This window comes from Thauera terpenica 58Eu (genome assembly GCF_000443165.1).
GTDB classification, from domain to species: domain Bacteria; phylum Pseudomonadota; class Gammaproteobacteria; order Burkholderiales; family Rhodocyclaceae; genus Thauera; species Thauera terpenica.
In genome coordinates, this window is the sequence record NZ_ATJV01000035.1 from 55,142 (window position 1) to 103,604 (window position 48,463).

General features: G+C 65.6%; 49 protein-coding genes (1 of these 49 only partly in view). 33 read left to right on the forward strand and 16 right to left on the reverse strand.

Features of this window, described 5'->3' with window-relative positions; genetic code table 11:
- The 6 genes from M622_RS24260 to M622_RS24285 form a co-directional block, all read left to right on the forward strand.
- Positions 1-624 carry the 3' portion of an IclR family transcriptional regulator gene (locus M622_RS24260; RefSeq protein WP_021248159.1) on the forward strand. It extends 198 nt beyond the left edge of the window, so 624 of the gene's 822 nt are visible here — the last part of the coding sequence; the start codon falls outside the window, past its left edge; its stop codon occupies positions 622-624.
- A gap of 307 nt (positions 625-931) precedes the next feature.
- A complete protein-coding gene (locus M622_RS24265; protein WP_021248160.1) occupies positions 932-2,080 on the forward strand; it encodes an ABC transporter substrate-binding protein in 1,149 nt (382 codons plus the stop codon).
- A gap of 115 nt (positions 2,081-2,195) precedes the next feature.
- Positions 2,196-3,233, forward strand: a complete 1,038-nt coding sequence (locus M622_RS24270) for a branched-chain amino acid ABC transporter permease (RefSeq protein ID WP_031346304.1) — start codon at positions 2,196-2,198, stop codon at positions 3,231-3,233.
- On the forward strand, positions 3,230-5,023 hold the full coding sequence (locus tag M622_RS24275; RefSeq protein ID WP_021248162.1) for a branched-chain amino acid ABC transporter ATP-binding protein/permease: 1,794 nt from the start codon (positions 3,230-3,232) through the stop codon (positions 5,021-5,023). Before M622_RS24270 ends, M622_RS24275 begins: the two co-directional genes overlap by 4 nt.
- An 11-nt stretch (positions 5,024-5,034) precedes the next feature.
- Positions 5,035-5,823 carry an ABC transporter ATP-binding protein gene (locus M622_RS24280; protein ID WP_021248163.1) on the forward strand — a complete coding sequence of 263 codons (789 nt, stop codon included), beginning with the start codon at positions 5,035-5,037 and terminating at the stop codon, positions 5,821-5,823.
- A gap of 34 nt (positions 5,824-5,857) precedes the next feature.
- Positions 5,858-6,451, forward strand: coding sequence for a hemerythrin domain-containing protein (locus M622_RS24285; protein ID WP_021248164.1), 594 nt, complete (start codon positions 5,858-5,860; stop codon positions 6,449-6,451).
- Positions 6,452-6,537: 86 nt separating this feature from the next.
- On the opposite strand, the gene M622_RS24290 is transcribed toward M622_RS24285, so the two are convergent.
- Positions 6,538-7,119 carry a phasin family protein gene (locus tag M622_RS24290; RefSeq protein WP_021248165.1) on the reverse strand — a complete coding sequence of 194 codons (582 nt, stop codon included), beginning with the start codon at positions 7,117-7,119 and terminating at the stop codon, positions 6,538-6,540.
- Positions 7,120-7,255: 136 nt separating this feature from the next.
- On the opposite strand from M622_RS24290, the gene M622_RS24295 reads away from it, so the two are divergent.
- The 10 genes from M622_RS24295 to nusB all read left to right on the forward strand — a co-directional run bounded on the left by M622_RS24295 (position 7,256) and on the right by nusB (position 15,322).
- Positions 7,256-7,915 carry a methyltransferase family protein gene (locus tag M622_RS24295; RefSeq protein WP_021248166.1) on the forward strand — a complete coding sequence of 220 codons (660 nt, stop codon included), beginning with the start codon at positions 7,256-7,258 and terminating at the stop codon, positions 7,913-7,915.
- Positions 7,916-7,923: 8 nt separating this feature from the next.
- Positions 7,924-9,024: a VanZ family protein gene (locus M622_RS24300; RefSeq protein ID WP_031346305.1), complete on the forward strand. Its 1,101-nt coding sequence runs from the start codon at positions 7,924-7,926 to the stop codon at positions 9,022-9,024.
- Between the two features lie 64 nt (positions 9,025-9,088).
- Complete coding sequence (locus M622_RS24305; RefSeq protein ID WP_021248168.1) at positions 9,089-9,412, forward strand: (2Fe-2S) ferredoxin domain-containing protein; 324 nt, start codon at positions 9,089-9,091, stop codon at positions 9,410-9,412.
- Complete coding sequence (locus M622_RS24310) at positions 9,409-10,074, forward strand: alpha/beta hydrolase (protein ID WP_021248169.1); 666 nt, start codon at positions 9,409-9,411, stop codon at positions 10,072-10,074. The genes M622_RS24305 and M622_RS24310 overlap by 4 nt, the downstream gene beginning before the upstream one ends.
- 166 nt (positions 10,075-10,240) lie before the next feature.
- The gene (gene cutA, locus M622_RS24315) at positions 10,241-10,567 is read left to right on the forward strand and encodes a divalent-cation tolerance protein CutA (protein WP_021248170.1); all 327 of its coding nucleotides are present in this window, start codon (positions 10,241-10,243) and stop codon (positions 10,565-10,567) included.
- 72 nt (positions 10,568-10,639) lie between these two features.
- A complete protein-coding gene (gene dsbD / locus M622_RS24320) occupies positions 10,640-12,460 on the forward strand; it encodes a protein-disulfide reductase DsbD (protein ID WP_021248171.1) in 1,821 nt (606 codons plus the stop codon).
- Between the two features lie 52 nt (positions 12,461-12,512).
- A complete protein-coding gene (locus M622_RS24325) occupies positions 12,513-13,127 on the forward strand; it encodes a riboflavin synthase (RefSeq protein ID WP_021248172.1) in 615 nt (204 codons plus the stop codon).
- 47 nt (positions 13,128-13,174) lie between these two features.
- Entirely contained in the window at positions 13,175-14,263 is a 1,089-nt protein-coding gene (gene ribBA / locus M622_RS24330) for a bifunctional 3,4-dihydroxy-2-butanone-4-phosphate synthase/GTP cyclohydrolase II (protein ID WP_021248173.1), read from the forward strand.
- A gap of 19 nt (positions 14,264-14,282) precedes the next feature.
- Positions 14,283-14,786 (forward strand): 6,7-dimethyl-8-ribityllumazine synthase, encoded by a 504-nt coding sequence (ribH, locus tag M622_RS24335; RefSeq protein ID WP_021248174.1) that lies wholly within the window; start codon positions 14,283-14,285, stop codon positions 14,784-14,786.
- Positions 14,783-15,322 (forward strand): transcription antitermination factor NusB, encoded by a 540-nt coding sequence (nusB, locus tag M622_RS24340; protein WP_021248175.1) that lies wholly within the window; start codon positions 14,783-14,785, stop codon positions 15,320-15,322. The genes ribH and nusB overlap by 4 nt, the downstream gene beginning before the upstream one ends.
- Before the next feature lie 9 nt (positions 15,323-15,331).
- On the opposite strand, the gene M622_RS24345 is transcribed toward nusB, so the two are convergent.
- A complete protein-coding gene (locus tag M622_RS24345; protein ID WP_021248176.1) occupies positions 15,332-16,000 on the reverse strand; it encodes an Lcl C-terminal domain-containing protein in 669 nt (222 codons plus the stop codon).
- A gap of 98 nt (positions 16,001-16,098) precedes the next feature.
- Positions 16,099-17,109: an META domain-containing protein gene (locus tag M622_RS24350; RefSeq protein ID WP_021248177.1), complete on the reverse strand. Its 1,011-nt coding sequence runs from the start codon at positions 17,107-17,109 to the stop codon at positions 16,099-16,101.
- Between the two features lie 261 nt (positions 17,110-17,370).
- On the opposite strand from M622_RS24350, the gene M622_RS24355 reads away from it, so the two are divergent.
- From M622_RS24355 to M622_RS24370, 4 genes are all read left to right on the forward strand, one after another.
- Positions 17,371-18,108: a YXWGXW repeat-containing protein gene (locus tag M622_RS24355; protein ID WP_157281947.1), complete on the forward strand. Its 738-nt coding sequence runs from the start codon at positions 17,371-17,373 to the stop codon at positions 18,106-18,108.
- A gap of 148 nt (positions 18,109-18,256) precedes the next feature.
- A complete protein-coding gene (locus tag M622_RS24360) occupies positions 18,257-19,057 on the forward strand; it encodes an amino acid ABC transporter substrate-binding protein (RefSeq protein WP_031346307.1) in 801 nt (266 codons plus the stop codon).
- Between the two features lie 80 nt (positions 19,058-19,137).
- A complete protein-coding gene (locus M622_RS24365) occupies positions 19,138-19,788 on the forward strand; it encodes an amino acid ABC transporter permease (RefSeq protein ID WP_021248181.1) in 651 nt (216 codons plus the stop codon).
- A gap of 22 nt (positions 19,789-19,810) precedes the next feature.
- Positions 19,811-20,563: an amino acid ABC transporter ATP-binding protein gene (locus M622_RS24370; RefSeq protein WP_031346308.1), complete on the forward strand. Its 753-nt coding sequence runs from the start codon at positions 19,811-19,813 to the stop codon at positions 20,561-20,563.
- Between the two features lie 76 nt (positions 20,564-20,639).
- Here the strand turns inward: M622_RS24370 and M622_RS24375 are convergent, their stop codons facing one another.
- Complete coding sequence (locus M622_RS24375; protein ID WP_021248183.1) at positions 20,640-21,962, reverse strand: DEAD/DEAH box helicase; 1,323 nt, start codon at positions 21,960-21,962, stop codon at positions 20,640-20,642.
- A 504-nt stretch (positions 21,963-22,466) separates the two neighbouring features.
- Positions 22,467-22,742: an HU family DNA-binding protein gene (locus M622_RS24380; RefSeq protein ID WP_021248184.1), complete on the reverse strand. Its 276-nt coding sequence runs from the start codon at positions 22,740-22,742 to the stop codon at positions 22,467-22,469.
- A gap of 198 nt (positions 22,743-22,940) precedes the next feature.
- Here M622_RS24380 and M622_RS24385 point away from each other — a divergent pair, with 198 nt between their 5' ends.
- Entirely contained in the window at positions 22,941-24,158 is a 1,218-nt protein-coding gene (locus M622_RS24385; protein WP_021248185.1) for a hypothetical protein, read from the forward strand.
- Here the strand turns inward: M622_RS24385 and M622_RS24390 are convergent.
- A complete protein-coding gene (locus tag M622_RS24390; protein WP_021248186.1) occupies positions 24,088-24,585 on the reverse strand; it encodes a flavin reductase family protein in 498 nt (165 codons plus the stop codon). The two genes, M622_RS24385 and M622_RS24390, sit on opposite strands and share 71 nt — an antisense overlap.
- 129 nt (positions 24,586-24,714) lie before the next feature.
- On the opposite strand from M622_RS24390, the gene mutY reads away from it, so the two are divergent.
- Positions 24,715-25,800 carry an A/G-specific adenine glycosylase gene (gene mutY, locus M622_RS24395; protein WP_021248187.1) on the forward strand — a complete coding sequence of 362 codons (1,086 nt, stop codon included), beginning with the start codon at positions 24,715-24,717 and terminating at the stop codon, positions 25,798-25,800.
- Positions 25,801-25,827: 27 nt separating this feature from the next.
- Here mutY and M622_RS24400 read toward each other — a convergent pair whose 3' ends face one another.
- The 5 genes from M622_RS24400 to M622_RS24420 form a co-directional block, all read right to left on the reverse strand.
- On the reverse strand, positions 25,828-26,439 hold the full coding sequence (locus tag M622_RS24400) for an LON peptidase substrate-binding domain-containing protein (protein WP_021248188.1): 612 nt from the start codon (positions 26,437-26,439) through the stop codon (positions 25,828-25,830).
- A gap of 4 nt (positions 26,440-26,443) precedes the next feature.
- Positions 26,444-27,076: a flavin prenyltransferase UbiX gene (locus M622_RS24405; RefSeq protein WP_031346312.1), complete on the reverse strand. Its 633-nt coding sequence runs from the start codon at positions 27,074-27,076 to the stop codon at positions 26,444-26,446.
- Between the two features lie 56 nt (positions 27,077-27,132).
- On the reverse strand, positions 27,133-28,299 hold the full coding sequence (locus M622_RS24410) for an ABC transporter substrate-binding protein (RefSeq protein ID WP_021248190.1): 1,167 nt from the start codon (positions 28,297-28,299) through the stop codon (positions 27,133-27,135).
- A 141-nt stretch (positions 28,300-28,440) separates the two neighbouring features.
- Positions 28,441-29,331: a branched-chain amino acid ABC transporter permease gene (locus tag M622_RS24415; protein ID WP_052028676.1), complete on the reverse strand. Its 891-nt coding sequence runs from the start codon at positions 29,329-29,331 to the stop codon at positions 28,441-28,443.
- Positions 29,332-29,450: 119 nt separating this feature from the next.
- On the reverse strand, positions 29,451-30,326 hold the full coding sequence (locus M622_RS24420; RefSeq protein WP_021248192.1) for a branched-chain amino acid ABC transporter permease: 876 nt from the start codon (positions 30,324-30,326) through the stop codon (positions 29,451-29,453).
- Between the two features lie 127 nt (positions 30,327-30,453).
- On the opposite strand from M622_RS24420, the gene M622_RS24425 reads away from it, so the two are divergent.
- Complete coding sequence (locus M622_RS24425) at positions 30,454-31,092, forward strand: trimeric intracellular cation channel family protein (RefSeq protein WP_031346319.1); 639 nt, start codon at positions 30,454-30,456, stop codon at positions 31,090-31,092.
- A gap of 57 nt (positions 31,093-31,149) precedes the next feature.
- Here the strand turns inward: M622_RS24425 and M622_RS24430 are convergent, their stop codons facing one another.
- The 3 genes from M622_RS24430 to gdhA form a co-directional block, all read right to left on the reverse strand.
- Positions 31,150-33,306: a hypothetical protein gene (locus M622_RS24430; protein WP_021248194.1), complete on the reverse strand. Its 2,157-nt coding sequence runs from the start codon at positions 33,304-33,306 to the stop codon at positions 31,150-31,152.
- 101 nt (positions 33,307-33,407) lie between these two features.
- A complete protein-coding gene (locus tag M622_RS24435; protein WP_021248195.1) occupies positions 33,408-34,049 on the reverse strand; it encodes an MBL fold metallo-hydrolase in 642 nt (213 codons plus the stop codon).
- A 146-nt stretch (positions 34,050-34,195) separates the two neighbouring features.
- Entirely contained in the window at positions 34,196-35,539 is a 1,344-nt protein-coding gene (gene gdhA, locus M622_RS24440; RefSeq protein WP_021248196.1) for an NADP-specific glutamate dehydrogenase, read from the reverse strand.
- Positions 35,540-35,785: 246 nt separating this feature from the next.
- Here gdhA and lysM point away from each other — a divergent pair, with 246 nt between their 5' ends.
- The 6 genes from lysM to M622_RS24470 all read left to right on the forward strand — a co-directional run bounded on the left by lysM (position 35,786) and on the right by M622_RS24470 (position 41,439).
- Positions 35,786-36,265, forward strand: coding sequence for a peptidoglycan-binding protein LysM (gene lysM, locus M622_RS24445; protein WP_021248197.1), 480 nt, complete (start codon positions 35,786-35,788; stop codon positions 36,263-36,265).
- 107 nt (positions 36,266-36,372) lie between these two features.
- Entirely contained in the window at positions 36,373-36,816 is a 444-nt protein-coding gene (locus M622_RS24450) for an acyl-CoA thioesterase (protein WP_021248198.1), read from the forward strand.
- Positions 36,817-36,827: 11 nt separating this feature from the next.
- Positions 36,828-38,219 carry a TIGR03862 family flavoprotein gene (locus M622_RS24455; protein ID WP_021248199.1) on the forward strand — a complete coding sequence of 464 codons (1,392 nt, stop codon included), beginning with the start codon at positions 36,828-36,830 and terminating at the stop codon, positions 38,217-38,219.
- Between the two features lie 140 nt (positions 38,220-38,359).
- The gene (gene trhP / locus M622_RS24460) at positions 38,360-39,769 is read left to right on the forward strand and encodes a prephenate-dependent tRNA uridine(34) hydroxylase TrhP (protein WP_021248200.1); all 1,410 of its coding nucleotides are present in this window, start codon (positions 38,360-38,362) and stop codon (positions 39,767-39,769) included.
- Positions 39,770-39,874: 105 nt separating this feature from the next.
- Positions 39,875-40,543 carry a DsbA family oxidoreductase gene (locus M622_RS24465; RefSeq protein WP_021248201.1) on the forward strand — a complete coding sequence of 223 codons (669 nt, stop codon included), beginning with the start codon at positions 39,875-39,877 and terminating at the stop codon, positions 40,541-40,543.
- 92 nt (positions 40,544-40,635) lie between these two features.
- The gene (locus tag M622_RS24470; protein WP_021248202.1) at positions 40,636-41,439 is read left to right on the forward strand and encodes an EcsC family protein; all 804 of its coding nucleotides are present in this window, start codon (positions 40,636-40,638) and stop codon (positions 41,437-41,439) included.
- 772 nt (positions 41,440-42,211) lie between these two features.
- Here the strand turns inward: M622_RS24470 and M622_RS24475 are convergent.
- The gene (locus M622_RS24475) at positions 42,212-42,805 is read right to left on the reverse strand and encodes a TetR/AcrR family transcriptional regulator (protein ID WP_021248203.1); all 594 of its coding nucleotides are present in this window, start codon (positions 42,803-42,805) and stop codon (positions 42,212-42,214) included.
- An 86-nt stretch (positions 42,806-42,891) separates the two neighbouring features.
- Between M622_RS24475 and M622_RS24480 the strand changes: the two genes are divergently transcribed.
- From M622_RS24480 to M622_RS24495, 4 genes are all read left to right on the forward strand, one after another.
- Entirely contained in the window at positions 42,892-44,271 is a 1,380-nt protein-coding gene (locus M622_RS24480) for a DUF1329 domain-containing protein (RefSeq protein WP_031346323.1), read from the forward strand.
- A gap of 13 nt (positions 44,272-44,284) precedes the next feature.
- On the forward strand, positions 44,285-45,907 hold the full coding sequence (locus M622_RS24485; RefSeq protein WP_021248205.1) for a DUF1302 domain-containing protein: 1,623 nt from the start codon (positions 44,285-44,287) through the stop codon (positions 45,905-45,907).
- 153 nt (positions 45,908-46,060) lie between these two features.
- Positions 46,061-46,264 carry a heavy-metal-associated domain-containing protein gene (locus tag M622_RS24490; RefSeq protein ID WP_021248206.1) on the forward strand — a complete coding sequence of 68 codons (204 nt, stop codon included), beginning with the start codon at positions 46,061-46,063 and terminating at the stop codon, positions 46,262-46,264.
- Positions 46,265-46,355: 91 nt separating this feature from the next.
- The gene (locus M622_RS24495) at positions 46,356-47,801 is read left to right on the forward strand and encodes a 3'-5' exonuclease family protein (protein ID WP_021248207.1); all 1,446 of its coding nucleotides are present in this window, start codon (positions 46,356-46,358) and stop codon (positions 47,799-47,801) included.
- Between the two features lie 67 nt (positions 47,802-47,868).
- Here M622_RS24495 and M622_RS24500 read toward each other — a convergent pair whose 3' ends face one another.
- On the reverse strand, positions 47,869-48,378 hold the full coding sequence (locus M622_RS24500) for an NAD(P)/FAD-dependent oxidoreductase (protein WP_245543034.1): 510 nt from the start codon (positions 48,376-48,378) through the stop codon (positions 47,869-47,871).
- Between the last annotated feature and the right edge of the window lie 85 nt (positions 48,379-48,463).

Here is a 48,463-nt window from a genome sequence, read left to right on the forward strand (position 1 = left end):
TCTCGTTATGACCTCGGTCCTTTCGCACTCAATCTGGGGCTGGTGGCACTCGATCGCGTCGACCGCATCCGCCTCGGCCTGGCCGCAATCACCGACTTGCGCGATGTCACCAATGAAACCATCGCCCTTGCAGTATGGAACGACAACGGCCCGGTGATCGTGCGCTGGGAGCGTCCGCGCAAGCCGATCACGGTCAACGTGCTCACCGGCACCAATCTCCGTCTATTGAGCTCGGCCGCGGGCCGGGTGTTCAGCGCCTGGCTGCCCGAAGCCCAGACCGAAGCCACGCTCCGCCAGGAAATCGAGTCCGGCAAGGCACCCGCGGACATCCGCACGCTCGAGGATGCGCGCCACCTGCTCGCGGATGTGCGCAAGCAAGGTATCGCCGTCATTTCCCGGCATTACTTCGCCCGCAACGTGGAGGCCGCCGCGGTTCCGGTATTCAACTTCAAGAACGAAATCGCCATGGCGATCGCCATCGTCGGCGTCAAAGACACGCTGGACCTTGAGACCGGAAGCTCCACTCTTGCCGCGCTGCGCCAGGCCGGGCGCGCCCTTTCGGTTCGACTCGGCGCCACCATCTCGTCCGACACTGCCGCGGACCCCGCTCCCAGCTCCGATTGAAGCCTGGGGCGTGGCCACACCAAGCCCCAGGCACGAGCGCGCAGCACGAGCATGCCGCCTTCCACTCAGGCGATGAAGCACGTGATCCTGCCGATCCGATACATTTTTTTGTGTTGACGGACCCTTTTGTATCATTTCTAATAAGCAGAACGAGTTCTGTATTTCAGAATACTCGCCACCAAGAACCCCAAGCCCACTCAGCCCCATCGCAAACGCAGTCACAAGATGCGACACGGCTGGAGCGGCACACCAAAGACAAGCCGGGCACAAGGTCCCGGCATCTTGTTGAATCACTGGAGGAGACACCATGAAGCTACGTAACACTTTGCTGGCCGCCATCGGCCTCGCTTTCGCCGCCACCGCCGCACACGCCGAACTGAAGGTCGGCGTCGTACTGTCCGCCACCGGCCCCGCCGCCTCGCTGGGCATCCCGGAAAAAAACTCGATCGCGCTGCTGCCGACGACCATCGGCGGTGAAAGCGTGAGCTACATCGTGCTCGACGACGCCTCCGACACCACCACGGCGGTCAAGAACGCACGCAAGCTCGTTGATGAGGAAAAAGTCGACGTCATCATCGGCTCGACCACCAGCCCGGCATCGCTGGCAATGATCGACGTCGCCGCCGAAACGCAGACGCCGATGATCTCGATGGCCGCCTCGGCACGCATCGTCTCGCCGATGGACGACAAGAAGCGCTGGATCTTCAAGACACCGCAGAACGATCTGCAGATGGCATCGGCGATCATCGCCCACATGACCGCCAACAAGGTCAAGAAGGTGTCCTTCATTGGCTTCGCCAATGCCTATGGCGAGGGCTGGTACGAACAGTTCAAGAAGCAGGCCGATGCGCAGGGCATCGAAATCGCCGCCAACGAGCGCTTCAACCCGGCCGACACCTCGGTCACGGGCCAGGCCCTGAAGTTGATGTCCGCCAAGCCTGACGCCATTTTCATTGCCGGTTCGGGCACGCCGGCGGCACTGCCGCAAAAGGCACTCCGTGAGCGCGGCTACAAAGGCCCGATCTACCAGACCCACGGCGTGGCCAACAACGACTTCCTGCGCATTTGCGGCAAGGACTGCGAAGGCACCTTGCTTCCCGTCGGTCCGTTGCAGATGGCCCGCAGCCTGCCCGACAGCAATCCAGTGAAGGCCAGTGCGCTGGTCTATGTCGAGAAATACGAGGCCGCCCATGGCGAGGGCTCGATTTCGAGCTTCGGTGGCTACGCATGGGATGCCGGCGTGCTGCTCCAGGCGGCCGTGCCGACTGCGCTGAAGGCAGCCAAGCCGGGTACGCCCGAGTTCCGCGCCGAACTGCGCAATGCCCTCGAAGGCGTCAAGGAGGCGGCTGGTGCGACCGGTATCTACACCATGAGCGCCGAAGACCATCTGGGTCTTGACGAGCGCTCACGCGTGATGATCGAGATCCGCAACGGCGAATGGTCGCTGCTGAAGTAATCCTCTGCTGAAGGCGTGAGCGCAGTAGCGCTCACGCCTTCATGCCGGCGACGCCGGCGCGACAAATCGAATCTATACGCTGGCCGGTGACGTCCAGCGCGGACGGGGCTTATCCATGGATATGGAAATTGCACTGATTCTGGGCCAGGACGGCATCACCAACGGCGCGATTTACGCGCTGCTGGCGCTGGCACTGGTGCTGGTGTTCGCAGTGACACGGGTGATCTTCATCCAGCAAGGCGAGTTCGTGGCCTACGGCGCACTCACGCTGGCGATGATGCAAGGCGGCACGGTCCCCGCCACCGTGTGGCTGCTGCTGGTGATGGGGGTGCTGGTGACCGCACTCGACGGCAGCGCCGCCTTGCGCGCGGGCCAGGTGCGGCGTGCCGCAGCGGTGGCGGGCTGGAACCTCGTTTATCCGCTCGCGCTGCTGGCCGTGCTCGCCGGGCTGCCGGTCAATGAGCTGCCGCTGGCCGTGCAAGTGCTGCTCACGCTGGGCGTGGTGGTGCCCCTGGGGCCGATGATGTATCGCCTCATGTACCAGCCGATTGCCTCCGCACCCGTGCTCATCCTGCTCATCGTGTCGGTGGCGCTGCATATCACGATGGTCGGTCTGGGGCTGCTGTTCTTCGGCGCCGAAGGCCAGCGCACGCCCGCATTCAGCGACGCCAGCTTCGATCTGGGGCCGCTCATGATCAGCGGGCAGACGCTGTGGGTGCTGGCGGTCTCGTCCCTGCTCATCGTCGCGCTCTACCAGTTCTTCGAGCGCACGCTGTACGGCAAGGCCCTGCGCGCGACCGCGATCAACCGCGTGGGCGCGCGCCTGATGGGCATCTCGCCCACGCTCGCAGGCAAGCTCACCTTCTTTCTCGCCGCCTTCATCGGGGCGCTGTCGGGGGTGCTGATCGCCCCCATCACCACCATCTATTACGACACCGGCTTCCTGATCGCGCTCAAGGGCTTCGTGGCGGCCATCATCGGCGGCTTGGCGAGCTACCCGGTCGCTGCGCTCGGCGCACTCATCGTGGGTTTACTCGAGGCCTTCGCCTCGTTCTGGGCCAGTGCCTACAAGGAAGTCATCGTCTTTACCCTGATCATCCCGGTGCTGTTGTGGCGCTCCTTGAATAGCCGCCATGTGGAGGAAGAAGAATGAGGCCCGATCGACTGCTGCTGGGCGGCTTCATGGTGCTGCTGCTGGTGGTGCCTGTGGTGCTCTCACCGTATTACGTCACCTTGCTCAACTACATTGGTCTGTATGCCATGGTGGCGCTGGGCCTGGTGCTGCTCACCGGCGTGGGCGGGCTCACCAGCTTTGGCCAGGCCGCCTTCGTCGGCCTGGGGGCCTACACCACGGCGGCGCTCACCACCGCCACCGACTTGCCCACCTGGCTGGCCTGGGTGGGCACTTCGCCCTGGCTCACGCTCGTGGCCGGGCTGCTGATCACCGCCACGGTGGCGATCATCCTCGGCTCGCTGACGCTGAAGCTGTCGGGTCACTTCCTGCCGCTGGGCACGATCGCCTGGGGCATCAGCCTGTATTACCTGTTCGGCACCATGCAAAGCCTGGGCGGGCACACCGGCATCAGCGGCGTGCCGCCGATCTCGCTCTTTGGCTGGGAGCTCGACGAGGGCGGCGAGATCTACTACTTGATCTGGGTCTTCCTGCTGGTGGCGATGCTGACCACCCACAACCTGCTCGATTCGCGCGAGGGGCGTGCCATCCGCGCGCTCAAGGGTGGGCGCGTGATGGCCGAGGCGATGGGCGTGGATACGGCGCGCGCACGCATGATCATCTTCGTCATCGCCGCGCTCCACGCCTGTGCCTCGGGCTGGCTCTACGCCCACATGCAACGCTTCATCAACCCGACCCCGTTCGGTGTGCATATCGGCATCGAGTATCTGTTCATGGCGGTCATCGGTGGCGCCGGTCATGTGTGGGGCGCCGTCGTCGGTGCGGGCCTGATCACCGTGCTCAAGCAGTGGCTGCAGGATTGGCTGCCACGCCTGCTGGGCGCGAGCGGCAACTTCGAGATGATCGTGTTCGGTGGCCTGATGGTGCTGGTGCTGCATCGCGCCCGCGAAGGTCTGTGGCCGATCCTGCGCAAGCTGGTGCCGGTGCGCGTGGCACCCAAGAAGATCGACGCGAACGCCGAGGCGCTGCCGCGACGCACCCTGCCCCAGGCCGGTGAGCTGATCCTCGAAGCCAAGGATGTGACGCGCAAGTTCGGCGGCCTGGTGGCCAACAACAACATGAGCCTGCAGGTCAGGGCGGGCGAGATCCTGGCCCTGATCGGCCCCAATGGCGCGGGCAAGAGCACCATGTTCAACCAGATCTCGGGCGTCGACACGCCCACCTCGGGCGAGGTCCTGTTCATGGGCGCGCCGGTGGCAGGGCGCGACTCGCGCGAGATCGCCCGCATGGGCATGAGCCGCACCTTTCAGCACGTGAAGCTGTTGCCGACGATGTCGGTGCTGGAGAACGTGGCCATCGGCGCTCACCTCAGAAGCGACAAGGGCGTGCTCAGTTCGGCCTGGCGCCTCGATCGCACGGAAGAAGCGCGCATCCTCAAGGAGGCGGCCTACCAGATCGAGCGCGTTGGCCTCACCGAGTTCATGTACGAGGAAGCGGGCAGTCTGGCGCTGGGCCAGCAGCGCATCCTGGAGATCGCGCGCGCGCTGTGCGCCGACCCCTGTCTGTTGCTGCTCGATGAGCCGGCCGCGGGTCTGCGCTTCAAGGAAAAGGAGGCGCTCGGTGAGTTGCTCAAGAAGCTGCGTGCCGAAGGCATGGCAACGCTGATCGTGGAGCACGACATGGACTTCGTGATGGGCCTGGTGGATCGGGTGGTGGTGATGGAGTTCGGACAGAAGATTGCCGAAGGCCTGCCTGACGAAGTGCAACAAGACCCCGCGGTGCTCGAGGCCTATCTGGGCGGCGTGGATTGAGGACGGATGCCATGACACAGACTTCCATCACAACGCCGGGCAACACGGGTGCGCTGAACCCGGTGCTCGAGATCAAGGACCTCACCGTGTCCTACGGCAAGGTCGAGGCCCTCACCAATGCCAGCCTGACCGTGGGCGAGGGTCAGATCGTCACCGTGATCGGGCCCAACGGCGCGGGCAAGACGACGATGCTCTCGGCCATCATGGGTGTGCTCGGCTCCAAGGGTGAGGTGAGCTTCGATGGCACGCTCGAGATCGTGCCCGAGGTCGAGCACATGGTCGCGCGCGGCATGACCCTGGTGCCGGAAAAGCGTGAGCTCTTCGGCGAGATGAGCGTCGAGGACAACCTCACCCTGGGTGCCTTTCAGCGCTACCGCATGGGCAAGCGCGACCAGGCGCAGACGCTCGAAGAGGTGTACGCGCTGTTTCCGCGCCTCAAGGAGCGCCGCGACCAGGCTGCGGGCACGATGTCGGGCGGTGAGCGCCAGATGCTGGCCGTGGGCCGTGCGCTGATGGCCAAGCCCAAGCTGTTGATGCTCGATGAGCCCAGCCTGGGGCTGGCGCCGCTGATCGTGCGCGAGATCTTTCGCATCATCGCCGAGCTGCGCCGGCGCGGGGTGTCCATCCTGCTCGTCGAGCAGAACGCGCGCGCCGCCCTGCAGGTGGCCGACTATGCTTACGTGCTCGAGACCGGCCAGATCGCCATGCAAGGTCCGGCGCACGAACTCGCCGACGATCCGCGCGTCATCGAAGCCTACCTGGGACTGGGCGGCAAGCATCAGGCGATGCTGTCGACCTGAACCCGCCCCACACCGAAAAAAAGGACACCCTGCCATGGAAGCGATGCGCATCCTGATGGACGAGCACCAGTCGCTGGCGGCGATCATTCACGCCATCCGTCACATGATCAAGGAGATCGGCGCCGGCCGCCTGCAGCCCGACTTCAAGCTGCTCGCGGCGATGGTGCACTACCTCGACGCCTACCCCGAAAAGCGCCATCACCCCAAAGAAGACGCCTACCTGTTCGCGCCGCTGCGCGCGCGCACCCGCGACGCCGACGCGGTGCTCGACAAGCTCGAGGCCGAGCACGCCGACGCCGATGCGCGCATCGCGGTGCTCGAGGCCGCCGTCAAGCACTACGCCAGCGGCGCAGCCGACGGCTTCGACAGCTTCCGCACCGCCTTCGACACCTACGCGAGCTTCTATCGCAGCCACATGCTCACCGAAGAGCGCGAGGTGCTGCCGCTGATCCGCAAGCACTTCACCGCCGAGGACTGGGCCCACGCCAACGCCGGCTTCATCATCGACGACCCCATGCACGGCACCCGTGCGCAGGATGATGAAGACTTCAGCCGCGTCTTCTCCAAACTGGTCGCCTCCGCACCCGCCCCGATCGGATTCGGGGCCGGACCCTACAAGGACGACTGAAGCCGCAGTGCTCGTGCTCGGTGCTCGTGTAAACGCAAAAAGGCCAGCCTCGTGAGCTGGCCTTTTTGCACTAGCAAAGACCCTGATCAGGCAGCGGTCTTGAGCATCGTAACGGTTGCCTTGGTGCCCTTATTGACCGCATCGACAGCGGCAGCGGCAGCCTGATCGGCGTTGGTCTGAGCTGCTTCGGACACTTGCTTGGCGAGCTGAGTCGCGCTCTCGAAGGCCGACGAGGTATTCACCACCACGGTCTTGAGCGCCTGCACGGCGAAGTCCGATCCCATCGGCGCATTGCGGTTGAGCCCTTCAAGGGTGACGATGACGCCTTGCAGCCACTGCGCCATGCCCACTTCGACCTGCTTGAGCAGTTCGGTCTGTGCGCGCGTGCTGATCTCGGCGACGGTCCTGGCGTAGGTGAAGCCTTTCTGCAGCGACGGCGTGATGGTGGCCAGTTGCAGCTCGACCAGCGCCTTCGGGTCACGTACGGCAAGCATGGACTGGCTCAGCGCGACCGCGTCGTCCATCATCGAACGGGCGGTGTTCAGGTTCAGCGCGGTGAGGTGTTCGGCGACGGCCATCAGGCTGTCACTGGCGGCAGACAGCTCGCTGACACGGGCTTCAGCAGTAGTCTTGAGGGTGGCGATCATTTTCTCGGGGGTGGCGTTCATGCTGTGCTCCTGTTTTGTGGTTACCCTGCATCGGTGCGTGGGGTGTATGGGTCTATGTTGCACTGCAACATAAAACAATGCAAGCTCAATTCCCGTTTGGGGTGATTTTCTTTCCATCCAAGCCGAAGGCCTTCCGATGACGCTGAGCGCAAACCAGATCGTCATTCTCCTGCTGAGCTGGCTGGGCTATGCCGTGCTGCATTCGCTGCTCGCCGCCCTGGGCTTCAAACGCTGGCTGCTGACGCGCTGGCCAGACCTGGGGCCCGCCTACCGTCTGGCGTTCAACGTGCTTGCGGTGGTGCTGCTCATCCCGCCGCTGTGGCTGACCATGGCCTGGAGTGGAGCGCTGCTGTGGGCCTGGAGCGGCGCCTGGGCGTGGCTGGCGAACGCGCTCGCGCTCGCCGCGGTGGCGGGCTTCGTGTGGTCGACGCGCTACTACGACATGGCGGTGTTCTCCGGCAGCGCGCAGTGGCACAGTCGCCACCGCGGCGCGGAAGACCCGGGCGGCCTGCGACTGTCGCCGCTGCACCGCTACGTGCGCCATCCTTGGTACAGCCTCGGCCTGCTCATCCTGTGGACGCGCGACATGGACGAAGCGCGCCTGATCAGCACGCTGTGCATCACGCTCTACCTGTGGCTGGGCTCGCTGCTCGAGGAGCGCAAGCTGCTCGCCTTCCATGGCGAAGCCTACGCGCGCTATCGCGCGCGCGTCGCCGGCCTGATTCCGCTGCCCGGCCACATCCTCAGTGCGCAGGAGGCGCAGGCGCTGTGCCGCCTGCCGCCGCGCGCCGACTGAGCCCCACGATGGGTCGCACAAGGTCCACCTCGCTGGCACGCAACCTCGCCCTCGCCTACGCGCTGCTGATCGCCTACGCCTGCCTGCACCCCCTGAGCGGCTGGCGCATGAGCGGCCTGCCGCTGTTCGACTACCTGCTCGCCCCGTGGCCCAGATACTTCATCCTCGAAGACCTGCTGTTCAACATCCTGGGCTATCTCCCGTTCGGCTTTCTCGCCGCCGCCGCCCTGCCTGCCACAGTGTCGGCCTGGCGCGGCGTGGTGCAGGTCACCGTGCTCGCGGCGCTGCTGAGCCTGGGTCTGGAAACTGCACAGAACCTGTTGCCCACGCGCGTTGCCAGCAACCTCGACCTCGGCGGCAACATCGGCGGGGCGTTCCTGGGCGCGGCGCTGGGGGTGCGCTGGGGCCAGGCCTGGTTTGGGGCGCGCGGCTTCGTCCACCGCTGGCGCAGCGACTGGATCATCGCCGGACGCAGCGGCGAGGCCGGTCTGATCCTGCTCGGGCTATGGTTGCTGGGCCAGCTCAGTGCCACTGACCTGCTGTTTTCCAGTGGCGATCTGCGCAGCCTGCTCGGCATCGATGCACCACTGCCATTCAGCGCCGAGCGCTTCATCGCCTTCGACACCGCATTGACGGTCACCTCCATGCTCTCCATCGGCCTGTTCGCGCGCTGCATGATGCGCGCACGCAGCCCGCTCCCGATTGTGCTGCTGCTGGCGCTGGGCATAGGCGCCAAAACCCTGGCCAGCGCCACCTTCTTCGAGCCCGGAGCACCGCTGGGCTGGCTCACGCCGGGCGCCGAGCGCGGCCTCGCCATGGGCAGCGCCCTGCTCGTGGCCGCGCTGCTGCTGCCCCGGCTGCTGCAACACTCGCTCGCCGGCAGCGCCCTGCTGGCCGCCACCGCGCTCGTCAATCTGATGCCGGAGAACCCTTATCTGGCCTACAACCAGAGTCTCGCCCAGTTCAGCAACGTGCTCAACTTTCACGGCCTGACCGCGCTCGTCGACAGCCTGTGGCCCTTCCTCGCCCTCGCCTACCTGTCGGCGCTGGGGCTGTGGCGTGGTGAGCACCTCGCCGCACGCCCGGGCAAGGCCGTGCGCAACCTATAATCGACCCTTCCACTGCAACCCCTTCTGACGGCGCGCACTGTGCGCCGCCCCTGCGCGAGGCACCATGAGCTACTTCAAACATCACGTCTTCTTTTGCTGCAACCAGCGCAACGCCGGCGATACCTGTTGCAACAACCACCAGGCCAGCGCACTGCAGACCTACGCCAAGGAACGCAGCGCCGCACTCGGCCTCAAGGGCAAGGGCAGCGTGCGGGTGAACACGGCCGGCTGCCTGGGCCGTTGCGATGACGGCCCGGTGCTGGTGGTGTACCCGGACAACGTCTGGTACACCTACGTGGACAAGGAAGACATCGATGACATCATCGACAACCATCTGCTGCATGGCCGCATCGTCGAGCGCCTGCGCCTGCCGGAGGACGCCGCATGACGCGCACGCCGCCCACTGAATCCGCCCTTCTGCGCGGCGCCGAAGGCCACATCGAAGTCCTCATCGATGCGCCCGAAAGCGTGCGCGGCGTCGCGCTCGTGTGTCACCCCCACCCCTTGTTTGGCGGCGCCAACACCAACAAGGTGGCGCACACTCTGGCGCGCAGCTTCCGCGACCTCGGCTTCGCCGCAATCCGCCCCAATTTCCGCGGCGTGGGCCAGAGCGCGGGCGAGCATGACGAAGGCAATGGCGAAACCGAAGACATGCTGTCGGTGATCACCTGGGCGCAATCGCGCTGGGGCAGCATGCCGCTGGCGCTGGCCGGGTTTTCCTTCGGCGGCTACGTGCAGACGCGCATCGCCAACCGTCTCGCCAACGGCATCGCACCACCGCGCCAGCTCGTCCTGGTGGGCATGGCGGCCGGCGAAACCACCGGTAGCGCGCGCCACTACGAGACGCCACCGGTGCCGAAAAACATGCCTACCCTGCTCATCCACGGTGAGAACGACGAAACCGTGGCCCTCACCAACGTGCTCGACTGGGCGCGCCCGCAGGAGTTACCGGTGATTGTGGTGCCAGGCGCCGACCATTTCTTCCACGGCAAGCTGCACCTGATCCGCGATCTCGTCGCGCGCAACGTACACCGCGCCGATGAGCACTGAGCGGCGCTGAGGCGCAAGTACCCGAACCCCGCGCGGCGATGTGGATCCCGTGGTACACCCTGACGTGCACCCGGACGCGGATTCCCTGCGCGCTGCCCAGCCCGCCCCTCAGCAAACCCCGCAGCAAGTCCGGGGACACACCCGCCCCACCCGCCGGAGAGCCGCCATGGCCGACACGCTTCTCGTTATGACCACGGTGCCCGACGCCGACTGCGCCCATGCGCTGGCGAATGCGCTTGTCGAGGCCGGGCTGGCCGCCTGCGTGAACATCCTCGCGCCCTGTCGCTCGGTCTATCGCTGGCAGGGCGCCGTCGACAGCGCGCACGAGCTGCCACTCATGATCAAGACCACCGCAGCACGCTATGCCGCGCTCGAAGCGGCGATCCTCAGCCTCCACCCCTACGAACTTCCCGAGATCATCGCGGTCCCTGTGGGGCCGGGCTTGCCAGCCTATCTCGACTGGGTCGCGGCTGAAGTCGCTCCCCGTACCTGATATCGGCCTGCCTTGCGCCCTTTCCCTTTCGCCCTCTCTCATGCCCCACCCACCCCGAACGCGAAGAATACGATGCACCGCCTGCTGATCCTGCTTTCGCTGCTCGCCAGCCTGCTGCTGCCGAGCCTGTCGCATGCCGACCCCATCGCACCCGAAAAGGCCTTTGCGCTCAGCGCCCAGGCACTGGACGCCGAGACCGTGGAGGTGGTGTTCAAGATCGCGAAGGGCTATTACCTCTACGGCGACAAGTTCCGCTTCGAATCCGAGCCTGCCGGCATCGGCTTCGGCACGCCTGACAAGCCCGTCGGCAAGACCCACAAGGACGACTTCTTCGGCGAGGTGGAAACCCATCGCGGCGAATTGCGCATCCTGCTACCGGTGCAGGCGGGCGCGGACCTGAGCCGCTTCGATCTCATCGCCACCAGTCAGGGCTGCTGGGACGGCGGCATCTGCTATCCACCGACCACCCAGATCGCCGCGATCGATCTCAGCGCACCACCGCTAAAGGCCGCCACTGGCTTCCTCGACAAGCTGCGCAACGGTGAGCTGAGCTCCGCTTCGTCCTCATCGCCCTCCGCCGAGGCGGAGGGCGCTGGCGTTTCCGGTGACGAAAGCGGCGACATCGCCAGCCTGCTCGCCGGTGCCAGCGTGCCGCTGGTCCTGCTCAGCTTCTTCGGCTTCGGCCTGCTGCTGGCGTTCACGCCCTGCACCTTCCCGATGATCCCCATCCTCTCGGGCATCATCGTCGGCCAGGGCCACCGCGTGTCACACCTGCGCGCCTTCATGCTGTCACTGGCCTACGTGCTGGGCATGGCCATCACCTACGCGCTCGCCGGCGTCGCCGCCGGCCTCACCGGCACGATGCTGTCGGCCGCGCTGCAGAACGTGTGGGTGCTGGGCAGTTTCGCCTTTGTTTTCGTGCTGCTGTCGCTGTCGATGTTCGGCTTTTACGAGCTCCAACTGCCGTCTTCCCTGCAAAGCCGGCTGGCCAGCAGCAGCAGTCACAAGCAAGGCGGCAGCCTCGGTGGCGTGGCCATCATGGGCGTGCTGTCAGCACTCATCGTCGGCCCCTGTGTCGCCGCGCCACTGGCGGGCGCCCTGCTCTACATCGCCCAGACCGGCGATGCGGTGCTCGGCGGCTGGGCCTTGTTCGTGATGGCACTGGGCATGGGTGCGCCCTTGCTCGCCGTGGGCGTGGCCTCGCGCAGCCTGTTGCCCAAGGTCGGGCCGTGGATGGAGGGGGTCAAGAAGGCCTTCGGCGTGATGTTGCTGGCGGTCGCGCTGTGGATGCTGGACCCGGTGATCCCGGCGCTGGCGACCATGTTGGGCTGGGCGGCTCTGCTCGTGTTCTCGGCCATCTTCCTGCACGCGCTCGACCCGCTGCCGCCGCAGGCCAAGGGCTGGGCGCGCTTCTGGAAGGGCGTGGGTGTGGTGCTCCTGCTCAGTGGCGCCGCCATGCTCATCGGCGCGCTGGCCGGCTCGCGTGACCCGCTGCAGCCGCTGGCGGTGCTGCGCGCGCAGGCGAGCGTGGCCACGACGCTGCCCACATTCGACAAGGTCGGCTCCATCGCCGAGCTCGACGCACGGCTCCAGGCCACCGACCGCCCGGTGATGCTCGATTTCTACGCCGACTGGTGCGTGTCGTGCAAGGAAATGGAGCGCTTCACCTTCAGCGACCCTCGGGTCGCCGAGCGCATGGGGCGCATGCTGCTGCTCAAGGCCGACGTCACCGCCAACAGCGCCGAGCACAAGGCCTTGCTCCAGCGCTTCGGTCTGTTCGGCCCACCCGGCATCATCTTCTTCGACGCCGCCGGCGCCGAGCGCAAGGGCTTGCGCGTAGTGGGTTTCATGAAAGCCGAGCCCTTTGCCACGGTGCTCGAGCGCGCCCTTTAGGGCCGCTTTTTCACCTACAATCCCGCCTTTCCCCTTACGGTTCAAACCCTTCATGTTCTCCGGCATCGTCGCGGCCGTTGGTCGCATCGAACACATCGAGCCGCTCGCAGACGGCATCCGTCTGAGCGTGGACACCCCTGGCCTTGACCTCTCCGACGTCATCCTCGGCGACAGCATCGCCCACAGCGGCGTGTGCCTGACCGTGGTCGCCATCGACGGCCAGCAGCTCAAGTATGACGTCTCGCGCGAGACCCTGAACTGCACCGTCGGGCTGGACAAGGTCGGCACTGAAGTCAATCTCGAGAAGGCGCTGCGCCTGGCCGACCGCCTCGGCGGCCACCTCGTCACCGGTCATGTGGATGGGGTCGGCGAGGTGCTGAAGTTCGAGCCCGTGGGCGAGAGCCACGAACTGATCGTGCGCGCACCCGCGGCCATTGCCGGCTACATCGCAAAGAAGGGCTCGATCACGATCAACGGCGTCAGCCTGACGGTGAATGCCGTCACTGCGCGCGATTTCTCGATCAATCTCATCCCGCACACGGTGGCGATGACCAACCTCAAGCACCTGCGCCCGGGCAGCATGGTCAATCTCGAGATCGACCTCATCGCCCGCTACGTCGAGCGCATGCTCGCCTGGCGCAGTGAACAGGACGTCGCGCCCGCCTGAAGCCCCACCCTGCGTCACGAGCACGCCAAGCCAATAGAGGACACAGCATGAGCGCACTCGCGCCGATTACCGAGATCATCGCCGACATCAAGGCCGGCAAGATGGTCATCCTGGTGGACGAAGAGGACCGTGAGAACGAGGGCGACCTCGTCATGGCGGCCGAATTCGTCACCCCCGAGGCGATCAACTTCATGGCCCGCTTCGGCCGCGGCCTGATCTGCCTGACCCTCACCGACGAGCGCTGCCGCCAGCTCGGCCTGCAGCAGATGGTGCGCGACAACCGCACCCCGCACGGCACCGCGTTCACGGTGTCGATCGAGGCCGCCAGCGGTGTGACCACCGGCATCTCGGCCCACGACCGCGCGTGTACCGTGCTCGCTGCCGTCGCTCGCCATGCCAAGCCGGAAGACATCGTCACCCCCGGCCACATCTTCCCGCTCACCGCGCAAAAGGGCGGCGTGCTGATCCGCGCCGGCCACACCGAGGCTGGCTGCGACCTCGCCCAGCTCGCGGGCCTGGAGCCGGCCTCTGTGATCTGCGAGATCCTGAAGGACGACGGCACCATGGCGCGCCTGCCCGACCTCATCGAGTTCGCCCAGGAACACGCCCTCAAGATCGGCGCCATCCGCGACCTCATCGAGTACCGCGCCGCCACCGAGCACCTGGTGGAAAAGGTCAGCGAAAAGGACGTCGACACCGTGCACGGCCGCTTCTGCCTGTCGGCCTTCGAGGACAAGACCTCGGGCGACGTGCATTTCGCCCTCTCGCGCGGCGACATCGCCCCCGAGCGCGAAACCCTGGTGCGGGTGCATGAGCCGATCTCGGTGGTGGACTTCCTCGATCAGAGCAGCAAGCGCCACAGCTTCCCGGTCAACGATTCGCTCGCGGCCCTGGCCGCGGCCGAGGCCGGGGTGATCGTGCTGCTCTACCGCCCGATGTCGGGGCGCGAGCTGCTCGCCAGCCTCAATGGCACCCAGGACCGTCCGGCAAAATGGGACCCCCGCCTGTTCGGCGTCGGCGCGCAGATCCTGCGCGCGCTGAACGTAGGCAAGATGCGCTTGCTCGCGAGCCCGCGCAAGATTCCGAGCATGACCGGCTTCGGCCTGGAAATCACCGGCTTCGTCGACAAGAACTGATCGAATCAAAGAGAACAGCATGCAACGCACCCAACCTGAAAGCGCCCGCCAGGGCGCACGCCAAGACGGCATCGACGAGATCGACCCCAACCTGGCCGGCGCCGGCATCCGCGTCGGCATCGTCATGGCCCGCTTCAATCTCAATATCGGCGAAGGCCTGCTGTCGGCCTGCACTGACGAACTGCTGCAGCTGGGCGTGGCCCGCAGCGACATCCGCATCGTCACCGTGCCGGGCGCGCTGGAAATTCCGCTCGTACTGCAGACGATGGCAAACAGCGGCAAGTACGATGCGCTGGTGGCGCTGGGCGCGGTGATTCGCGGCGAGACCTACCACTTCGAGCTGGTCTCGAACGAGATGGGCGCCGGCGTCACCCGCATTGGCCTGGACACCGGCCTGCCGATCGCCAACGGCGTGCTCACCACCGAGGACGACGACCAGGCGATCGCGCGCATGCGCGAGAAAGGCAGCGACTGCGCACGCACGGTGGTGGAAATGAGCAATTTATTGAAGGTGGTGCGATGAGCGCTACGGATAAGCCCCGCCCGCAGCCCGAGCCCGAAGCCCAGGCCGGGGCTGAAGCCGCGCCCGGCGCAGCGACGCCGACGAACCCGACGAGCAAGATGGCGCGCCGCCGTGCGCGCGAACTGGCCATGCAGGGCGTCTATCAGTGGCTGCTGTCGGGCAACTCGATGAGCACGGTGCAGCGCCACCTCGAGGCCGAAAGCGCGAGTCTGGACAAGACCGACCGCGAGCTCTTCGTCAGCCTGCTGCACGGGGCGATCAGCAGCGCGGATGAGCTGCGCGATTGTTTCGAACCCCTGCTGTCGCGCCCGGTGGCCGAGCTGTCACCGGTCGAACACGCCATCCTGCTGCTGGGCACGCATGAGCTGCGGCACAACATCGACACCCCCTATCGCGTCGTCATCAACGAGGCCATCGAGCTCGCCAAGGGCTACGGCGGCACCGACGGGCACAAGTTCATCAACGGCGTGCTCGACAAGCTCGCTGCCCGCCTGCGCCCGGTCGAAGTCGACGCAGCGCGCGCGGCGCGCAGCTGAAGCGCGCGCTCAGTCCTGCCGCGGCGCGTGCGCAGTGCTGCGCACCAGGCGCAGCAGGACATATTCGGTCTGCACCCCCACGCCGGTTGCGCCATTGACGAAGGACACGCCCCAGGCGCCGAAACTGTGACGTTCGTCCTGCGTGCCCGACCAGTACTTGTGCACCGGCGCATCCGGAAACACCGCACGCAGCAGCGTGGGCGCACGGTAATCCCCTTCACAGGTGCCGGGCACGCCGTCCGCATCGGGCGCGCGGCGCACTCCCGAGCTGCAATACACCAGGCTCGTCAGTTCGTCACGCGTGGGCAGGCGCCAATCCCCGTAGCCGGCAAAAGCAAAGCCTTCGGCTGCCTCCAGCGCCCGGTGCCAGTTGATCAGTTTCGCCTCGCCGGCACAGCTCCCTGCCTGCCACACCTGGCCAAATGCGCAGCGCATCCACATCAGCCCGGTCGTGGTGTCGATCGCCGTACCGTCGTTGCGCATCTCGAAACGTGCGCTGGCGGCCTGTTCGCGGGGGTCTAGCGCCTCGAACACGGCGCGGTTCGCAGCCTCGAGCTCGGCTGCCGACAGCACAGGGGCCTGCGGCGGCGGTGGCGCTTCTGCGCTACAGGCAGCGAGAGCCGCCGTCGTCAGCAGCGGCAACAGGGTGCGACGAGAAAAACAGGACAGGGACAGCATCGATACTCCGTTGGCCGGGGTCGCAAGGACACCCGGCAGAGGGGTGGCGCAGGCCGCGCCAAGGTCGTGATCGTACGCGGATCGGGGCGCGCTGCGCATCACTTGCGGCGCGCGCGCATCAGCACGCGCTCGCCTGACTTCAGCTCGAGGCTGCCGTCGGCGCCGATGGCAAAGCCCGTCACCGCGCCCAGCGCGGCAAGAAAACGCTGCTCCCTGTCCATCAGCGCCGGCGCGCAAGCCATCCTTGTGGTGCTCAGCTGTGACAGGCGCAAGCCCTCGCCCGACAAGCTGAACGCACCGCTGTAGCGGTTGCAGGCGGCGATGCCGGCAATACGACCATCGCTGCCGAAAGCCAGCGTCATCTGCGGCAGGTCGGCGCCGCCTGCCCCCTCGCTGTCCACCACTTGCCACACCTCGCCCAGCAGCAGCTCCACCGGCTCGCCGCCGCAGCCGCGCAAGGTCTGACCCTGCCAGCTCACTTCGACCGCAGCCGGATGCGGCATGGCGCTCATGCTGTCCACACACAGGCGCTCGACCACGGTCGCCGACAGCTCGCCGTCCACGCTGTCAGCGCGATAGTGGCGCAGGCCGGCGCGCGCCTCAAGCAGTGGGCCGGGAGCCACGATGCGGGTGTCGCCGTCGTCGGTGAGCAGCACCAAGGCACGCGCGGTCACATCCAGGCGCCAGCCGGGCTCGTTGCCGACGGCGCGAAACTGCACCCTGTCCTCACTCAGCAGAGTGCATTCGGGCTGGCGTACGCCCTCGATCTCGAGCAGCGCCGCATTGCCTTTGGTCCACAGCAGCGTGCGCTCGTCATCCACCGCCACCCGCTTCACGCCCGAGGCCACCGGCTCCGGGCGCAAGGCCCAGCTGCGCCCGTCCACCGCGAGGCTGGCGCCATCACCGAGCTGGCGCAGCGTGGCCACCCGCGCGCCACAGCGGTAGCGCTCCTCGAGCAAGGTCGAGGTCGCCATCCGCGCCACCGCCGCCGCAAGGGCCGGCGCCGGCGCCGCCACGGACGGCTCTGCGGCGCGCTCGCCGAACAGGCTGCACGCGCTGAGCAGCAGGGCAGAAAGCACGCCCAGGGTCGCGTTGCGGGACAGACTCATTGCGCTTTCCTTATTGTCATGGTGGGGTTTCATCAAGCTGCTCATTGCCCGGCGGGGAGCGCTCCCTGGTGGCGCTTCCAAGCCCGCACGAAAGCCGTGATCAGGCAAGGGTGCACCTTACAACTCATTACCGCGCGCCCCGCCTGGAAGAGCGATTTTCTTCTATCGTCAGCCTGTGTCAAAGCAGCCTGGAGCGCGCGTCCGGACAAGACGTCACGGACACTTAGGCGCGCTTCCCGGTACGCGCAATAAAGGACGAAGATGATGAAGACCTCATGGCTGCTGATGCCCGCGCTCAGCCTCGGGCTCGCCTTGGGCGGCTGTGCCGTGGTGCCCGAGCGCGATTACGGCTACACCGATGATGAGCGCGACTATGTGCGCGAGACGGTGATCATGGCCCCGGCGTCGCATATCGAATATCGGGCTTACCCGCCAGCCGCAAACACCATCTGGATCGACGGCTACTGGAACCGCATTGGCAGGCAGCAAGTCTGGGTGCCGGGCTACTGGGCGCCGCCGCCCATGCACGCGCGACCTCCCCAGCGCTACTGGCGCGACGACGGCGGGCGTCGCATGGAGGCGCTGCGCGAGCGTGAAAGAGCGCTCGCGCACGAACGCAAACGCGAACACGCGCGCGAGAGGCGGGATCGGCGCTGGACTCAGCAAGGTGAGTTCCGCCAACGCGAGCCCATGCAAGAACGCCCGCAGCACGACAGCAAGGCCCGGGATGAAGCCCCCCGACGGTGGGAGGGTGAGCGCACACGAGGCGAAGCACGCGAGCAACTGACCCGCCCACAGGGCGAGCGCCGCCCACTGGCAGTGGGCGAGCGACCTCGATTCCGCGCCGAAGCGCGCGCAGTCGATCAGGCAGGAAGGCCGGAGCACTCGGAGCGAGCACAGCGGGAGCCGCGGGAGCCGCGCCGCGAACTGGAGCGCGGCGATGACTCAGGCCGGGAAATGCGTCCTCAACGCCGTTTCCTCCGCACCGAAAGAGAGTGAAACGCAACCTGTCGGGCACATTCCCAAGCCCGCAGGTTGATCCCATGTCGCATCGCAGCGAGAATCACGCCTTCAGCACCGGCACACCCGGTGTCAAACAGTGGCGTGCGCATCCTGCCCGCCCTCGATCACTCTCTCGGGCAAGACCATGAAGAAACTCACCTCATTGCTGATGCTGTCGCTCACCGCCGGCGTCCTGCTCAGTGGCTGCGGCAACAAGGACAGCGCACCGGCCGCGCAATCTGCAGCCGCGCCCGCCTTGCCGACCAAGATCGTCATCGGCCTGGACGACAACTTCCCGCCCATGGGTTTTCGCAACGAGAAGAACGAACTCGTCGGTTTCGACATCTCGATGGCACAGGAAGCCACCCGGCGCATGGGCATCGAGGCCGAATTCAAGCCCATCGACTGGAGCGCCAAGGAAGCCGAGCTCAACGGCAAGCGCGTCGACATGCTGTGGAACGGGCTGACCATCACCGAGGAGCGCAAGAAGAACATCGCCTTCACCAGCCCCTACATGGAAAACCACCAGATCATCGTCGTCCCCAGGAGCTCCACGATCAAGACCAAGGCCGAGCTCGCCACCAGGGTGATCGGCATCCAGGACGGCAGCAGCGCGATCGACGCCGTACAGCGTGACCCGATCGCAGCTTCGTTCAAGGAGCTGAAGAAGTTCGGCGACAACGTCACCGCGCTCATGGACCTGAGCACCGGCCGTCTCGATGCGGTGGTGCTCGATGAAGTCGTGGGCCGCTACTACACGGCGAAAAGGCCGGACGATTACGCCGTGCTGGAGGACAACTTCGGCACCGAGGAATACGGCGTCGGCCTGCGCAAGGACGACAGCGCGCTGCTTGCCGGGCTGCAAAAGGCCCTGGACGAGATGAAGGCTGACGGCAGCGCAGCGCGCATCTCCACCGAGTGGTTCGGCAAGGACATCATCAAGTAAGTCCCGACTGACCCGTCTCTCCTCTCACGCCACTCCGCCGCCTCGGCAACACACCTCAGGGCGGCGGACGGACAGGTCACATGGACTACATCCTCAGCATCATCGGCCCGCTTGCCGAAGGCTCGCTGGTCACCCTCAAGCTGTTCTTCATCACCCTGAGTCTGGCGCTGCCGCTCGGCCTTGCGCTTGCGCTCATACGCATCTCCAACAATCGTGCCGCCAGCACTGCAGTGAATGGCTATATCTGGCTGATGCGCGGCACGCCACTGATGCTGCAACTGCTGTTCGTCTATTACGCCCTGCCCTTCCTGCCCGTGGTCGGCGTTCGTCTGCCCGACTTTCCGGCGGCGATCCTCGCGTTCACGCTCAACTACGCTGCCTATTTCGCCGAGATCTTCCGCGCCGGCATCCAGTCCATCGACCGTGGCCAGTACGAGGGCGCACGCGTGCTGGGCTTCTCCTACGGCCAGACCATGCGCCGCATCGTGCTGCCGCAGGTGGTCAAGCGCATCCTGCCGCCGATGAGCAACGAGACCATCACCCTGGTCAAGGACACCTCGCTGATCTACGTGCTCGCCCTCAACGACTTGCTGCGCGCCGCGCGTGGCATCGTGCAGCGCGACTTCACGATCACGCCCTTCGTTGTTGCCGCAGCCTTCTACCTGTTCATGACCCTGGTGCTGACCTGGTTCTTCCAGCGCCTGGAGAAACGCCATGCCGTCTATGACTGAAGCCGCAGCGCTGACGAGTCCGATGATCGTTGCCGAAGACGTGCGCAAGCGCTTCGGCAGCAATGAGGTGCTCAAGGGCGTGTCGCTGCGCATGGCCAAGGGCGAGGTGATCGCGGTGATCGGCCCCTCCGGCTCGGGCAAGAGCACCTTTTTGCGCTGCCTGAACCACCTGGAGACCATCGACTCCGGACGCATCGACATCGAGGGCGATACCCTGGTTGCGAACGACGCCCAGGGGCAGGCGCGCTACGTCACCGACGCCGAAGTGCGCCGTATCTGTGCGCGCATGGGCATGGTGTTCCAGCACTTCAACCTGTTCCCGCACCTCACCGTGCTGGAGAACATCCTCGCCGCCCCGCTCACGGTGAAAGGCATGAAGCGCAACGAAATCCTGCCCAAGGCGGAGGAGTTGCTGCGCAAGGTGGGCCTGCTCGACAAGCGCGACGCCTACCCTTCGCGCCTGTCCGGCGGGCAGAAGCAGCGCGTGGCGATCGCGCGCGCGCTGGCGATGGAGCCCGACATCATGCTGTTCGATGAGCCGACCTCGGCGCTCGACCCGGAGCTCACCGGTGAAGTGTTGCGCACTATTCGCCAGCTTGCCGATGAGCACATGACCATGCTGGTGGTCACGCACGAGATGGGCTTCGCGCGTGAAGTGGCCACGCGTGTCGCCTTCATGGACGGCGGCGAGCTGATCGAGTCGCGCCCGGCAGCGGCCTTCTTCGCCCAGCCCGAGCATCCGCGCACGCGCGCTTTCCTGGAAAGCATGCTCTAGGCGCAGGCAGCCCTGACAACAAAAAACCCGCCAGCGGCGGGTTTTTTGTTGTCAGCGACAGGCACAGGCCGATGGTTCAGCCGCGCGAGCCACGGTCCGAGCGTCCACCTTGACCGCCGTTACGCGCCGAATGACCGTCACGATTGAAGCCGCCGGCGTTGCGACGCGTGTCGCCACCCGGACGACCAAAGCTGTTGCCACCGCCATTGCCGAAACGACGACCGGCATTGCCTGCCGGACGCGGGCCGGCGGGCTTGCGCGGCGACGGCTCCATGCCCGCAATGGTGTGCACTTCGAGGCGATCACCGGTGAAGCGCTCGATCGCACGGATGAGACCGGTTTCACGCGGACCCGAGAGCGTGATCGCGATGCCGTCACGACCGGCACGACCGGTACGGCCGATGCGGTGCACATAGTCTTCGGCCTGACGCGGCGGGTCGAAGTTGATGACGTGGCTGATGCCGGCAACGTCAATGCCGCGCGCGGCGACGTCGGTCGCCACCAGCACGCCAATGCGGCCCTGGCGCAGGCGGTCGAGCGTGCGGTTGCGCTGCGTCTGGTGCATGTCGCCATGCAGGGCAGCAGCGGAGATGCCCTTTTCCTGCAGCGACAACGACAGCTCATCGGCGCTGCGCTTGGTGGCGGTAAACACCAGGGTCTGGTTGAGCCCCTCGCCCGCAAGGAGGGCTTCGAGGAGGCGGTTCTTGTGACCCAGGTCGTCGGCAAACATCAGGCGCTGCTCGATCTGGCCGCGGTCTTCCTGCGCGACTTCGATCTCGATGCGCTGCGGGTTGCGCGTCATGCGGTTAGCCATGCTGCCGACCACGCCATCGAGCGTGGCGGAGAACAACAGGGTCTGGCGCTTGGCCGGGGTGGCGGCGACGATGGCGTCGATGTCTTCGGCAAAACCCATGTCCAGCATGCGGTCAGCTTCGTCGAGGATCAGCACTTCGACGTCCGAGAGCTTGATCTTGCGCCGATTCAGGTGGTCGAGCAGGCGACCGGGGGTGGCGACGACGACGTCGCACTGGCGCTGCAGCTGCTTGATCTGGGCGAACATCGGTGCACCGCCGACGAGGCAGGCGGTGTTGAGCCAGCGCAAGGCCTTGCCGTAAGTCTGCACCGCCTTCTCGACCTGCTGGGCGAGCTCGCGCGTCGGGGTCAGCACCAGAATGCGCGGACCACTGCCCTGGGTCGGGCGGCGATCGATGATGCGGTTGAGCGCGGGCAGGGTGAAGGCCGCGGTCTTGCCGCTGCCGGTATGGCTGGACACGAGCAGGTCGTGGCCGGCGATGGCTGCGGGAATGGCCTGGACCTGCACCGGGGTGGGGGTGGTGTAGCCAGTCTGTTCGACGGCCTTGAGAAGGTCTGCGGCGAGGCCGAGATTTTCGAAAGTCATGTGTTTCTTCCTGTGTCTTGCGTGCCAGCCTCGCTCATGGCGAGGGCCGGACGAATTCTGGCCCTGTTACAAGGCCTCAATGGCATCGCGCCGCACCGGAGCAGCCAGAGCTGCAACGGAAACGGGATCGCAAGGGCGACAAACGCGCGATGGGCGTGGCTGGTCTTCTTGGCCTGATCAAACCTAGGCCGCAAGGACCGCGCATCGGCACCAACCGGTTGTCACGATGCCAGACGATCGGAAGAACGAATGGGGTTCGGCGGGAGGTCGGGGGCGATGGGGCTGTGGTTACAGTCCCTCGGGCCGGGTCGGCGGGCATCCTTGTCCGCGCCAGATACCACTATGGCCCTGCTGCTGCATTGCACAACGAGGCGAAGTATATCGACTTTCCACGCTCATGTGCTCGATTCTTGAGAAAAACACTTGATCAAAATGAAAAAGCGAGTGCGCACTTTGAATGCGGACTCGCTTTTTCGGGGACGCGCCCCGCGCATACAGACGAGCTTACTTGTTGACGGCGGCCTTGAGCGTGGCACCCGCAGTGAACTTCGGCACGCTGGAAGCAGCAATCTCGATGGCGGCACCAGTCTGCGGGTTGCGACCGGTACGGGCGGCGCGCTCGGACACTTCGAACGAACCGAAGCCGGTGAACGCAACCTTTTCGCCCTTGCCGAGTTGTTCGGCGATGATGTCGAGCACGGCGGACAGCGCGCGGTCGGCCTGCGCGCGGGAGACATCCAGACGGTCGGCCAGTGCTTCGACGAATTCACCTTTATTCATGCTTTTCCTCGATTGGTGTGGGTGGAGGTTTCAGAAAGCTCTTTCTACGCCAACGATTCTAGCACTGTCGCCGCATGTGGAGCATTTCGCAAGGTGTGCATGTGAGCGCGGCCGTGACGCGCTGCGCGGCCTCTGATTCAAGCCCCTCTCTTCCGCGCTATCCTTGCGTTTTGACAGCATCAAGGCCTGGAGGGCACCATGCAGCAGCACACACAGGCCGGCGACGAATTGCTCATCCGCATCAACGCCGAGCAGCAAGGCGGGCGTGTGGCCTCGACCACCGTCGCCCTGCCGCCAGCTGTCACCCCTGCCGCGCTTGTCATCGGGCTGGAAGCTGACGCAGCGGTAGCACGTGTGAGCCAGCTCGGCACCCACAGTCCGCACGCGCATGCTCAAGCCCTGAGCATGGCCTGTGCCGCTGCCCTCGGACTTCCGCCAGCCGATCCTGGTAGCCAGCTGGCCACTGAGCGCGCGCTCGCCGCCGAGGCCGTCGACGCCCACCTGCACAGGCTGCTGATCGACTGGCCCCTGAGCCTGGACATGGACGCGCGCCACAATCGCTACGCCGAATTTCGCCGCCGCCTGCACGCGAAGATCGATCCTGCCGCGTACTTCGAACTGGGCGGTGACGTTCTGGATCTGGTTGCACGCGAGATGCTGGCAGGCTTCTTCAACCGCATCCGTCTGCCACACAACCTCGCTGAATTCGTTGATTGTGCCGACACCGGTGGCATTCTCGGCGCCGTGCTGAGCGAGTTGATCAGCCTCGGCCCATCGCAGCCACAAGGACAGCGCGCAGTCCCCCTCCTCGGCACCTTGAGTGCCGCGGCGTGGTCGGCCGCCGTGGGCAACTGGCCCAGCGCGGAGTTCCTGGCCCGCCCCCTGTTCGCCAACGAGCCGGCGGAAACCGGTCCGCTCGCACGCCATGCGGCCTCGCCGCTGGTGCGCCTGCTGCTCGACCGTGGTCACCGCCTGTCGGCGCGGCTGTTTTGCAAGGCGATCGACCTTGCCGATTGCGCCAGCCGCATGCGCTACCCCTTTACTGACGACGTGCCGCCGCTGATCGACGCCGTGCAGGTGGTGGCGGGCGTGGGCCTTGCGCGCGTGATCACCGCGCGTGGCGTGCTGCTGTGCTGGGTGCGCATGGAAGCGGAGCTGATCGCCGACTGCGTCGTCATCCCGGCCAGCGCCTGGAACTTTCACCCCCAGGGCGCGTTTTGCAGCGAAGCCTGCAGCGCAGAGGTCGAAACCCAGACCGCAGCGCTGCGCCGCCTGAACCTGCTGGCGCTCGCGCTCGACCCTTCGCTGCCCTGTGAAATCGTACTGACTGAGGCCAGCGTGCCGCTCACGACATCAGGCGCCGATACGCGCCGCCAAAATAAAGCAGCGGCGCGCGCTCCGCGTAATCGAAGCTGAGCACCTCACTGATGAAGACGAGGTGGTCACCGCCCTCATGGCGCACGCTGTTGCGGCACACGAAGCGGGCGCAGCAGCCCCTGAGCAGCGGCACACCGCCCACCCCCTCATCGATCTCCAGCCCCGCGAAGCGGGCGCCCGCCCGGCTCGCAAAGCGCTGCGAGAGCTCGGTCTGATCTTCGGCCAGGACGTTGATCGCGTAATATTCGCAGCCTTCGAACAAGTCCCTGCTGGGCAGCTCTTTCGCCAGGCTCCAGACGATCAGGGGCGGGTCGAGCGATACCGAATTGAAGGAATTCACCGTCAGGCCGATGGGCGCACCCGCAGGCGTACGCGTGCTCACCACGGTGATGCCGGTAGCGAACATGCCAAGGGCGTTGCGGAAACGACGGGAAAAATCCTCGCCGGGAATAACGTTCTGGGTCATGAGCGAAGCACGCGGTGCGATCCACGCCTGATGGGATGCGAGAGAAGCGCGGGATTATGGCCGGCCAGGACCCACACGTCGAGGGCAAGCGCTTTGATTCAGGCTAGAAAGCAGAGGAAAAACCGTGACATGAGTGATTTCGCCGAACGCCTGATCCACTGGCAGCAGCAGCACGGGCGCCATGCGCTGCCGTGGCAGGACACGCAGGACCCGTACCGCATCTGGCTGTCGGAGATCATGCTGCAACAGACTCAGGTCGACACCGTCATCCCCTACTACGCACGCTTTCTCGAGCGCTTCCCCGACCTTGCCAGCCTCGCCGGCGCCGCAGTGGATGAGGTGATGACGCACTGGAGCGGGCTGGGCTACTACGCCCGCGCACGCAACCTGCACCGTGCCGCGCAGGCGATTGTCGAATCCCATGGTGGCCACTTCCCGCGCACGGCCGCAGAGATCGCCACCCTGCCCGGCATCGGCCGCTCGACCGCTGCCGCGATCGCCGCCTTCGCCTTTGGCGAGCGCGCTGCCATCCTCGACGGCAACGTCAAGCGCGTGTTGACGCGCCTCTTTGGCGTGGAAGGTTTTCCGGGCGAAAAGCGCGTCGAGACCCAGCTCTGGGCGCTGGCAGAATCGCTGCTGCCCACGCGCGAGCTCGGCCGCTACACCCAGGCGCAGATGGACCTCGGCGCCACCCTGTGCACCCGCAGCAAACCCGCCTGCATGCGCTGCCCCTTTGCCGACGATTGTGTCGCACGCCGCGACGGACGCGTGGGTGAGCTGCCCACTCCGCGCCCGAAGAAGACCGTGCCGCGGCGCAGCGCGCGCTACGCCATCATCATCCACGAGCACGCGGTCTTGCTCGAACGCCGCCCCCCCGCCGGAATCTGGGGCGGGCTGCTGACACCGCCCGAAATCCCGGCGACTGCGCCCGACGGCGGGGTGTGGGCGCAGCAACACCTGGGCCTCGCTTGCGCCCCAGCACGCGCCCTGGCCAGCCTGACCCACACTTTCACCCACTTCGTGCTCGAGCTGCAGCCGGTACTACTGCACGCCAGCACACCCACCTGCACGCTGATCGCGGACGACGGCGCGCTACGCTGGCATGCGCTCGCAGACCTTGCAGATGCCGCGCTGCCTGCACCGATGCGAAAGATCCTCGACGCCCTGGCCGCGCCCGACTTGTTTGACGGCGCCCACGCCATCAACACAGGCTAATAAGTCGTCCTGGTGCTGCGGTCGCGTTCAGGCCAGCCGGGGCAGCAGTCCATGCTCGCGCAGAAACGCCTGCAGCACCTCCAGCCGACTCAGCACATCGTCCAGCTCGAGCAGGCTCTGCTTGGCGGGAAGCGGAATCGGCAACAGTTCGGCATAGCGCGCGCCCACCCAGGCCGCATCCTCGAAGCGATGCGGCGGTGGCAGGCGCTCACCCAGTTCGGTGACGATGGACTGCAGCAAGGGCAGCAGATCGGACTGGGCCTCGGGCACCGGCTGCAGCGCAGGCTCTTCAAGCCAGCGCACTTCGGCGACGAGCAGTCCGTCGCGTTCGACTTCGTGGTCGAGCACGCGAAAGCGCCGCCCACCACGGGTGAGCAAAGTGAGCAGCCCGGCCTGCTCCATGTCCCAGTGCTCGATGCACGCCTCGGTGCCGACCGCGTGCGGCACTGCGGTCTCGCCCACCTCCTCGCCAGCGGCGATGAGGCATACGCCGAACGCCGAGTCCTCACGCATGCAGCGCGTCACCATGTCCATGTAGCGTGGCTCGAACACGCGCAGCGGCAACACACCCTCGGGAAACAACACGGTCTTGAGCGGAAACAGCGGCAGCCGCTGCACCGCATCTGATGCATCACTCATGGGCTCAAGCTCCTTCTTGCGGCAAATCCTCTCCCCAGCGTGCCATCAAGGTATGTGCCACGCCAAGCTGGTCAAGAATACGCGCCACCACAAAATCGACCAGGTCCTGCACCGTCTGCGGGTGATGGTAGAAGCCCGGGTTGGGCGGCAGGATGCACACGCCCAGGCGCGCCAGCTTGAGCATGTTCTCGAGGTGAATCGCCGAATAGGGCGCCTCGCGCGGCACCAGCACCAGCTTGCGCGCCTCCTTGATGACGACATCGGCCGCGCGCTCGATGAGATTCTGGCTCAGGCCACCGGCGATCGCCGCCAGGGTGGCCATGGTGCACGGACACACCACCATGGCGTCGGGCGGATTGGAACCGGAAGCCGGCGGGGCAAACCACTCCTCGCGCCCGAACACACGCAGCTGGCCAGGCGCCGCGCCAAAGCGCAGGGAGAGCTCGGCTTCGACCTCGGCCGGGCGCGCCGGGAGAGCCCAGTCCATCTCCTGGCGCGCGACGATCTGCGCCACCTGCGAATACAGCAACCACACGCGGTGGCCGGCCTGCAGCAGGCACTCCACCAGGCGCACCCCGTAGGGCAGGCCGGAGGCACCGGTAAAGGCGACGGTGATCGTACGCGGCGAGGAGCTCATCGACATCTCTTGGTGCATGGGCCGGCCAGCCGTGCCTGGCGTGGCCGGGTCGCGCCTCAGCGCAGGTAGTCCGTGATCAATTCCCAGCGCCCGTCGCGGATCTGCGCAAGACGGCCATGGCGGTTGCCGAGGTGGTCCTCAGCGCTGAAGCGGTAAGCCGGGCTGCCGAAATAATCACGGCTGAATTCAAGGTTTTCGAGAGTGCGCGCGAACACGGTGGGCGTCAACTCGCGCCCGCTGGCATCGGCGGTGCGCACGAACATGTCGGCCAGGGTGTAACCCATCACGCTCCACACATTGGGCTCAGCGCCGAAACGTGCGCGATAGCGCTCGATCCAGGCGCCGAGCTGGGCGTTGGCGCCTGCGGCGTAGGGATGGGGCAGGACGCTGACGCCGTACAAGCCCTCGACTGCCTCGCCCCCCAGCTCATGCGTCTGCGCCGAGTAGCCCGAAGCCGTCACCAGCATATCCACCTTCCAGCCGATGCGGCGCGCCTCGGTCATGGCGGCGACGGTTTCTCGCACCACGGTGGCGAGCACGACGAGATCGCACTCGGCCGCACGCAGGCGCGCGACCTGGCTCGACAGATCGGTCGCGCCGCGCTTGTAGCCGGTGCGCTCGACGAGCTTGCGCTCGAGCTTGCCCAGGCCCGCCTCCACGCCCTTCATGACTTCCAGGCCGTAGTCGTCGTCCTGGTAGAGCAGGCAGGTGCGTTGATAGTTGCCGCGCTCGACCATGTGCCGGGTGGCCGCCTCCATGTAGTCCTGATAAGGCGCGAAATTCTGGAACTTCAAGGGGTGCAGGGGCGCGTAGGTCGCCTCATGCGGCGAGAACGGGAACAGGTGCAGACGCCCGGCATCGAGCACCACCGGCATTGTCGCCATCACCACCGGCGTGCCCATGGTGGCGATGAAGGCAAAGGCCTGGTCGCGCTGCACCAGCTTGCGCGCCGCCAGCACGCCGCGCTTGGGATCATATGCGGCGTCCTCCACCACCAGACGCAGTTGGCGACCATGAACGCCGCCCGCGGCATTGGCCTCGTCAAAGCGCATCAGCATGCCGTCGCGCACCGGTATGCCCAGCATGGCGATCGGGCCGGACAAATCGGAAATGTGGCCGACGACGATCTCGCTGGCGCTGACGCCGGCAACATCAGCGGCATGGAGGGCATGACTCGCCACACTGGCGCACAGGGCGAGGGCAAGAAGAGAGATTGTTTTCATCGGCAGGAAGGTCCACAACGAGTTCGGAAACGCGCGCGCATCAGGAGCGACAGGGAAGGACCGGAAGCGCGTCGCAGGGCACAAATTCTCTAATAATTCATAATTACAGACAAGACTGCTGATGAGACCAGGCCTTCAAGCTCAGGGCGCACGCGCCAGGCCCTGTGGTCTGAGCAGGATCACCGCCACGATCACTGCACCAAACAGCACCAGCTCCAGGCCGGCAGCACGGGCCCAGTCTCCGGGCAAGGTGTCGCGCAGCACCGCAATGGCCTGCGGCATCGCCACCACCACCAGGGCACCCCAGGCGGCACCCGCGAGCTGACGCGCGCCGCCGATGAAGGCCAGCATCAGCAGCTCGAAGGAAAACACCAGCCCGAACTGCTCCGGGCTGATGAAACCTATCCAGTGCGCGTACAGCCCACCCGCCAGGCCCGACAGACTGCCGCCAACGACGAAGGCCCGCAGCTTGGCCGCCGCGGGCGCAATGCCACAGGCGGCGGCGGCGGCTTCGTCCTCGCGCACCGCCTGCCATGCACGCCCGATGCGCGAGCGCAGCAGGCGCGCGCACAAGCCAAAGGCCACCAGCACGGCGGCGAGGCTGACGCCGGCCTGCGCCAGCGGCGTGTCGGCGCGCCAGCCGCCGAGCGCGAACGCCGGCACCAGCATGCCCGCCGCACCCTGCGTCAGCGACTCCCAGCGCACCAGGCCTTCTTCCACGATCAAGGCAAAGGCCAGCGTGCTCATGCCGAAGTACAGCCCGCCCAGGCGCCCGGCGGGCAAGCTCGCGAGCGCGCCACCCAGCGCACCCACGGCGGCGGCCAGCGGCAGCGCGGCCAGCGCCGGCACACCCGCGTGCACCAGCAAGGCCTGAGCGTACGCTCCCAGCGCGACAAAAGCGCCCTGCCCGAGCACGATCTGGCCCGCCTGGCCGACGATGATGATCACCCCCAGTCCGGCAATCGTATAGGTCGCAACCAGGGTCGCCTGCCCCAAGGCAAACTCCGCGCCCAGCCAGGCGAGCGCCGCCATCAGCAGCACGCCCCAGGTGGCCAGCGCGCGCCCATGGCGTCGCCAGTGGCCAGCATTCCCAGCCCGCGCAACGGGAACGCGCGTCGACTCGGTGCGGGACGACACCCGGCCTGGGTCCGTCATCGCCCACCGCCACCCAGCCGCCCGCCGCCCAGCCCCTGCGGGAACAGCAACAGCGCCGCCATCAGCAGCACATAGGGCACGACGTCCTTCGCCCCTTCGGGCAACAGCAAGCCTGCCATCGCCTCCACCACGCCGATGAAGATGCCACCGGCGAGCGCCCCCGGCAGGCTGCTCAAGCCGCCCAGCACCGCCGCGGGAAAGGCCTTGAGCGCGATGAAGCCCATGTTGAGATGGACGAAGGTGATGGGCGCGAGCAGCAAGCCCGCCACTGCGGCGAGGCCTGCGCCCAGCGCCCAGGCCAGGGTGTGCATGCGCGCCACCGGCACCCCCATGAGCGCAGCCATGCGCGCATCTTCCGCACACGCACGCAAGGCCAGACCCGCGCGGCTGAAGTGAAAGAAGGCCGCCAGCAAGAGCATCAGCACCACGGTGGCGCACACCACCCACAGATGACTGGCAGCCACAACGAGTGCCCCCAGCGCAACGGTGTCGGTGGCGAACGGCAGGCGATACATGTCCTGCGCCGCAGCCGGCACCGAGGCCACGCCACCACGCAACATCATGCCCAGGCCGAAGGTGAGGAGGACTGCGACCAGATGGGGCTGACCGAGCGCACGCCTCAGCACGACCCGCTCCAGTCCTGCGCCGAGCAAGGCCACGGCGAGCACCGCGCCCAGCACGGCGAAGGCCAGCGGCCAGCCCGCAGCCAGGTGCAGGGCGAGCCCGGCAAAGCCGCCCACCATCAGCAGGTCGCCCTGCATGAAGCTGACGGTGGCGGTGGCCTTGTAGATGAGCACGAAGGACAGCGCCACCAGCCCATACACGCAACCGATGGCGATGCCGCTGGACAGGACCTGGAGGAGGGAAAGCATGGGGCCGAAGTAGCGTTGAGCGGAATGGTTCAGGCCGCCGTCAGCGCGGGGCTCAAGGGCATGGCGCAGACGGCGCGCAGAAAGCGACTTTAACACCGCGCCCGGGGCACACCGCACGCTGGGCGCAATGCTATTCTCCCGCCCCATGTACGGTATCGAATCCATCCTCTATGGCGTCGGCCTCGCCGGTGTCGCCGCCCAGGCTGCGGCGGGCGTGCTCGACGCCGGGCGCAAACCCTTCGACCTCTTCGGCATCGTGGTGGTGGCGCTCGCAGCTTCGCTCGGCGGCGGCTCGCTGCGTGATCTCTTGCTCGACCGTCCGGTGTTCTGGATTGCCGACCAGAGCTATCTGATCGGCGCCATGGCCGCCGGACTGGCGACCTTTGCGCTGGTGCGCTACGTGCGCCTGCCCGCGCGCCTGTTCCTGCTGCCCGATGCAATCGGGCTGGCGCTGTTTACCGTTTCCGGCACCCAGGCGGCACTGGCCATGGATGCGCCCTGGCTGGTGGCGAGCCTGATGGGCGTGATCACCGGCGTGTGCGGCGGCATCGTGCGCGACGTGCTGTGCAACGAAGTACCGCTGGTGTTCAACGGCGAATTCTACGCCACCGCCTCCTGGCTGGGCGCACTGCTGCTGCTGGGCCTGATGGCGTACGACGTCAGCCCGGGCTGGGCGGCGCTGGCGGGCGGGACGCTGACGCTGGTATTGAGGCTGGCCGCCATCCGCTTTCGCTGGCGGCTACCGGTGTTTCGCGCCCGCGCCTGAGGCGGGCGTCCGTGCCCCGCCTCGGCGCTGCATGTCCTCAGCCGAGAAAGCTGTCGCTCAGCCGAGAAAGCTGTCGTACACCCCCTGGCGCCACAACACGATCGCGATCGCCACCACGATCAGCAGGAACATCCAGGTGCCCCAGGGCGTCTGCTTTTCGGCGTAGGGGTCGGACAGCGAACGCCTGGCGCCGGCGGGCAGCGTGGCAAGCCCGGTCAGTGCGGCGCCAAACGGGATGTTGATGCGCGCACGCGTGTTGACCGCCCAACCATTGGCGTCGAGCAGAGGCCCCAGATTACGGTTGCGCAACTTGAGCCAGGCCAGCAGCATCGACGGCCCGGAAATCAGCAGCACGACCCCGGCGATGACCACCGGCATCTGCCACGCAGGCAGGGACAGGAAGCCGGTGACCACAGCCGCCAACGCCGTGCCCAAGGCCCCCAGCGCGAGACCGATGGCAGCGAAGATGCCGGCGAACTTGGCAATGTCGAAGGCCTGCGCTGCGGGCGTGGCCGCGGGTGCTTCGAGCTTGGCGCCGGCGTCGGCAACCCCCGCTGCAGCCCTGTCCTCGACCGCCTTGTCGCGCGAAGCGGCGAACTTCTGCAACTGCTTGCCAATCATGCTGCCAATGCGCTTGTAGGGTGACCAGAAGGCCTGGCGCACGCTGATCGGCGCCTCCACCACCTTGACCACGCTGGCGTTCCAGTCCCTGCCCTGGCGGTCGTAGAAGACGCCGTTGCGGCCCGGCACCATCATCTCGTCGGCATCGCCAGCGGTCATCGCGGCGACGATCGTCATCGCCGCCTCGCCCTCACGCACACAGTCGCAGTACACCAGATAGGCGCCCGACAAGGGTGCAAGCGCCGCATGGCGGCCCATGTCGAACACACGCAGACTCAACTCACAACTGCGCTGATCAAGATAGAGCGTACCGGCCTGGAAGATGGCCTTGTCCGCCCCCTTGTAAAAATCGCTGAGGGTGACGAAGTTGCGCAGCAAGGTGACGAAGTCGCGGTTGTAGCGCACCAGGCGCTCGAGCGCGTCGACCTGTGCCGCGGCCGTCTCGGCAGCGAGATCCTGTTCAATCAAGCTCGTCAGTTCAGCCTGAGCCGTGCCCGCAAGCAGGGCGCTCAGCTCATCCACCGGCAGCGCCGCAAGGGGCGTCGCGGGCTTGCGCGCCAGCCAGCTGCGATAGGCGTCGAAGCGCGCCGCGATATCCTGCCATTGCGCATGTGACAGATCTTCGTGGGCCCCCAGGATGGGTTTCACCACCTCATCACGCAGTGCCGCGATGCGCGCCTCCCAGGCGGGATTGAGCCCCGCGCTCAAGGGCAGGGCGCGGCCGGCAGCGACCTGGGCCAGGGGCAGCGCAAGCACGCCCTCGCTATCGGCCCCAAGCGCCTCGAGGGCGAAGCCGGCATAGGTCGTATCCAGCGGATTGAGTGCCAGCGCGGCACGCTCGTCGAAGGCGGCAAGACGACAGCGGGTGAAGTAGTCCTCGACCTTGGCGCGCACGCCATCGAAAACTGCAGCGGCCGCGGCCGTCGCATCACCGAGCGGCAACACGGTATCCGGGTCGCGCGTGGCCTGCGCGTGCCAGTCCACCACCATCTGCGCTGCCGCGAAAAAGGCCGACACCTTGTCCTGATCGATGCCTGGCTTGCCGCTGCGGTCCTCAAGCGCGCCGAAGTGCTCGATGATCAGTCCTATCGTCTGCACCAGTCCGGCGTCGGTGGCGAGTTCGGCCGGCACGATGCCGTCACCGTTGTAATGCTCGGGTGCAAACAGAAGGGAGGGATCGGCAAAATCGGCGACCGCGACCGCATCCGACTCCGGCTTGTTGATATAGGCCAGCACCTTGCGCGCGGTCGCCGCCAGCTTCGCACCCTCGGGATGCTCGCTTGCGATGGCGTCCAGCGGCAAGCCATCCACGCCGCGAAACAGCACGTCCGGCGTTTTCAGCACCGTGCACACCCAGTTGGCCGCCGCGATCACTTCCGGCGCGCGGATGCGACCATCGCCGTCGCTATCGATCATCTGCAGCGTGCGCGTGTCGAACTCCAGCCCGGAGGTCGGACACGCCAGCACCGACCACAGCTTCTGGTCGAGTTCACCGAGATGACGCAGATCGTCCGCGTTCTCGATCAAGACCTGATCAAAGCCTCCGGAGCGGAAAAATCGCCACTGGTAGCCTTTCTTCTTTTGCTCACTCATCCGACACCCCCTGTTGTGCCGCCGCAGCGACCTGCATGAACGCCTCCGTGCTGCACGGCCAGCGCAGGCCCAAGGCTCAGGGCACGCAATGGCCGCAGTGTTCAGCCATACGCACCCACAAACGGATTGCTCTCGCGCTCCTCGCCAAAGGTCGAGGTGGGGCCGTGCCCGGGAATGAAGGTGATGTCATCGCCCAGCGGAAACAGCTTTTCGCGAATCGAGCGGATCAGGGTCGGATGATCACCGCGCGGAAAATCGGTGCGGCCGATCGAACCGGCAAACAGCACGTCACCGACGATGGCCAGGCGGGCGCCCTCATGTACGAAGACGACATGGCCAGGCGTATGCCCCGGCGCGTGAATGACCTTGAGGCGCTGCTCGCCCACGGTCACGGTATCGCCATCATGCAGCCAGCGATCGGGCTCGAAGCTCTCGACCTCCGCAAAGCCGAACATCTTGCTTTGTTGCGCCATGCTCTCGATCCAGAAGCGGTCCTCCTCCTGCGGCCCTTCGATCGGCACGCCCAGTGTGCGCGCCAGTTTGGCAGTGCCCCCGGCATGGTCGATATGGCCGTGCGTGATGAGGATCTTTTCCACCGTGACGCCGAGCTTGGCGACCGCAGCGAGGATGCGGTCGATGTCACCGCCCGGGTCGACCACGGCGGCCTTCTTCGTGCGCTCGCACCAGAGGATGCTGCAGTTTTGCTGAAAGGGCGTGACCGGAACGATGCTGGCCTGGATCATGGGTGAGGCTCCTGAAAGCTTGATGGCGGCCACCAGTTTAACTTCAAGCGCGCGCTCAACGAAAAACCCGCCCGTGTGCACTCGGCACGAGGGGCGGGTCCGGGGCGGCAGCTGGAACGCTCAGTCGCGTCGCAGTGCGCAGGTGATCAGATCACGCCCTGCGCCAGCATGGCGTCGGCCACCTTGACGAAGCCGGCAACGTTGGCGCCGTCGGCATAGCTGAACGAGCCGTCTTCGCGCTCGCCATACTTGAGGCAGGCGGCGTGGATGCCGAGCATGATCTCTTTCAGGCGGCCGTCAACTTCTTCGCGCGTCCATGAGATGCGCATCGCGTTCTGGCTCATCTCCAGGCCGGAGGTGGCCACGCCGCCGGCGTTGGAAGCCTTGCCCGGCGCGTAGAGCACGCCGTTGAGCTCGAAAATCTTCACCGCCTCGACCGTGCTCGGCATGTTCGCGCCTTCGGCCACGGCCACCACGCCGTTCTTGACCAGGGTGGCAGCGTCATTGGCGTCCACCTCGTTCTGGGTCGCGCACGGCAGGGCGACTTCGACCGGCACATGCCAGGGCCGAACATTGGGCTCGAAGCGTGCGCCGACGCGCTCGGCGTACTCCGCGACACGGCCGTAGTGGTGGTTCTTGATCTCCATCAGCACCGCCAGCTTCTCGGTGGTGAAGCCGTCTTCATCGATCACGGTGCCGCTCGAGTCCGAGCAGGTGATGGGCTTGGCGCCGAGTTCGAGCAGCTTCTCGATGGCGTACTGGGCAACGTTGCCCGAGCCGGACACGGACACGCGCATGCCCTTGATGTCGCGACCGGCGTGCTCGAGCATGGCGTTGGCGAAATAGACCGTACCGTAGCCGGTCGATTCCGGGCGAATCAGCGAACCGCCAAAAGGCAGGCCCTTGCCGGTGAACACGCACGCGGCGTTGTTCGACAGCTTTTTCATCATGCCGGCCATGAAGCCGACTTCACGCCCACCCACGCCAATGTCGCCCGCCGGCACATCGGTATCGGGCCCGACGTGGCGGAACAGCTCGCTCATGAAGGCCTGGCAGAAACGCATCACCTCGCCCGGGCTGCGGCCCTTCGGATCGAAGTCGGAGCCGCCCTTGCCACCGCCCATGGGCAGGGTGGTGAGCGCGTTCTTGAAGGTCTGCTCGAAGGCGAGGAACTTCAGGATCGACAGATTCACCGAGGGGTGGAAGCGCAGGCCACCCTTGTAAGGACCGATCGCCGAACTATGCTGGATGCGATAGCCGCGATTGACCTGCACCTCACCCTTGTCGTCCACCCAGGACACCCGGAACATGATCACGCGCTCGGGCTCGATCAGACGATCCAGCAAGGAGTGCTCGGCGTAACGCTTGTTGGCGGAGATGAAGGGCCACAGGCTCTCCATCACCTCGCTGACCGCCTGCAGGTATTCAGGCTGGCCGGGATTGCGTTGCTCAACGTACGCCAGGAACTCCTCGAGAGACTGATATTTCATGATTGTGGGCCTGTAAGAAAAAATGGACACGCGCACGCGACTTCCTCGGGTTTAGCCGAGGAAGTCGCGTTGAATGGCCGCTATTTTGCATGAGATTGTGGCCTTGGACACGAAGTTTTCGCACAGCCGCTGCTGCTGCCTTGCCCCGCCATGGCCGGATTTTGGTGTTATCTTCGAAGCATGATGGCGCGCCGAGCTGCGTTCATGCCGGCCGCCCTTGCCCACCATCGACCTCAGGAGGCCAGTATGGGTTTGTTCGATTTCGTCAGGGAAGCGGGCGAGAAGTTGTTCGGCACGGCTTCGGCACAGGCTGCGAGTGCACCGGATGCGGCGGCGGCCAACGCTGCTGCGGCGACGGCCATCCACGACTACATCTGCGCCCTGGAGCTGGCCCCGGCCGACCTCGCCATCGCCTTCGATGGCGCAAACTCGGCCGTCACGGTGTCGGGCACGGCGCCCAACCAGAGCAGCAAGGAGAAGATCCTGCTCGCCGCCGGCAACGTCGCGGGGGTGGCGAAGGTGGCCGACATGATGACCGTGGCCCGCAGCGAGCCCGAAGCACAGTTCCACACCGTGGTGCGCGGTGACAGCTTGTCGGCCATCGCCGGGAAGTTCTACGGCGATGCCAGCAAATACCCGCTGATCTTCGAAGCCAACAAGCCCATGCTGTCACACCCGGACAAGATCTATCCCGGTCAGATGTTGCGCATTCCGCCCGCAGCCTGAGCACCAGCGCCGCCGCACAGGCCGCGCTGCAGACTTGCCCCCCTGATTTGCCAACTCGAGGTCCGCGCCCTTAGGCTCGGACCTCTTCCCGTTCACCAGGCCCCGCCATGCCCCGCATTCGCATCGAGTTGCCCGCACACTTTCCTTTCAGCACGTCGATCACGCTGCTGATCTCGCACATCAACCTCGGCCGCCATCTCGACAACGCGCAGCTGATCGGCCTCGTGTCCGAGGCTAGAGTGCGCTTCTTGAAGTCGATGGGCTACACCGAGCTCGACGTGGACGGAGCGGGCGTCATCGTCGCCGACGCCGGTGTGCAATACCGCTCCGAGGCTTTCCACGGCGAAACGCTGAACATCTCGATGGCAGCGAACGACTTCCACGCCTTCGGCTGCGACCTGGTGTGGTGCATGCATGAAGCCTTGTCCGGGCGTGAGGTCGCGCGCGGCAAGACCGGCATCGTGTTCTTCGACTACGGCGCGCGCCGCAAGGCCCCAGTGCCCGCAGGTTTTCGCCGCCGCTTTGCCGCCGATTCACCAACACCTGACTGAGTCAGCGCCGCATGTCCACGATCACCCAGCTGCCGTCCAGCCCGGCCCCCGTGCGCATCGCCATCGTCGGCGGCGGACCGGCGGGCCTGATGGCGGCAGAGCAACTGGCCACGACGGGGGCCACGGTGACGGTGTACGACGCCATGCCTTCGGTCGGGCGCAAGTTCCTGCTCGCCGGGCGCGGCGGGCTCAATCTGACCCACAGTGAAGCCCTGGAGCCCTTCCTGTCGCGCTACGGCGCGCAGCGCGCACGGCTTGCACCCATGCTGCACGTCTTTGGCGCGCAGGCGCTGCAGGACTGGGCGCATGGCCTGGGGGTGGACACCTTCGTCGGCAGCTCGGGCCGCGTATTCCCCAAGGAAATGAAGGCGGCGCCACTGCTGCGCGCCTGGCTCACGCGCCTGCGTGCAGCGGGCGTGCGCTTCGAGATGCGCCATCGCTGGCTGGGCTGGGACGACAGCCGTGCGCCAGGCGACGCGCCTGCGCCGCAACACCAGCTGCGCTTCGCCACCGCGCACGGTGAGCGCCGGGTCGACGCCGACGCGGTGCTGCTCGCGCTGGGCGGCGGCAGCTGGGCCAGGCTGGGCTCGGATGGCGCCTGGGTACCGGTGCTGCGTGCGGCCGGGGTCGAGGTCGCCGACCTGCTGCCGGCGAACTGTGGCTTCGACATCGGCGGCTCCGATCTCCAGGGCTTTGAGCCCGCGCGTGCTGCGCCCGGCACGGATGGCAAGGGTGCTGAGCGCACCCCGCACAGCGCCTGGAGCACGCACTTCCTGCAGCGCTTTCGCGGCCAACCCTTGAAGTCGGTGGTGGCCCACTTCACCGACTTCAAGGGCCAGCGCCACGAGCGTGCGGGCGAGTGCCTGGTGTCGGCAAGCGGGATCGAAGGCGGCCTGATCTATGCGCTGTCCGCGCCGCTGCGCGACACCATCGCGGCACAGGGCAGCGTCACCCTGCATCTGGACCTGGCGCCGGGGCGCAGCCTGGAGCGCCTGCGCGGCGAACTTGCGCGCGCGCGCGGCAGCCGCTCCATGGCCAGCCACCTGCAGGGCCAGGCCGGCATCAAGGGCATCAAGGCCGCGCTGCTGCGCGAATGCCTGCCAGCGCAGGCTTTTGCAGACCCCGCGCAACTGGCGGCGGGCATCAAGGCACTACCCTTGACCCTGGTCGCCCCTCGTCCGCTGGACGAAGCGATCAGCAGTGCTGGCGGTGTGCGCTTCGAGGCGGTGGACGAAGCACTGATGCTGCGCGCGCGACCCGGCGTCTTCGTCGCCGGCGAGATGCTTGATTGGGAGGCCCCCACCGGCGGCTATCTGCTCACCGCCTGCTTCGCCACCGGCGTCGCCGCTGCGCACGGGCTTTATTCCTGGCTCAACAAGGCGCAGGACCGCACCCAGGCTTGAGCGCCGGTCTGCGCGGGCACGCTGCGCACAGCCCGACCCCAGCCCCTCCGTGCGGCACGCGCAGCGCAGCCTGTAACTGCACCGCCCCGGCTTAGCGCTTACAATCGCGCCCTTGCCGAACCTGCTGAGAATTCAAGCACATGCCTCATCCTCTTCGCCGCCCCGAACTGCTCGCCCCCGCCGGCTCGCTGGACATGATGCGCACCGCCTTCGCCTATGGCGCCGATGCGGTCTACGCCGGCCAGCCGCGCTATTCGCTGCGCGTGCGCAACAACAGCTTCGGCCAGCTCGACACGCTCGCCGCCGGCATGGCCGAGGCCCGCGCCGCGGGCAAGCTGTTCTATCTGGTCGCCAACATCTACCCGCACAACGCCAAGATCCGCAGCTTTGAAGAAGACATGGCGCCGGTGATGGAAATGCGCCCCGACGCCCTGATCATGGCCGACCCCGGGCTGATGATGATGGTGCGCGAGCGCTGGCCGGAGATGGACATCCATCTGTCGGTGCAGGCCAACACCACCAATTACGCCTCGGTGCGCTTCTGGCAGTCGATGGGGGTGAAACGCATCATCCTGTCACGCGAGCTGTCGCTCGACGAGATCGCCGAAATCCGCGACGCCTGCCCCGACATGGAGCTGGAAGTGTTCGTCCATGGCGCGCTGTGCATTGCCTATTCCGGGCGCTGCCTGCTGTCGGGCTACTTCAATCACCGCGACCCCAACCAGGGCAGCTGCACCAACTCCTGCCGCTGGGACTACAAGCTGCACGAGGGCGCCGATGACGCCGCCGGCGACGTGCACGCCCGTGGCGACATGCCGATCGGCAACCCGAAGCACGCCGGCGCGGTCGGCACTGCCACCCGCGGCAAAGCCGACGCCGCGCCTGGAACCGCCCTCGGCGGCGGGCCACGCCACATCGGCGGCAGCAAGGTGTGGCTGCTGGAAGAGGGCACGCGCCCGGGCGAGCTGATGCCGATCGAGGAGGACGAGCACGGCACCTACATCCTCAATTCCAAGGATCTGCGCGCGATCGAACACGTGCAACGACTGGTGGACATCGGCATCGATTCACTGAAGATCGAAGGCCGCACCAAGAGTCCCTACTACGTCGCCCGCGCCAGCCAGGGCTATCGGCGCGCGATCGACGACGCCGTCGCGGGACGCCCCTTCGACACCCGCCTGCTGGGCGAACTGGAAGGTCTGGCGAGCCGCGGCTACACCGACGGCTTCTACCAGCGCCACCACACCCCGGCGCACCAGAACTATCTGCGCGGCCACTCCGAATCCGGCCGCAGCCTGCTGGTGGGCGAGATGGTGGGCTATGACGCGCAGCGCGGGCTGGCCGAGGTCGAGGTCAAGAACGGCTTTGGCGTGGGCGACCGGCTGGAGTTCGTGCAGCCTGAGGCCAATCACGAACTGCAACTCGATCGCCTCCTGACTGTCGATGGTGAGGAGATCGGGCGCATCCCCGGCAGTGGCCGGCGCGTGTGGCTGCCGCTGCCCGCACAGGCCGATCCTGCGCAGCCCTGTTTCATTGCGCGCTTTCTCTGAGCGCAGCCCACTCCCCTCAGCCGCAGCCCCGCCGCTTTCAGCACACCGAGAGGCGCTCGGGCAAGCTGAGCCAACGAACCCCTGCCTGCCTATCTGGACCACGCCATGATCCTGAACATCGACTTCGTCTCCGATTTTGTCTGTCCCTGGTGCTTCCTGGGCAAAGTGCGCCTGGAGCGCGCGCTCACCGAACTGCAGGCCACCCGCCCCGAGCTCGAGCCGCGCGTGAACTGGCTGCCCTTCCTGCTCAACCCCGACACGCCGCCCCAGGGCGAACCCTATCGCGCCTTTCTTGACGCCAAGTTCGGCGGCCCGATCAAGGCCGAGGCCGTGCTCGACAATGTGCGCGCTGCCGCCGCCGCTGACGGCCTGCAGTACGCCTTCGAGCGCATCCAGACCCGCCCCAACACCTTGCATGCACACCGCCTGATGTACCGCGCACAGTCCATCGGCCAGACCCAGGCCCGCATCCAGATGCTGGGCGGCGCGCTGTTTGCCGCCCACTTCCAGGAGGGGCGCGACATCGGCGACAAGGACACGCTGGCCGACATCGCCGCCACCTGCGGTGAGCGCCGCGACAGCGTTCGTGAATGGCTGGACAGCAGCGCCGACACCGACAAGGTGCAGCGCATGGTCGCTGGCGTGCGCAAGCAGGGTATCGAGGGCGTGCCCTTCTACATCCTCAACCGCAAGCTCGCGGTGTCCGGCGCGCAGTCCGCCGCGGTGCTGGGGGCGGCGCTGCTGCAGTCGCTGGAAACCGGCAAGCCGTCCTGAACCTCATTCTTGAAGACTTCGTACGGCAGGCGGAACGCGGCGACGACGACCGCGTCTGACTCTCATCAACCGTCTGAGCCCCGAATCACGCCATGAACGCCAGCCCGCTTTCAAGCGCCGACCTCGACGAGCTCGTGCGCGCCCGCGCCCTGCTCGACCATCCCAGCCTGACCGCACGCCTGAGCAATGTCGTCGGCAGCCCGCTGGAAAAGGGCATGGCGCGCTTGCCCGAGCGCTGGCGAGGCGGCGTGGGCGCGCTGGCGCATGACGCGCTGCTCAAGGCGATGAACACCGCGGCGAAAACGCTCGACAGCGCGCCTCGCGCCGCCTCGCCGCGTCTGCACAAGCTGCTGGGCTCGGTCAGCGGCGGCGCGGGTGGCGCTTTTGGTCTGGCGGGGCTGGCGGTCGAGATACCGCTGTCGACGGTGCTGATCATGCGCGCCATCCTTGACATCGCCCGTGCCGAAGGCGAGAACATCGGCTCGGCGCAGACGCGCCTGGCTGCACTGGAAGTCTTTGCCCTCGGCGGCCCCGGGCGCGGTGACGACGCGGCCGAGTCGGGCTATTACGCGGTGCGCGCCGCCCTCGCCACCAGCGTCGGCGAAGCCGCCCGCCACCTTGCGGAAAAAGGCCTGACCAGCGAAGGCGCGCCCGCCCTGGTGCGGCTGATCACCCTGGTTGCGACACGCTACAAGGTGCAGCTGACGCAAAAGGCGGCGGGCATGCTGGTGCCAGGCATTGGCGCAGCCGCAGGCGCAGGGCTCAATCTGATGTTCATGGACCACTTCCAGGATGTCAGCCGCGGCCACTTCATCGTGCGCCGGCTGGAGCGCTGCCATGGTGCCGAGGCTGTGCACACGGCCTGGCAGTCAATCGACCTCAAGCGATCGCGTTGAGAGGCTCGGACCACCCCGGCGGGCGACTGAAGTGATCGCCCTGTGGCGTTGATCGTCACTGTCCCGGGTGGCCAATATCGTCAGTACTCCATTGACAGCAGCGGCTGGTACCAAGTGGTACTTGTTCGATCTGAAGCGCCTTCGCTAAGCTCCTTACAGCTGATTGAAGGGTAATCATGGTTTCAAATCAGCGCTGATTGTTGCACCCACTGATGGTCGTGCGAATTGCACACGTCATCCTGAATGGTCCGCAGCACGATCTGCCTTGGCAGCTCGATTGATTGGAGCCCGTAATCAAGGGCACGTACAGCATCGCATCCCAAAAGACGCAGCGTGCAGTGCTCATGTCATGGGGACTTACCTCCCCCACTGATTACCCCCATATGCAACTCCCCAGGCAGGCGTAATGGCATTTACCTTACAGCGAAGTCTTCTTTACGAAGCCCGCCACTTTCTCCAGAGCACTTCCATACAAACTGCTGAATGATGAAAAGCGCTGCAAATATTGATTCATGCCGGGTCTGGATGCTGGGGGCGTGCGATCGCGCTGAACAGCCTGAGCCTTTGCCACTCCCCATCTTGCATCGCACTCGAAAGCCATGAGCAATGAACGCCGACAACCGACCGTCACCGTCCCGCGGAGTGGCACTGAAGAAGCCTCTGACTCAGGGAAAACCCCTATCGCGCTCTTCGCAACTTTAGTTGCGTTAGATTGCCGCATCCACTAGGATCGAAACATTCTGAAACCTGCCGCATGCACTCGGGATGCTCATCACTCTGCACGTGTCGTCAATACACTCAAGACCTTGATGATTGCATCAAGTTTGTTCTCTTCAATCGGCTTCCTTCCAGCAAGTGTCATCAGAACGAGTGGGGAAATGATGATTGTAAACAATGAGGCAGGGTCGAGGTTCGACGGAACCTCGCCCTTTTCCTGCGCATCCTTGATCAAGCGGATGAAGTTCGTCTGAATCGGCTGCCACTGCGCGAGGATCATGCTGCTTTCCTCAACATCCGGCGACGAAAGGAAGGAAAGATTCATTGCGATTTCCTCAGCCTTGGAGAAATGCCAGGCGAGCTCCCGCAGTCCTGCTTCGAGCGTTTCCGCCCAGTTGCTCTTCTGATTTATTTCAACCGGTCTGTTGTGCTCCTGCAGGGCTTCCTGAAAGAGAGTGATCTGGGAGGGCCAGCGCCGGTAAAGCGTAGTTTTGTTAACACCTGAGAGATCGGCCAATTCATTGTAACTGAAGTGCATGTTTCCACTTTTGATGAGCTCGATCACCGCTGTGATCACTTTCTGCCTGACGACCTCGGTCCGTCCGCCAGGGCGTTTTTGAAGCGTGGAGGGAGGATTGGGTTCTTTCATGGGGTATTTGACCGAGAGTTGAATGGTTGAAATCTTGACTCAAAATAATAATAAAAATTCAACACACTAAAACCAAAGGAGTAGAAATGAGGAAAAACGAGATAATTCTTGCTTTGTCCATATCCGCAGGATTTCTGTGCGTCAGTTCAAGCGCACTGGCCAAGGTGGACGCCGCTGAGGCTGCAAAACTGGGCAAGGAATTGACCTGCATGGGTGCCGAAGCCGGCGCGAATGCCGACAACACCATTCCGGCCTTTTCGGGAAAATGGCTGGGAACCCCGCCCGGGATCGATTATAAACCACACGTCGGCCAGCACCCGATCGACCCTTATCCCGATGACAAGCCGATTTTTCAAATCACCTCGGCCAACTTCGAACAATACGCAGCGAAACTGACCGAAGGTCAGCTGGAAATGTTCCGCCGCTATCCCACGTTCAGGATTCCGGTGTACACCGGCAGACGTGACTTTCGCTACGACGACAAGGTCTGTGATGTTGCGCGCAAGAACGCGCTCGAGGCCGAGCTGATTGACGGTGGCCCGGGATTCGCCGGCTACCAGGGCACGCCTCCCTTCCCGATCCCCAAGCAGGCAATGGAGCTGCTGCAGAACACCACCTTCCCGGCCATCGCTTTCACCGAAGAGGTCACGATGGACATCGCCAACGTGCAACGGACAGGCGATGTTTTCTGGGGCAGAAACCACTTGCGCGGCCTCAACGTGGTCACCGAGCCCGACGAGGTCGGCAAGCCGATGGGCAAGATCATGGCCTACTCGCTGAACCAGACGTATCTCCCGATCCGGGACCGGGGCTCGGTGTCGAGCGCGGTGGAGCCGGTGAACTTTGCCACCGACACACGCCTGGCCTGGAACTATGACCCTGGCACCCGTCGCGTCAGGCAATTGCCCATGTACGGCTACGACACACCGCTTTCGGGCACCTCTGGCCAGATGACGATCGACCAGGACCGCCTGTGGAACGGCGATCCGGGACGATATGAGTGGAAGATGCTGGGCAAACGCGAGATCTATCTCCCGGCCAATTCCTACCGGCTCCATGGTAAGGACGTCAAGTACGCCGACCTGCTCACCCCCAATCACGCCAATCCCGACTATCTGCGCTACGAACTGCGCCGCGTCTGGGTGCTCGAGGCGACGCTGAAAGACGGCTTCCGCCACGCCTACGGCAAGCGCGTGCTCTACCTCGACGAAGACAACTGGCAAGCCTCGATGTCGGATTACTACGACGCCAGGGGAGCGCTCTGGCAGCACGCCTTCATCAACCACTACTACGCCTTCGATCTCAAGGGCTGGCACGTCGGCAACAGCTTCTACCATGACCTGAACACCGGGAATTATGTTGGCTACAACCTTTTCCAGGAGCGTGAGACCGGCCCCATTCTGAATGCTGGAAAGATGGTCCCGACCATGTTTGGTCCGGAAGCCTTGCGCCAGATCGGCAACTGATCAGGAGATGAAAATGACCCTACCAATATTCAAGCTGTCTCCTGTCGCCATCGCGGTCCTGGGCGTCGTCTTTTCCTCACCCTCGCTCGGCGGTGAGAGCATCGTCTACGACAACGGCGCGAAGCTCGACTGGAAGGCGACGACGACCTATACCCTCGCCACCCGACTCAAGTCGCCCGACCCCCTGCTTCTGGAAGTGGACGGCAACAGCAACTTCAAGAAAGGTGCGCTCACCGCCAACCGCCTGGCATTGCTGCTCGAAGGCAAGCTGTCCAAGGACAGGAGCGGCTTCGTGCTCTCGGCCAGCACCTTCTACGACGACGTCTATCACGGCAAGACGGATTTCCGTGGCGCCGCCCTCGGCACGGCAAATGCACCCGGCACGTTCAGCTCTGACGCACGCCGCTACCATGGCGGCTACAGCCGCATCCTGGATGCCTACGGCTACACCAGCTTTGGTGTAGGCGATGGCGACGCGACCGTGCGCCTGGGCAAGCACGTCGTATCCTGGGGCGAAGCGCTGTTCTTCCCGGCGATTTCCCTGGCGCAAGGCCCGGTGGACGGCTCGAAGAGCTCCATCCCCGGAACCGAAACCAAGGACCTTCTGCTGCCCGAAGACCAGCTCTCACTGATCTACCGGCCAGCACCGAACTGGACGCTGATGGCCCACGTGCAATACAACTGGCACCCGATCATCACCAACGCGCCCGGCTCCTTCCTGAATACCAGCAACACGTCCGGCCCCGGAAACTCCTGTCTCGATCGTTACTACCCCAACGGTACCGGAGGCTACAGCTGCTCCTTCGGAGCGCGGCAGGGAGATGACAGACCAGGCGACACCGGGCAGTGGGGCGTGGGCACGCGCTTCCGCGTCACCGAAGAGACCGAACTGGGCCTGTATTACCTCAACTATCACGACCGCATTGCACTACCCGAGGTCAACGTGTTCGCTGCCAGCGATGCGCTCGGCGGCGGTACTTATCGCAATCGCTACTTCGACAATGTGAAGCTCATCGGTGCATCCCTCAGCACCACCCTGGGCATGGCCACCCTCGCCGGAGAAGTGGCCTACAAGAGAGGAGCGCCAGAGTTGGTCGACGCAGTGCTGCCGGGAGGCAGTGCTCTGCCGACGCCAAGTCGAGCCAACACGCTGCAGACCAGCATCAACTCCTTCATCAACTTTGGTCGCTCGAGCCTTTCCGACGGGGCTTTGCTGCTTGCGGAAGTGTCCTACATCGACGTGCGCAGCGTGAAGAAGATCAAGGCACCGGGCCATGAGATCGCACTCGCAGACTATGGTATGGATCTCCCAGCCTCGAACAAGCTGAGCATGGCAGGACACGGCCTCGGCTTCTCCACCTCGCTGTATCTGAACTATGACGGCGTCCTTCCTGGCTGGGATCTCGAGATCCCGATCAGCTACGCACATCAGCTGAGCGGGCGCACCCTGCTGGGCCCGGCAGGCGGTCAAGGCGAGCGTAGTTTCAGTATCGGCGCGGCGATGACCTACAACCAGAACCTGAGCTTCGAACTGACCTATCTGGATTTCCTCGGCAATGCGAACCTGGACATGCGCCGGGAAAAAGCACTGACCGACCGCGATCAGCTGTCGCTGGTCGTGAAGTACAGCTTCTGATCAGGAGTCCATCGATCCGCTCGATTGTTCGCATTCGAGTCCTTCACTACTGGCGCACGCGCTTCCGGCTCCCGGGGCGCGTGCGCCAGTACGCGCTTGCATGACGGGGTCGAGTCAAGCACCATCGTCCACCTTTCAAGTGGACGCGCGCACATGAACACCCTCACCCTGAGCATCAGCGGCATGCGCGACGAACAGTGCCTGCGCCTGGTCACCAATGCCATCCAGGACCTGCCGGGAATCGGCCATCTGGAAATCTCGCTCGAGAGCGGCGTGGCAACAATCGAGCACGGCAACTTCGTCTCAGCGGCCGACATCCATCAGGCTATCGAAGACGCCGGCTTCAGCGCGCACTGAATCCCACACCGGCAGCACCGACGCAGAAACCATCGCGGTCGATACGCACTCGAAGCCCGATCACATCGATCGCACTTGCTGCCGACCCACCATGACACCTGCGCTGCTGCACCCCGATTTGTTGCGCCAATTCCCCGGTGGTATCGCCTTTGTCGATATCGAGACCAATGGCGGGCCGGCGCAGCGCGCATCGATCACCGAAATCGGCATCGTGCAGGTGGATGAGGATGGCGTGCACGAATGGTCTGCGCTGCTGCAGCCCGAGTCCCGTATCCCTGATCACATCCAGCGCCTGACCGGTATCGACGACGCCATGGTGGCGCACGCGCCACGTTTTGCTCAGATCGCCAACGAGGTCTTCGATCGCCTGCACGGCCGCCTGTTCATCGCCCACAACGCACGCTTCGATCACGGCCATCTGCGCGCCGCGTTTCGCCGTGCCGGGCTCGACCTGCGCCCGCAAGTGCTGTGCACCGTGAAGCTGTCACGCCGACTGCTGCCGGAACATCGCCATCACAGTCTTGACCATCTGATTTCACGACACGGGCTGGACGTCAGTGCGCGCCACCGCGCTTTGGGCGACGCGACGCTGCTGTGGCAGTTCTGGCAAAAGCTGCACGAGCGCTTTCCACCTGCGCATATCGCGGAGCAGGTGCGGGCGCTGGTCGCCCACCGCAGCCTGCCCTCCCACCTCGATGCCGAGCAGATCAATGCGCTGCCTGATACGCCCGGGGTGTATCTGTTTTACGGTGAGCGCGAGGGCAAGGCCAGCTTGCCGCTCTACATCGGCAAGAGCACGCATCTGCGCAGTCGCGTGCTGGCGCACTTCGCCGCCGATCATCAGAGCGACCGCGAACTCAGCCTGAGCCAGCAAGTGCGGCGCATCGACTGGATAGAAACCGCCGGCGAGGTCGGCGCCTTGCTCAAGGAGGCCGAACTCATCAAGCAACTGCAGCCCACCCATAACCGGCTGCTGCGGCGCAATCGCGACCTGTGTACCTGGCGGCTGGGCACGGACCTGTTCGGCAAGCCGCGCCTCGAACTCTTGCACGCGGACGCGCTCGACTTTGGCCAGCGTGACAATCTGTACGGCTTGTTCCGCACCCGCCGCGAAGCCAGCAACCGCCTGCGCGCGCTGGCGCGCGACCATGCACTATGCCCGCCCCTGCTGGGGCTGGAAAAACATGCGCCGAGGATGCGCTGCTTTGACTTTCAGCTCAAGCGCTGCCACGGCGCCTGCAATGGCAAGGAACCCGCGGCAGCTCATGAACAGCGCCTGCTCGACGCGCTGCAGGGGCTGAAGCTGGAGAGCTGGCCATGGCCGGGACCGATTGCGCTGCGCGAAGGGCTTGAGTTGCACCTGATCGATGGCTGGCGCTATCTGGGCAGCACACGCAACGGAATTGAGCTCACGCAATTGCTCGAGCGCGGCCGCCCCGCGTTCGACATGGACGTGTACAAGATACTGGTGAAGGCAGCGCGGACCCTGCCTGTGCTCGTCCTACCAGCGCTGGACGATGCCTGCACCAGCCCATAGAGGCAATGAGAGGGGCTGCAGACATTCAGCCCGCACTGGCGTTTTACCCGCGATGCGCTGCAAACGTCTAGCGTGCTTCGGCGATGAAACTGCTCCGCACCTGCTCGGCAACAGCCCGTCCACTCAGCCAGGCGCCCTCGACGCGGCCACCGTTGAGCCAGTCTCCGCACAGGCCAAGTCCGTCTGCCGCGTGCCACACACAGCCACCGTCCACCGCCGAATCCGTGATCGCGTAGCGCCAGCGATGGGCAGACCAGGCCTGCGGCAGCGCACCCCCCAGGGCTTTGAAAGCCTCGATCAGGATGGGCGCCACGATCTCTGCGTCTTCTTCCAGATGCGCCTCGCTCCATTCGGCGCTGGCATGCAGGCTCCAGCACTCCTGGCCATCACGCCCCGGTTTGCTGCTATCACGCGCCACCCAGCGCAAGGGCCCGCGATTGACGAAGGCCGCATCGAAAGACAGATCGAGCACGGTGTCAAAGCGCAGCATCATCGCCCAGCACGCCGCCATATGCCCTGCACGCGCCTCCGCCGCCAGCACAGGCGACACCGGTGCGAGCAGGGGAAGAGCTTGCACCCCCGAGTTCGACAGTTACGCGCGCAAGCCCTTGTTTTTGCTAGACCACACTTTCAAAAATGCCACTACAACAGCGCCAACTGCT

What these genes read in the sequence shown, in the direction of transcription:
- M622_RS24265 (WP_021248160.1), top strand. Translation starts at nt 932, where the DNA reads ATGAAGCTACGTAACACTTTGCTGGCCGCCATCGGCCTCGCTTTCGCC.
- M622_RS24270 (WP_031346304.1), top strand. Translation starts at nt 2,196, where the DNA reads ATGGATATGGAAATTGCACTGATTCTGGGCCAGGACGGCATCACCAAC.
- M622_RS24275 (WP_021248162.1), top strand. Translation starts at nt 3,230, where the DNA reads ATGAGGCCCGATCGACTGCTGCTGGGCGGCTTCATGGTGCTGCTGCTG.
- M622_RS24280 (WP_021248163.1), top strand. Translation starts at nt 5,035, where the DNA reads ATGACACAGACTTCCATCACAACGCCGGGCAACACGGGTGCGCTGAAC.
- M622_RS24285 (WP_021248164.1), top strand. Translation starts at nt 5,858, where the DNA reads ATGGAAGCGATGCGCATCCTGATGGACGAGCACCAGTCGCTGGCGGCG.
- M622_RS24290 (WP_021248165.1), bottom strand. Translation starts at nt 7,119, where the DNA reads ATGAACGCCACCCCCGAGAAAATGATCGCCACCCTCAAGACTACTGCT.
- M622_RS24295 (WP_021248166.1), top strand. Translation starts at nt 7,256, where the DNA reads ATGACGCTGAGCGCAAACCAGATCGTCATTCTCCTGCTGAGCTGGCTG.
- M622_RS24300 (WP_031346305.1), top strand. Translation starts at nt 7,924, where the DNA reads ATGGGTCGCACAAGGTCCACCTCGCTGGCACGCAACCTCGCCCTCGCC.
- M622_RS24305 (WP_021248168.1), top strand. Translation starts at nt 9,089, where the DNA reads ATGAGCTACTTCAAACATCACGTCTTCTTTTGCTGCAACCAGCGCAAC.
- M622_RS24310 (WP_021248169.1), top strand. Translation starts at nt 9,409, where the DNA reads ATGACGCGCACGCCGCCCACTGAATCCGCCCTTCTGCGCGGCGCCGAA.
- cutA (WP_021248170.1), top strand. Translation starts at nt 10,241, where the DNA reads ATGGCCGACACGCTTCTCGTTATGACCACGGTGCCCGACGCCGACTGC.
- dsbD (WP_021248171.1), top strand. Translation starts at nt 10,640, where the DNA reads ATGCACCGCCTGCTGATCCTGCTTTCGCTGCTCGCCAGCCTGCTGCTG.
- M622_RS24325 (WP_021248172.1), top strand. Translation starts at nt 12,513, where the DNA reads ATGTTCTCCGGCATCGTCGCGGCCGTTGGTCGCATCGAACACATCGAG.
- ribBA (WP_021248173.1), top strand. Translation starts at nt 13,175, where the DNA reads ATGAGCGCACTCGCGCCGATTACCGAGATCATCGCCGACATCAAGGCC.
- ribH (WP_021248174.1), top strand. Translation starts at nt 14,283, where the DNA reads ATGCAACGCACCCAACCTGAAAGCGCCCGCCAGGGCGCACGCCAAGAC.
- nusB (WP_021248175.1), top strand. Translation starts at nt 14,783, where the DNA reads ATGAGCGCTACGGATAAGCCCCGCCCGCAGCCCGAGCCCGAAGCCCAG.
- M622_RS24345 (WP_021248176.1), bottom strand. Translation starts at nt 16,000, where the DNA reads ATGCTGTCCCTGTCCTGTTTTTCTCGTCGCACCCTGTTGCCGCTGCTG.
- M622_RS24350 (WP_021248177.1), bottom strand. Translation starts at nt 17,109, where the DNA reads ATGAGTCTGTCCCGCAACGCGACCCTGGGCGTGCTTTCTGCCCTGCTG.
- M622_RS24355 (WP_157281947.1), top strand. Translation starts at nt 17,371, where the DNA reads ATGATGAAGACCTCATGGCTGCTGATGCCCGCGCTCAGCCTCGGGCTC.
- M622_RS24360 (WP_031346307.1), top strand. Translation starts at nt 18,257, where the DNA reads ATGAAGAAACTCACCTCATTGCTGATGCTGTCGCTCACCGCCGGCGTC.
- M622_RS24365 (WP_021248181.1), top strand. Translation starts at nt 19,138, where the DNA reads ATGGACTACATCCTCAGCATCATCGGCCCGCTTGCCGAAGGCTCGCTG.
- M622_RS24370 (WP_031346308.1), top strand. Translation starts at nt 19,811, where the DNA reads ATGATCGTTGCCGAAGACGTGCGCAAGCGCTTCGGCAGCAATGAGGTG.
- M622_RS24375 (WP_021248183.1), bottom strand. Translation starts at nt 21,962, where the DNA reads ATGACTTTCGAAAATCTCGGCCTCGCCGCAGACCTTCTCAAGGCCGTC.
- M622_RS24380 (WP_021248184.1), bottom strand. Translation starts at nt 22,742, where the DNA reads ATGAATAAAGGTGAATTCGTCGAAGCACTGGCCGACCGTCTGGATGTC.
- M622_RS24385 (WP_021248185.1), top strand. Translation starts at nt 22,941, where the DNA reads ATGCAGCAGCACACACAGGCCGGCGACGAATTGCTCATCCGCATCAAC.
- M622_RS24390 (WP_021248186.1), bottom strand. Translation starts at nt 24,585, where the DNA reads ATGACCCAGAACGTTATTCCCGGCGAGGATTTTTCCCGTCGTTTCCGC.
- mutY (WP_021248187.1), top strand. Translation starts at nt 24,715, where the DNA reads ATGAGTGATTTCGCCGAACGCCTGATCCACTGGCAGCAGCAGCACGGG.
- M622_RS24400 (WP_021248188.1), bottom strand. Translation starts at nt 26,439, where the DNA reads ATGAGTGATGCATCAGATGCGGTGCAGCGGCTGCCGCTGTTTCCGCTC.
- M622_RS24405 (WP_031346312.1), bottom strand. Translation starts at nt 27,076, where the DNA reads ATGAGCTCCTCGCCGCGTACGATCACCGTCGCCTTTACCGGTGCCTCC.
- M622_RS24410 (WP_021248190.1), bottom strand. Translation starts at nt 28,299, where the DNA reads ATGAAAACAATCTCTCTTCTTGCCCTCGCCCTGTGCGCCAGTGTGGCG.
- M622_RS24415 (WP_052028676.1), bottom strand. Translation starts at nt 29,331, where the DNA reads ATGGCGGCGCTCGCCTGGCTGGGCGCGGAGTTTGCCTTGGGGCAGGCG.
- M622_RS24420 (WP_021248192.1), bottom strand. Translation starts at nt 30,326, where the DNA reads ATGCTTTCCCTCCTCCAGGTCCTGTCCAGCGGCATCGCCATCGGTTGC.
- M622_RS24425 (WP_031346319.1), top strand. Translation starts at nt 30,454, where the DNA reads ATGCTATTCTCCCGCCCCATGTACGGTATCGAATCCATCCTCTATGGC.
- M622_RS24430 (WP_021248194.1), bottom strand. Translation starts at nt 33,306, where the DNA reads ATGAGTGAGCAAAAGAAGAAAGGCTACCAGTGGCGATTTTTCCGCTCC.
- M622_RS24435 (WP_021248195.1), bottom strand. Translation starts at nt 34,049, where the DNA reads ATGATCCAGGCCAGCATCGTTCCGGTCACGCCCTTTCAGCAAAACTGC.
- gdhA (WP_021248196.1), bottom strand. Translation starts at nt 35,539, where the DNA reads ATGAAATATCAGTCTCTCGAGGAGTTCCTGGCGTACGTTGAGCAACGC.
- lysM (WP_021248197.1), top strand. Translation starts at nt 35,786, where the DNA reads ATGGGTTTGTTCGATTTCGTCAGGGAAGCGGGCGAGAAGTTGTTCGGC.
- M622_RS24450 (WP_021248198.1), top strand. Translation starts at nt 36,373, where the DNA reads ATGCCCCGCATTCGCATCGAGTTGCCCGCACACTTTCCTTTCAGCACG.
- M622_RS24455 (WP_021248199.1), top strand. Translation starts at nt 36,828, where the DNA reads ATGTCCACGATCACCCAGCTGCCGTCCAGCCCGGCCCCCGTGCGCATC.
- trhP (WP_021248200.1), top strand. Translation starts at nt 38,360, where the DNA reads ATGCCTCATCCTCTTCGCCGCCCCGAACTGCTCGCCCCCGCCGGCTCG.
- M622_RS24465 (WP_021248201.1), top strand. Translation starts at nt 39,875, where the DNA reads ATGATCCTGAACATCGACTTCGTCTCCGATTTTGTCTGTCCCTGGTGC.
- M622_RS24470 (WP_021248202.1), top strand. Translation starts at nt 40,636, where the DNA reads ATGAACGCCAGCCCGCTTTCAAGCGCCGACCTCGACGAGCTCGTGCGC.
- M622_RS24475 (WP_021248203.1), bottom strand. Translation starts at nt 42,805, where the DNA reads ATGAAAGAACCCAATCCTCCCTCCACGCTTCAAAAACGCCCTGGCGGA.
- M622_RS24480 (WP_031346323.1), top strand. Translation starts at nt 42,892, where the DNA reads ATGAGGAAAAACGAGATAATTCTTGCTTTGTCCATATCCGCAGGATTT.
- M622_RS24485 (WP_021248205.1), top strand. Translation starts at nt 44,285, where the DNA reads ATGACCCTACCAATATTCAAGCTGTCTCCTGTCGCCATCGCGGTCCTG.
- M622_RS24490 (WP_021248206.1), top strand. Translation starts at nt 46,061, where the DNA reads ATGAACACCCTCACCCTGAGCATCAGCGGCATGCGCGACGAACAGTGC.
- M622_RS24495 (WP_021248207.1), top strand. Translation starts at nt 46,356, where the DNA reads ATGACACCTGCGCTGCTGCACCCCGATTTGTTGCGCCAATTCCCCGGT.